Source organism: Rhizobium mayense, assembly GCF_030272705.1.
GTDB lineage: Bacteria > Pseudomonadota > Alphaproteobacteria > Rhizobiales > Rhizobiaceae > Rhizobium > Rhizobium mayense.
The window spans coordinates 1-55,936 of record NZ_JARFYM010000026.1 but is presented as its reverse complement, the minus strand read 5'-3'; the positions used below and the strand labels follow the sequence as shown (position 1 = coordinate 55,936).

Sequence of the window (55,936 nt, the reverse complement as noted above, 5' to 3'; positions counted from 1 at the left end):
CTATGGCAGGGCGAACGCGATGTCGCCGCCACGACGGCCGTGCTTTATCTGCCGACTGTGGCCGGTAGTTTCGTAACCGCAACTGTTGCAGCCGCGCTCGGCTTTCCCGATTGGGGCCAGCTCTTCTTCGGTGCCGGGTTCTTCGCCTGGCTGGCGATCGAATCCGCCTTGCTGCATCGTCTTTTGACGGCGCCGGCATTGTCGCCGCCGCTACGCCCAACGCTCGGCATCCAGCTTGCACCGCCGACCGTCGGCGCCGTTGCCTATATCAGCGTCACGCAGGGACCGCCCGACATGCTCGTGCATGCCATGATCGGATACGGCGTCCTGCAGGCCTTGATCATGTTGCGCCTGCTGCCGTGGATCGCCAAGGAGGGTTTCAGCCCCGCCTACTGGGCCTTCACCTTCGGCGCGACGGCGCTGGCGACCGCGCCTTTGCGTCTGATCGACCGCGGCGACACCGGCCCGGTTTCGCAACTTGCTCCGATCCTCTTCATTGCCGCCAATATCACGGTTGGGCTGATTGCGATCGCCACGATCTGGCTGATTGCCAATCGCAAACTGACCATCGGCTGGGCGGATTTGTCACGCGGGGATGCCGGCGCCGTGCGACAGCGTTGATCGTCGGCGGTGTGCCGGGGGAGTTGGGAGGAGATATGCTGGATCACGTCACAATCGGAGTGAGAGATGTTGAACGGTCGAAGGCGTTCTACGACGCGGCCTTGCTGCCGCTCGGTATCGAACGTTTATATGCCGAGGGCGTGATTTTTGCTGGATATGGGATCAGACCTAGAGCCTTCTTCTGGATAGGACATCGGGACACGCCGCAAACTCGTGTTCACGTGGCTTTCACTGCGCAAAACAGAGCCGTCGTCGATCGGTTCTATGAAGCGGCGCTGGCGGCAAGCGGACTGGACAATGGACCTCCAGGCATCCGATCGCACTATCATCCCGACTACTATGGCGCTTTCGTTCTTGATCCCGATGGACATAACATCGAGGCCGTCTGTCGCCTGGCGGCGGGTCAGATCTGCCCATAAAGCGTGCGCTCGTTCGGCGCAGGCGCGCTGACTACTCCACCGGCGGACCGACATAGCGCGCGCGTGGCCGGATAAGACGGCCGCTCGTGGATTGCTCCATGGCATGCGCCAGCCAGCCGACCGTGCGAGCGAGTGCGAACATGATCAAAGGCGCGTCCTGCGGCAGATGGTAGGCCGATGTCATCGCCGTCAGCGCAAAATCAACGTTGACGCGTTCTCCAACCAACTCTTCGGCCACGCGGCGGACCTTTGCGAACAAAGGCGGCAGCGTAAAGCAGCCAAGCAGCGCCTTCGCGCGTGCATCGCCGTCGGGATAGAGCGGATGACCGACCGCTGGTATCGGCCGCCCTTCGGCAAGGTAACTCCGTACGGCCTCCTCCGCGCCGATCGCGGCGGCGCGGGCGATCAGCGAGCGCACTCCTTGCCACGCGCCGCCATGCAGCGGCCCGGTCAGTGTCGATAGGCCGGAAAGCGCTGCGGCTGACAATGTTGCACCGGCAGACGCGGTGATTCGCGCGGTAAAGGTCGAGGCATTGAGCTCGTGGTCGGCGAAGAGCACGAGAGAGCGACGAATGAGTTCGTCGGCATCCGGCCGGTTCCAGGCTGATGCGAGGCGCTGATGCACCGGCAGATGAGGCAAGCCGGGCGCCAGCACATTGGCAACTGTGCCGAATACGCTTTCCGCTTCGATTTGCAGCGCCGGCAGCGATCGCCCAAGCGATGGCAGGTCGGCTGTGGCGCGCTCGGCCAAAGCGCAAAAGGCCGCCGTTAGGGCGGGTGGCCCGCTGTTGCCGCCCTGCCCTTCCAGCCGCAAGGGCCGTTTCATGTCCCATAGCAGCAGCGCGATTTCCTCCAACGTCGCATGGTCAGCAAGATCAGCCGCATCCTGCCCGCGATAAAACAGCCGTCCTGCCGCGACCGTCGACAACGCCGAAGGCAGCACAGGATCACCCCATTGGATGGCATCGGCCGCCACGGCCTCGGTTTTTCGGCGTCCCGCGTGACGTGCAGCTAGCCGCTTGACGTCATCGGTGAAATAAAGGCTTCGACGCGTATCACTCGGATCGGGCTTCGCACGGATGCGGCCGCGGCTGACATTGGCGTACAGCGTTTGCGATTTGGTGCCCAGCAGGTTCAGCGCCTGCTCCGCGGTCAGCCAGCTCATGGTCCCTCATATTGATCAATTGCATCAAGATTGACGTCAATAAAAATAGGACTCATCTAAGCGGATAGTCAAAGGAGAATGACGATGAAAAGTGGTCTCGAAGATATTGTTGCCGCCGAAACCAAGCTGTCGGATGTGGATGGCGCCGCTGGCCGGCTGATTATTCGCGGTGTGTCGCTGGACGATCTGGTCGCGACCAGCCGCTTTGAGGATGTTGCCGCGCTGCTGCTGGACGGCCTGTTCGAGGAACATGCCGATGCCGCAAGCATCAGGACGCAATTGGGCGCCGCGCGCGTCGAGTTGTTCGCCCATGTCAAAGCGGCAGATCCAGTTTTGCAGGCTCTGCCGCCGGTGGAAGCCATGAGGGCGCTTTTGGCTCGTATCGAAGACGGCGAGAATTTTGCGACCGCCATCCGCTTGATGGCCGCGCCTGCGGTCTTCCTGCCTGCCGTACTGCGTCTTCAAAACGGCAATAGGCCGATCAAGCCGGATGCTTCGCTGTCGCAGTCCGCCGACATCCTGCGCATGCTGACAGGCAAGGCTCCGACGCCGCAGCAGACAGCCGGCCTTGACGCCTATCTGGTGACGATCTCGGATCACGGGCTGAATGCGTCCACTTTCGCCTCTCGGGTCATCGCCTCGACCCATGCCGGCCTGACCTCGTCTGTATTGGCGGCGATCAGTGCCTTGAAGGGACCGCTCCATGGCGGTGCACCCGGCCCTGTACTCGACATGCTCGATGCGGTCGGCGAGCCGGCCAATGCCCGCGCGTGGCTATCGCAGGCACTCGACCACGGCGAACGGCTGATGGGTTTCGGCCACCGCGTCTATCGCGTCCGCGATCCGCGTGCCGATGCACTCAAGACGGCGCTGCGGCCGATCTTTGCGAGCGGTCAGGCAGACGCCGGCCGCATTGCGCTTGCCGAAGCGATCGAGGCAGCGGCACTGGCGCTGTTGAAGGAACGCAAGCCGGACCGTCCGCTGGAAACCAATGTCGAGTATTATACCGCCTTGCTGCTGGACGCCCTCGGTTTCCCGCGCAATGCCTTCACCGGTGTCTTCGCGATCGGCCGCACGGTGGGCTGGATTGCCCATGCGCGTGAGCAGATGCTCGACGGCCGCCTGATCCGTCCGCAGTCGCGTTACGTCGGGCCCCTGCCGAAAGCTGCGTAACAAAAGCGTTCGCCATTCGGATTGATCTTTAAGCAGCCGCGACTTGTCGCGGCCGCATCAGCGCTTCGCGGATATGGCGGGCAAGTTCGGTTGCCGGCGGCGTTGCTTCGCTTTTGGACAAATAGAGGTTGATGGAAAAGATGGGCAGGTCCGGCAGGCCGTCGCCAGCGCCGAGAATATCGAGGTCGGCGGGAACGGTGGAGGTAAGCCAGGCAGTCACGGCGAGGTCGGTGCGAACCGTCGCTGTCGTCGCCTCGATATTGCCGTTCTCGAACACGGTGCGCCAGCGCCGCCCGTCGTCCCGCAGCGCCGCGTAGACCGATGGCCGGAAGGCGCAGGTATCGGCCACCATCGAAATTGGCAGCGGATTCTTGCGGTAAGCGCTGCCCGCTTTTGCACCCACCCACACCAGCCGGTCGACAGTCAGGCATTCGCCCTTGGACGTGCCGAGCGGCTCCTCGATGATGCCGAGATCGATCGCGCCATTGTCGAGCGCCTGCATCAACTCGGGCGATGAGCCGCAGACCAGTGAAATTTCTACCTGCGGATGACGTTCGGCATAGGATCTGAGTACCGGCGCCAGAACCGTTCCGACAAGATCATGGGGCACACCGAGCCGCACGCTGCCTTCTATGGTGGTTTCCGTCATGTCGGCCCAGATATCGTCATTGAGGATCAGCAACCGGCGGGCATTGCCGAGCAGTCGTTCGCCCGCATCCGTCAGCCGCAATCCGCGCTTTTCCCGTTCGAACAGGGCACAGCTCAGCATCTCCTCCAATCGTTTGATCTGCTGGCTGACGGCGCCCTGCGTCATGTGCAGCATATTGGCGGCAACCGTCATGCTGCTGTGATCGGCCACGGCAGTGAAAGTCCTGATCAGGGCAATATCGAAGTTTCTAGCCATGACACCATTATAAACGCTAATGCATCGATCCTTCAACATTCGTTTTTCTGATGGCCGCCGCTCGCCTATGTCTTCGCAAGAACGGAGACCAGCCCGCATGACCATCGCAGCCTTTTTGCCACTGATCCTTTTTGCACTCGTCTCGACCATCACGCCGGGCGTTGCGACGACGCTCGCCACGGCCTCCGGCGCACACTTCGGTTTTCGCCGATCGATACCCGTCATGGCCGGCTGCGCTGTTGGTCTTGGTTCCATCGCTTGCGCGGCGGCGGCCGGGCTTGGCAGCCTGCTGATGGCCCTGCCCGCACTGCAGATTGCGATGAAAGCACTTGGCTCGCTCTACCTGACGTGGCTCGCCGTGCGCATTGGCCGAAGTGGCCCGCCGCGTCTGGATGGCGAAATGGCGAAGCCGACAAGCTTTGCAACCGGCGTCTGGATGCTCTGGTACAATCCTAAGGGATGGGCGATGACGATCGGCGCTGCTGCCTCCTTCGCCGCTTTGGCGAGCGGCCCGGCGACTCTCGCTATTTTGCTTGGCCTGACCTTTTGCTCTGTCGCTGCATTTTCGTTGGCTATTTGGTGCGCTCTTGGGCAATTGCTCGGTCGGCTCCTAAAAACGGCCTGGCAATGGCGCGCTCTCAATTTTTTTCTCGCCTGCCTACTGATTATTTCCATTGTTCCGATGTGGCGTGGATAAAGTCAAAAATGGTGAAAATGCCCATAATGTGTGGGAATTTGCGTAGTTTGGGCTAGTGAAAATAGTGAAATTATAGCCCTTACTACGAAGTGACTAGCCAGAAAGACCTCTCGCTTCCGAGCCCCAATCGGTGTTATTTGCCGCGCCCAAAATCGTTTTCCAACTGCCATGGTGCAATATGGAACGCTACGCACGACATTGTGACAATATCGGCGTAAACTGTAGCCTTAGACCACAGGATGTATTCGGGGGGCACTTGGAGCGCCGACTGACTGCCATTCTTGCTGTCGACATCGTGGGCTACAGCCGCTTGATGGGAACGGACGAGGCCGGCACGCTGGCAGCGATGAGGCAGCATCGTGCCGAAGTTCTGGACCCGAGGATCACCGAACATAAGGGGCGCATCGTCAAGCACACCGGCGACGGCATGCTAGTCGAATTTTCGAGCGTGGTGAACGCTGTCGCCTGCGCCACGGAAATCCAGCGCGATATGCTGACGCGAAATGAGGACGTGCAGCAGGAGCGCCGCATCGAATTGCGTATGGGCATCAACCTCGGTGACGTCATCGTCGAGGACGGCGATATCTTTGGCGAAGGCGTCAATCTGGCGGCCCGCCTCGAAGCCATTGCCGAGCCGGGCGGCATCGCCGTCTCCGCCTCGGTGCGCGATCATGTCGGTTCCCGTCTCGGTGTTTCCTTCGAGGATCGCGGTGAGCATTCCCTCAAGAACATCGCCCATAGTGTCCGCGTCTATACCGTGTCTCTCAATGCACCAACGACCTCATCGGTCGTCGCTTTGCCGGCGCGGGATGGTCGCAAGCGGCTGGTGGCCGTCCTGCCCTTCGTGAACATGAGCGACGACCAGGAGCAGGAATATTTCTCGGACGGGATTACCGAGGATCTCATCACCGATCTCTCGCAGATTTCGGACCTCAACGTCGTCGCCCGCAATACCGTCTTCACCTACAAGGGCAAGTCGGTGAAGGTGAAGCAGATAGCGCAGGAGCTCGGCGCGGATTTCGTTCTGCAAGGTAGCGTCCGTAAGGCGGCACAGCGCGTCCGCATCACCGGTCAGCTGATCGACACCCGCAACGGCGCGCATCTCTGGGCCGGCCGTTTCGATCGCGACCTGACCGATATTTTCACCATCCAGGACGAGATCACCCATGCGATCGTCGATCAACTGAAGATCAAGCTGCAGCCGGAGGAAAAGAAAGCGATCGAGAGCGAGCCGACCGCCAATATCGAAGCCTATACCTACTATCTTCGGGGCCGGCAGTTCTCGCACGCGTGGACGCGGTCCTACCTGCTGTTGGCGAGGCGGATGTTCCTGAAGGCTGTCGAGCTGGATCCGGATTACGCCCGTGCCTATGCGGGCATCGCCGATTGCGACTCGGCGTTGAGGGACTGGAGCCCGCGCGAATACCCGCTGAAAAGCATCATGGCGATGAGCGCCAAGGCGTTGGAACTAGATCCTGATTTGGCCGAGGCCTATGCGTCGCATGGTCTAGCATTGCATCAAAGCGGTCTGGATGAGGCGGCGACCGCCGCCTTCGCCAGGGCCATGGCGCTGCAGCCAAATCTCTACGAGGCGAATTTCCACTATGGCCGCTTCCTGTTCATGCATGGCCGGTTCGAGGAGGCAGTGCAGTATTTCGAGCGCGCGGCGACCATTCGCACCGACGACTATCTGTCACCCGTGCATCTGATCAGCGCCTTCCGCTCACTCGGAAAAACCAAGGAGCTGGAGCACTGGGCAAAGATCGGCATCGAGCGCGCCGAGCGGGCACTCGATCTCAACCCGGAAAATTCCGGCCCCGCCCACCGTGGCGCTATCGCCCTTGCGCATCTTGGCGAGGCCACGCGTGCCAGGGAATGGGCGGCGCGTGCCCTGACGATCGATCCGGACGACATCTGCGCCCAATACAATGTTGCCTGCGCCTATGCCGTGCTCGGCGATCACGACGCGGCGTTGGACCTGCTGGAGAGATTGCTGCCGCTGAGCTCTGCCTACCAGGTGCTCTGGTTCAGCAATGATTCCGATCTGGATTCGCTGCGCGACTCGCCGCGTTTCCAGAAAATGTTCGAGGTGTTCGAGCGGGAGCGCGCCTTGGGGGAGCAGAGAGAGGCCAACGAAGATAAAGCGCTGTGTTAATCCGCTCTACTTTTCGGGATCATGTTTGACTGCGCCACAGCCAGACGGCCAGCGAACCGGTGCGACCGCGCAAGTTTGCCTCGATAGGACCATCGAGCCTGCCCTCGAGATAGGGTTCGCTGTCGCGCCCGGCCGATTGCAGCAGGTCGTTGCTGATGGCGATCTCGGCGTTATTGCGCGCGGCCACTTCCATCAGGCGACTGGCGACATTGACGGTGTCGCCTGTCGCCGTGATCTGCTGACGGCCTCTGCCGCCGAGTCTCGAGGCGACGACGGTGCCGAAATGCGCGCCGATCTTGAAACCGATGCGAGAGGCGATCGCTTCGGGTAACGCTCCAAGCCAGCCTCTCATCCGGTCTGCAAGGCGAATGCAGCAGCGCGCCGCATTGGCAGGATCGTCCCGTTTCGGTTGCGGCAGGCCGAAGAGGATCATCGCGCCGTCGCCCATGAAACTGGTGATGGCGCCGCCACAGGCTGTCACTTCTTCGTCGACAACATCATAAAAGCCGTTCAGCAGCTCACGCACCGCCGTTGGGCCGATCGCTTCGCTGAGGCCCGTAAAGCCGTTGAGATCGATGAAGACAATAGCCGCCTCCTGCCGCACCGGCTGCGCCAGAAAGCCGGGATCGCGGGCGAGATATTCGGCAAGACCTGGCGCCTGGATACGCTGCAGGAGTTCGCTCTGCAGCTCAAAATGTTTGGCCTGTTTGCGGCCAAGCCAAAGCTGCGCTGCGCCGAACAGAAGCGCCGGCGGCATGACCGCAGCCATCGGCATGGCGGCACTCAGCCAGATGCCATGTTTGAAGGCGCTGAGGTTGATCGACAGCCAGGCAAGGATGACGCACAGCGCCATGATAAGGCCGATGGTGTTGCGCCGCCAGGCAATCAGGCCAACGAGAACGAGCGGCAGGCCTATGGCAAAGCCGAGGTCGACGAGGCGCACGCCCCGGTCGCGGATCAACCCGTCCCCCGCAATCAAATGCGTAATCGAGGTGGAGATGACTTCCACGCCCGGCAAGACTGGATCGAACGGCGTCGGAAAGACATCGCCACCGCCGGTGACGGTCGCGCCGATGATGACGATGTGGTCCTTGATCGCCTCCTCCGGCAATTGCCCGTTCAACGCCGCATTGGCGCCGATGGTGCGTATCGTGCCGCGCGGACCGTAGAACGATAGCGGCATAAGATAACCGGTATCGGTATGCACCGAACGGTCACCGAGCTTGATCAGGTCGGAGATGACGGTTGTATGCTCACCAGTCGCCGCAGAGACGAGGCGCAGAGAGAAGGACGGTTCGATCCGCTCGCCACTGCGAAACAGCATGGGCACGAAACGAGGCGTCCCAGTTTTGTCAGTCTGGACGTTGACGATGCCATAGGTCGCGGCTTCCGCGAAGCGCTGCTGTGGTTCCAGGAATTGCAGGGCGCTGGGTACGCGATCAAGAGGCTCGTTGCTGTCCTCCGCAACACGCTGGCGGCTTTCGGGAAAGACGCCGGCGGCGGCCAGCACGGCGTTGGTCCGCTTCAGGGATTGTGCAAGTGCCGTGTCGTCCGCCTCCGTACCGGGATCGACCAAAAGCATGTCGAGCCCGATCGCTTTCGGCTTCCGCGCGGCGATGGCATCGACGATCTTCGCGAGGGTGGCGCGGGGCAGAGGATAGTGGCCGGCCTGACGCGATGTTTCATCGTCGACAGCGACGATGGTAACGACATCGGGTGGTTGCCGGCTGCCGACGAGCACATTCCGGAGATTCGTCAGCGTCGCTTCGGCACCGTCGATAACCGGAATGTCGCCGCGCAGATGCGCAATGCCGAGGCCTGCACCCCAGGCGGCAGCCAAGACAAGCGCAATCAGCGTGTGCAGCGGTGGTCTGCGCATGGGTTGTCAGAATCTCACTGGCCGAGGCGGCCCATCAGTGCGTTTATACGTGGTTGTCCCCAGCGAGTGACACTCAGAGGACTACGGCCGCGATCAACATCGACACCCTGCCCTTGTCCAAGCGTAACGCCCTCGCCGGTCGAAATCTTGTTGACAGCGACGCGGCCGCGCAGCACCAGCACGGATGTCTTCCCGCGTTGCGCATCGACCGCCCATCGCGTGCCGCGCACGGCAGCGATCGCCTGTGGCGTCACCACTTCGAACCCGCCGCGAATGCGGCCGCTATCGACATCGACCAGAGCCGCCTTGCTATTGAGCACGATGGCATCCACCCGGCCATCGCGATTGCGGTCGGTGAGCTGGTAACTTGCCCCGCGTTCGATGGTGATACTGAGGCCCGGCTCGCAATTCAGGGTCTGGCGTTGGGCGCTGACCGCCGGCCGCAGCGAACAGCCCGTGGTTTGTGCAAGAGCCGAATCGGCCCCGACAGCGCACAGAACGACGACGGCGCCGAGAAAACCCGTTGTCTGGTTCATGATTATGCCCCTCATCGAATATAACTGTCGCCAGGCGCGATAAAATCCAGCCGCAGCTATGTAAATCTATGAAAACAATGATGCGTCAGGAGCGGTTGATCTGCAAGCTGTCGTAGCCCTTGGCCTTGTAGAGGATGGTCGAAACCACCCAGCTCAGCAGGAAGATACCGACGACCACAAAGCCGAAATTGACGAGATTGTCGTTGAGATCGCCGATGTAGCTCCAGACACCGCCTTCGAGGCCGAGCTTGTCCGAGATCAAGCCTAATGCCTCGATACCGCCGATGAAGATGGCGACGGCAACCGATGCCGCCGTGATTGTCAGATTGTACCAGAGCTTGCGCACCGGCTTGACGAAAGCCCAGCCGTAGGCGCCGGTCATCAATATGCTGTCGCTAGTGTCCATCAGCGACATGCCGGCGGTGAAGAGCGCAGGGAAGACGAGGATCGTCCAGAAGGACATGCCTTGCGCTGCCTGGGCCGCCGATATGCCGAGCAAGCCGATCTCCGTCGCCGTATCGAAACCAAGTCCGAACAAAAAGCCGATCGGATACATATGCCAGGACCGCGTCACCACCTTGAACATCGGCCGGAAGATGCGCGCCAGGAAACCGCCGCCAGCCAGCAAAGCGTCCAGGTCTTCGTCGGCAATCCTCTCGCCCCTCCGCGCGCGATTGAAGGCAGACCATACGCCCTTGAGGACGAACAGGTTGGCAATGCCGATGAGAAGCAGGAAAGCGGCCGAGACCGCCGTGCCGATGACGCCTCCAACATCGTGGAACGACTCGAGCCGGCTTTGCATTGCAGCCGTCGTCGCGGCTATCACGATCGATGCGATGACCACGATCGAGGAATGGCCGAGCGAAAAGAAGAAGCCGACTGCATAAGGCTGTTTCCTTTCCTGCATCAGCTTGCGCACGACGTTGTCGATCGCGGCGATATGATCGGCGTCGAAGGCGTGACGAAGCCCAAACATATAGGCAAGAAACGCAATACCCAGAAGCGATGGCCTTTCAGCAAAGGCGACCCACGCCCAGATCCATGCCGCAACATTGAATGCGATCAGCAGCGTGAAAGTGAAAGCTATCTTGGCCGTCGCTCTTTTCGCGCGATCGTCAAATGGATTGAAGATCATACATTTGTTCCCATTATGCTCACGCGCACAGTGCCACGGAACGGGAAGCGGCGCGACAGTCAAGTCACGTAGATGCCAAGGTTTTTCGCAGTGCTACAAAAATGAGCAAACCCGGCAGATGTCGGGTTTGCCTTGTCAATCGATCAGCCCATTTCGAACGGGTTGCCCTCGTCTGCCCAGCCGGTGATGCCACCAATCATGACCTTGACGCCCTTGCCAAGCCTGCCGAGGCGGAGTGCCGCCTTGTCCGTGCCGTTGCAATGCGGTCCGGCGCAATAGACGACGAACAGCGTGTCGTCAGGCCATTCCGCCATCTTCCGCGCGGTCATCTTGCCATGCGGGAGGTTGATCGCGCCGGGGATATGTCGCTCCTGAAACAGGACCGGCCCGCGAACGTCGATCAGCACAAAGTCAGCATTGCCCGACGTCATCGCCTGATACACATCGGAGCAATCAGTCTCGAAAGCTAGCCTCTGGGCATAATATTCAGCAACGAGGCTCGGCGCTGCGGCGGGGACTTCACTGACTAGGGACATGGAACGCTCCTTCTTTGGTTCAGCGCATTCATGTCTGAGCGAACCCACAGTTGAAATTGGCCGGAATGCCATATAGCGTCAACATCATGCCAAATTCCGATAGCCCTAATCCTCTCGGCCCGCATGTCGTCACTCTCGTCTATGACGGGCTATGCACGTTCGAATTCGGCGTCGCCTACGAAATCTTCGGTCTCGCGCGCCCTGAGATGGGCGCCGATTGGTACCGCTTTTCCGCCTGCACGATCGAGGACGGGCCGTTGCGCGCTGCTGGTGGGCTCACAGTGCAGGTCGACCACGGGCTGGAGGTCATTGCCGATGCCGATCTGATTGTGGTGCCCGGCTGGCGCGGCATCGGGACACCTGTCCCTGCTCCGTTGATTGCAGAGCTGCAAGCGGCCAGCCGCCGCGGCGTTCGCATCATGTCGTTATGTTCGGGCGTCGCGGTCCTCGCAGCCGCGGGGTTGCTTGCTGGCAGAAAGGCGACGACGCATTGGCGCTATGTCGATTCTATTGCTGCGCGCTATCCGGATATCACGGTCGATGCCGATGTTCTCTATGTCGACGAAGACAGTGTGCTGACCGCCGCCGGCAGCGCCGCCGCCATCGATCTTTGCCTGCATGTCGTGCGCCGGGATTTCGGCCCTGACATCGCCAACAGTGTTGCGCGGAGGCTCGTGGTGCCGCCCCATCGCGAAGGCGGTCAGGCGCAATATATCGAGACACCGGTTCTGCGACAGCGCGAGGGAGCACGCTTGGGTCCTTTGCTCGAATGGATGCGCGAGCGTTTGCAGGAAGAGCAGCCCATTGCTGCACTTGCAGCGCGTGCCGGCATGAGCGTACGGACGTTTCAGCGCCGTTTCGAGGCGACGACCGGCATGGCGCCGGGCGAATGGCTATTGAGCGAGCGGCTGCGACGCGCCCGGGATCTGCTCGAAAAGCAGACTGCCATTTCGCTGGATGATGTGGCTGTGGCGAGCGGATTTGGATCGCTCGCCACCATGCGCCATCATTTTCGGGAGAGGCTTGCGGTCAGCCCGAGTGACTACCGCAAGCGATTTGCCGCCCTTAAACCAGTCGGCTTTGCTCAGTCGCCGCTTCGATGAAGCTCGAGAACAACGGGTGCGGTTCGAGCGGGCGGGACTTCAATTCCGGATGATACTGAACACCGATGAACCACGGATGATCCGCATATTCGATCGTTTCCGGGAGTACGCCGTCCGGCGACATGCCGGAGAAGACGAGACCGCAATCTTCCAGCCGTTCTTTGTAGTCGATGTTGACTTCATAGCGGTGGCGATGGCGTTCGGAAATGTCGGTCGAGCCATAGATTTCGGAGATCTTCGTGCCCTTCTTCAGCGCCGCCTTGTAGGCGCCGAGACGCATTGTGCCGCCGAGGTCGCCGGATGCCGTGCGCTTCTGTAGTTCGTTGCCCTTCAGCCATTCCGTCATCAGGCCGACGACCGGCTCCTTGGTCGGACCGAATTCGGTGGAGGACGCGTGATCGACGCCGGCAAGATTGCGGGCTGCTTCGATGACAGCCATCTGCATGCCGAAGCAGATGCCGAAATACGGCACCTTACGCTCGCGGGCGAAGCGGGCCGCATGGATCTTGCCCTCGGAGCCTCGTTCGCCAAAACCGCCCGGCACGAGAATGCCGTGGACCTTTTCGAGATAGGGTGCTGGATCTTCCTTCTCGAAGACCTCCGACTCGATCCATTCGAGCTTGACCTTTACGCGATTGGCGATGCCGCCGTGGTGCAGCGCTTCGATCAGCGACTTATAGGCATCCTTGAGGCCGGTATATTTGCCGACGATGGCAATGGTCACCTCGCCTTCCGGCGTGCGGATGCGGTTGCAGACTTCTTCCCACTGCTCGAGCCGCGGCTTCGGTGCCGGCTCGATGCCGAAAGCGGCCAGCACCTCATTGTCGAGGCCTTCCTTGTGGTAGGCCATCGGCACGTCGTAGATATTGGCGACATCGAGCGCCTGGATGACGGCGGACGGACGGACGTTGCAGAACAGCGAAAGCTTGCGACGCTCAGCCTCGGGGATTTCCCGATCGGCGCGCACGAGCAGGATGTCGGGATGAATGCCGAGCGCCTGCAGTTCCTTGACGGAATGCTGGGTCGGTTTGGTCTTCAGCTCGCCGGCCGCCGGGATGTAAGGCATCAGCGTCAGGTGGACGTAGATGGCAGTGCCGCGTGGCAGATCGTTGCCGAGCTGACGGATCGCTTCCATGAAAGGCATGGCTTCGATGTCGCCGACCGTGCCGCCGATCTCGCAGATGACGAAATCATAGTCGTCATTGCCTTCGGTGACGAAATCCTTGATCTCGTTGGTGACGTGCGGAATGACCTGAACAGTAGCGCCGAGATAGTCGCCGCGGCGTTCCTTGTCGATGATGTTCTTATAGATGCGACCGGTGGTGATGTTGTCGGTCTTGGTGGCCGAACGGCCGGTGAAGCGTTCGTAGTGGCCAAGATCGAGGTCGGTTTCCGCACCGTCATCGGTGACGAAGACCTCGCCGTGCTGGGTCGGGCTCATCGTGCCCGGGTCCACGTTCAGATAGGGGTCGAGTTTGCGAAGGCGGACCCGATAACCACGGGCCTGCAACAACGCTCCGAGAGCCGCGGCCGCAATTCCTTTTCCGAGGGAAGAAACCACGCCGCCAGTGATGAATACATATCGCGCCATGGGAGTCACCGGATACCTTTTCACAAATGATTCCGCCAGTCCTAAAATTCGTTTCCGGAATTTTGGACGCAGAACGCGGAATGTTGACAAAACAAAACCGGCAGATCGGAAGACCTGCCGGAGGATTTTAGTAGCTGACCGGGCTTACTGGCCGGTCGGAACGCCGCTGCCGCTTTGAGCTGGCGCTGTGGTTGTCGGAGCCGGCGCTGGCTGCTGACCGGTGGCGGCAGGCGCCTGCTGGCTGTTGGTGGCCGGAGTAGTCTGCTCACCGCCAGTTGCCGGAGCCGGCTGCGTTGCGGGCGCGGCTGGTGCCTGTTGGGTGGCCGTCGGCGCGGGCTGTGGCGTCGTCTGAGGTTGCGGAGCAACCACGCCGCTGTTCGGGACACCGTTGTTATTGGCCGGCTGGGATTGGCCGCCTGCCGGAGCTGCACCCTTCTGGCCGCCGAGCGAATCGAGAATGCCGTTGCCCTGACCCGCCGTGCTCGGAATACGGTTCAGAATATCGGTCGGACGTCCCTCGAAGCGCGAATAAACATTCATGCCCAGCGCCAATGCAAAGAACAACGCCGCAAGGATGGCCGTGGTGCGGGTCAGCGCATTGGCCGTGCCGCGTGCCGACATGAAGCCCGATCCGCCGCCGATGCCCAGGCCGCCGCCTTCCGAGCGCTGAATCAGCACCACGCCGATAAGGGCGATGACAACCATGAGATAGATGACAAGCAGTACGGTTTGCATAGGTCCAGTCCTGCCCACAGGCGCGGGCATCAAAAAGAAAAGCTCGCGGCTCTTTACATGAGGCTTTCGCCTATTCCAAGTCCTTTTGAGACTGGAACCCAGGCAAGTGAAACCTTCAGGCGAACTGCCGTTCGAATGCGCCATAGATGGCGAGGAAGTCTACGGCTTTCAAGCTGTGGCCGCCAACGAGCACACCGTTCACATTGGGGATGGCGAGTAGCTCTGCCGCGTTGTCGCCGTTGACCGAGCCGCCATAGAGAAGACGGATCTGCCCGCCGTCGGCGCCAAAGCGTTCGATGAGCTCGTCGCGCATGAAGAAATGTGCCTCCTCGATATCGGCGCGCGTGGGAAGCTGGCCGCTGCCGATCGCCCATACCGGCTCATAAGCGACGACGGTCGTCTCCGAGGTCGAACCTTCTGGAACCGAAGCATTAAGTTCGCGCTTCAGGACATCCAGCGTCTGGCCGCTGTTACGCTCGTAGGCCGTTTCGCCAATGCAGATGATGGTGATCAGTCCCGCGGCATGAGCCGCTTCCGCCTTGGCGCGCACCAGCATGTCGCTTTCCGCATGGTTTCTGCGCCGCTCGGAATGACCGACGATGACATGGGTACCGAAGCAGTCGGCGATCATCTCGGCGGAAATATCGCCTGTATGCGGGCCGCTGACTTGCTGATGGCAGTCCTGTGCACCGATCGCCAGCGGACTATCGTCGCAAAGTGCTGTTGCGACATACAGCAAGCTTGCCGGTGGGCAGAGCAATGTGTCGATTTTTTCGGATAGCGGCGCTTTCACTCCATCGGCCATCGCCTTGATCTGGTCGAGGCTGGCCCGTGTGCCATTCATCTTCCAATTTCCAGCCAAAAGCGGCCGTATTTTATTTGTCATTCCGCGTTTCCCCCGTCACCTCTCTGCCGCACTAACAAAACTAGGGCGGAAAGAAAAGTTGTCGAAAGCGGCCGGAAGGAGTTCAAATCGTTTAAAAAATCGCTTTTCCGAAAATAATTCGAAATTTTTTCGAAGAGAGTTATGAGGGTTGTGGATCAATGACCCAATTCAACACTTTTCGCCAGTCGGTCATGCGCACCGGCGTGCCATGGTTGCCGGTGGCAAACAGCGTGAACCGCGTCGGGTAATGCGACTTATAAAGCTTTTCAAAGAGAGCTTCCTGGTTGGTCGCCGCGTAGACAGGATCTCTGCTGCCATGGGTGAACCAGATCGGCAGTTTTGCCTTGTAGAAAGCGCTGTTGGCGAAATCCGGATCGGTGACGCCGCTTAAAATCGCCATTCCCTTCAGGCGCTTGACGCTTTCGGCGTCGCGGGTAATGCCCCAGCAGATGAAGCTGCCCATTGATGCGCAGGTGAGAATGACAGGCCTGCCACCGGACTGCTCGTAGGAATAGCGGATCAGCGCCGCGATGTCGGTGACGCCGTCGCTATCGAAGCTTTTTACGCTTGGGGCATAGTAGGTGCCGCCATTGTTGTAGGCGAGGTTTTTCAGCCGGTTGAAGTTGCCGCCGAACGTATAGTCGTTCGACCCCAGCCTGCGGTCGCCGCCGCGGCCGTGGATGAAGATCACGGTGAAGGCCTGCTTGGATGCCGGGCCAATGCGGGTGACGTCGAGCTTGCGGTCACCGAGCGGCAAGGTCTCGTCCTGCTGCGCTTTCCAGCGCACGCCGGTTGCAACATAGGCCGGCTTGACGCGCCGTTCCGGGACCTCGTCGCGGCCATTGATGTCGCGCATTTCCTGATAGTCGATCGTTTGGAAAGCACCATTGTCATGGCTTTCGAGGACCGTTTGATTGGAAAAGAGATCATCTTTGAAGGGCTTCAGCACCTCGGCTGCGGCACCCGACGCGACCGTCAATGGCAAAAACGCCGCAATCGCGGCTAAAATAGACAAATGAGCTGTGGACATTCGCATGCGGACACTTCCCTCGATAGGCCCACGGGCTTGCCATCCGCAGCCCGGCAACGCAAATCTTTTTTCCGAATTTGCCCCGTCACTGGGGCGCCATCGCGCTCGCGCATCGTTTCTGGCAGAATCACGGTGATTCGCGAAACTGACGGCAAATGCGGTGATTTTGGGGTATGACCCCTTCAAGGACAAATCTGAACAGTTCCATGGATAACAGCAACGATCTCTTCTCCGGACTGCCCCTTTCCCCGAAACCGGAAGCGGCAGACAAGCCGGCCGTCAAGGCTGAAAAGCCTGTGGCCGCTCCGGCACCGCGCTCAGCGCCGACAACCTCGACTTCCGAAGAATACGGCGCCAATTCGATCCGCGTCCTCGAAGGACTGGAGCCAGTGCGCATGCGCCCCGGCATGTACATCGGCGGCACGGACGAGAAGGCGTTGCATCACCTTTTCGCCGAAGTCATCGACAATTCCATGGACGAGGCCGTCGCCGGCCATGCCGATTTCATCGAAGTCTATCTCGACCAGAAGGGCTATCTGACCGTCACCGACAACGGCCGCGGCATCCCTGTCGAAAACCATCCGCAGGTGCCGGGCAAGTCGACGCTCGAAGTCATCATGACCAAGTTGCATGCAGGCGGCAAATTCGACGGCAAGGCCTATGAGACCTCGGGCGGCTTGCACGGCGTCGGCGTTTCCGTCGTCAATGCGTTGTCTGATGATCTCGAGGTCGAGGTGGCGCGCAATCGCAAGCTCTATCGCCAGCGCTTTTCGCGCGGCATTCCGCAGGGCGGCCTGGAAGAGCTCGGCGATGTCCATAACCGCCGCGGCACCCGTACCCGTTTTCATCCCGATCCGCAGATTTTCGGCGAGCATGCCAGGTTCGATCCCGCCCGCGTTTTCCGCATGGCGCGCTCCAAGGCCTATCTTTTCGGCGGCGTCGAAATCCGCTGGAGCTGCGATCCCGAATTGGTGCCGGCGGGCGCCGAATTTCCCGAAAAGGCCGTCTTCCATTTCCCCGGCGGCCTGAAGGATTACCTCAAGGCGACGATGGGCAATGAGTTCACCGTCACGCGCGAGATTTTCGCCGGCAAGTCGGAAAAAGCCAGCGGCCACGGCTCATTGGAATGGGCGATCACCTGGTACGGCGGCGATCCGCAGATCCATTCCTATTGCAACACCATCCCCACCCCGGAAGGCGGCACGCACGAGGCAGGCCTGCGCATCGCGCTGACCAAGGGGCTGAAGAACTATGCCGAGATGACGCAGAACAAGCGTGCGGCCGGCATCACCACAGACGACGTGATGATTTCCGGCGTCGGCATGCTTTCCATATTCATCCGCGAACCGGAATTCGTCGGCCAGACCAAGGACAGGCTCGCGACGGTCGAGGCGCAGCGCATCGTCGAAAACGCGCTGCGTGATCCCTTCGATCATTATCTCACCGACAATCCGGCCGAGGCCGAAAAGCTGCTGGATTGGGTGATCGAGCGCTCCGAGGAACGCCTGCGCCGCCGCAAGGAAAAAGAAGTCAATCGCAAGACGGCCGTGCGCAAGCTGCGCCTGCCGGGCAAACTCGCCGATTGCTCGCAAAATACCGCGGAAGGCGCCGAACTCTTTCTGGTGGAAGGTGATTCGGCCGGTGGCTCCGCCAAGCAGGCGCGCAACCGCACCAATCAGGCGATCCTGCCGTTGCGCGGCAAGATCCTCAACGTCGCCAGCGCCGGCCGCGAAAAGCTGTCCGCCAACCAGCAGATCGCCGATCTCGTCCAGGCGCTAGGTTGCGGCACGCGCTCGAAATATCGCGAAGAGGATCTTCGCTATCAACGTGTTGTCGTCATGACCGATGCCGACGTCGACGGTGCCCATATCGCCTCGCTGCTGATCACATTCTTCTATCAGGAAATGCCTGAGCTGATCCGTGGCGGCCATCTCTTCCTAGCCGTGCCGCCGCTCTACAAGATCACGCAGGGGCAGAAATCCATCTACGCCCGCGACGACGCCCATCGGCTGGAGCTGATGGAGACCGAGTTCAAGGGCAAGGGCAAGATCGAGATCAGTCGCTTCAAGGGCCTCGGCGAAATGCTTCCGGCCCAGCTCAAGGAAACGACGATGGATCCGGCGAGACGCACGCTGCTCCGCGTCGAGATCGACGAGGTGGATTTCGAGGGCACGCGTGAAGCCGTCGATAATCTCATGGGCACCAAGGCCGATGCCCGTTTCCGGTTCATCCAGGAGCGCGCGGCATTTGCCGAGAATCTAGATATCTGACAGTCACGGTTCGCCGTCGCGGCAGAACGACCACGCGATATTTTTATCGAATTAATCGACATCCGTAACGAAAGCGTCACGGGCGGATGCATAGATGCGGCATCTCTGCGAACCTGCCAACTCGTGAACCCGCCAACTCGCTAACCCGGATGTGACGATATCGCCATGTTGAAGCCCTTTTTGATGACTGCCGCCGCCGCTCTTCTCGTCGGCTCCGCTGCCCGCGCCACGGATATCGGCACGGTGATCGACGTTCCCTGCCCCTTCGGTGACTGCAAGGCGGGCATCAGCCTCTCCTATCTCGGCGAATACGACATTGCGACAGGTTTCATGGAAAACGGCGCTGAAGTCGGTGGTCTCTCGGGCATCGATTTCGATCCTTCGACCGGCCACTACATCTCCATCAGCGACGACCGCTCCGAAAAAGCGCCGGCGCGCTTCTACGATCTCGACATCGATGTCAGCGCCGCCGGCCTCAAGGGCGTGACCGTTCTCGATCACGTCACTCTGAAGGACAAGAACGGCCAGCCTTTCGCCATTCGTACGGTCGATTCTGAATCGATCCGCATCGGCAAGGACGGCATCTATTGGAGCAGCGAAGGCGACGGAAAGGCACTTCTGCCGCCTTTCGTGCGGGTCGCCAATCGCGACGGCAGTTTCGTGCGCGAACTGCCGCTGCCCTCGGGCTTTGCGCCGACCGCCGACAAGAGCACGGGCATCCGCGATAATCTCGCTTTTGAAAACCTGACCTTCCTCTCCGGTGGCGACCTTCTCGTCGGCATGGAATCCGCGCTCTATCAGGACGGGCCGATGACGACCCTGACCAACGGCGCGCTCGCCCGCCTCATTCGCTACGAAGCGGCCACGGGCGAGCAAAAGGCGCAATATGTCTATCCGGTATCGCCGATTCCGCAGGCGGCTGCCAAACCCGGCGGCTGGAGTGACTTCGGCATGTCGGAGATCCTTGCGCTGGACGACCGGCACGCGCTGTCGATCGAACGCGGTTATGCGCAAGATGTCGGCAACTCAGTCGTCATCAACATGTTCGATCTCGACGGCGCGACCGATGTGTCGAACATTCCTTCTCTGGCCAAGACCGATCAGCGCATCGTGCCAGTGCGCAAAACGCAGGTGATGGATCTGCGCGCGCTCGGTCTTGCGCCCGATAACATCGAGGGTGTCACCTTCGGCAAGGCGAAGGACGGCACGGATGTGCTGATCTTCGTTGCCGACAACAATTTCAATCCGACGCAGAAGACGCAGTTCTTTGCCTTCAAGGTGATCCGTCGGCCGCAATGATCGGCGGTCCACTCTCGCATCGGTAGTCGTCCGGCTGTCACGACAACGGATTATATAGGCTTTCGGGTGGTGGCCCTTGAAACAGCCTAGATCATACCCCATAACCGGTTGATCTAATAAAAAGAGTGAAGCAAGTCCGGTGGGTGTATTCGAACGTCATAAGCCGAGGGAACCGCGGTGGCTCGGGCCGACCGCACCCGCCCGCATGGCCCTTATTCCGTCGATTTCAGCAGCGCGTTGGCTGCTGATCCTGATTGCGGCTGCCGGCATCTATTTCTTCTACGGTTTTCTCGTCCCGGTGCTGGCTGCCGCGGTGATCGGCTTCGCTACCTGGCCGCTCTACAGTGACCTCGTACGCCGCACCAACGGCAATACGACGCTTGCGGCGACCATCGCCATCGCCTTTATCGTGACCTTCCTGGTGCTGCCGATCGTGCTCTCGGCCATCTATATGGTCGGCGAAGTCCGCGAATGGTTTGCCTGGGCGGTGCACGTCAACCGCGACGGTGCCCCGCCGCCACAGTGGATACTGGCGCTGCCGATCGTCGGCTCCTGGCTTGGCGATCAATGGACGCAATATGTCGGCAGTCCAGGTTCCATCGGCGAACTGGCACAGCTCGTCAGCGGCGCTCACATCGGCAATATCTACCGGGCAGTGCTTGCCGCCGGCGGCGGCGCCTTCCATGTCGTGCTGACGTTGCTGTTCATGCTGATCGCCCTGTTCTTCATCTACCGCGATGGGGCGAATTTCGTCCGACAGGTCGATCTCTTGGGTGAACGCATCCTGCCGAACCGCTGGGAGCGGATCTCTCGCGTGATCCCCGCAACGATCAGCTCCACGGTCATGGGTATGACACTGATCGCTATCGGCGAAGGCGTCGTGCTTGGTGTCGCCTATTGGATCGCGGGCGCGCCTTCGGCGGTCACCCTCGGCGTTCTGACCGGGGTCATGGCGCTGGTGCCCGGTGGCGCGCCGCTGTCCATGTCGCTGGTCTCCATCTATCTGATTGCCAGCGGCTCGCATTGGGCCGGTATCGGGCTGTTCATCTGGGGAACCGTCGAGCTTTTCGTTGTCGACAAGACACTGCGGCCGAAGCTCGTTGGCGGTCCGATCAAGCTGCCCTTCCTGCCGACCTTTTTCGGCCTCGTCGGCGGCGTCAAGACCATGGGTTTCCTTGGTCTTTTCATTGGCCCAGTGCTTATGGCCATCATCGTCGCCATCTGGCGTGAATGGATCCGTGAGGCGGAATTGACCGAGGAACAGCACGCCCAGGAGCCGGAACTGCAGCTGCGTATCCGGGATGGCTCTGACGGCTGATAATAGCGCCACGCTCTCATTTGAACGCGGAAAAGTCGCTCTAAACATTTGAAGCCAGGCTCATCAGCTTTTCGGAAGCGTCTTTTCCATGAACAGGCTAAGCGGATCAGCCTCGTAGCTGCCGAAAGGTTCAGTCTCGGTGTAGCCTGCCTTGCGATAGAGCCCGATTGCCTCCGGCTGAAGTACGCCGGTTTCGAGCCGTAGTGCCGTCAGATTTTTTTCTGTCGCCGTCTCTTCCAGCGCTTCCATCAGCATCTGCGCCACCTTGCGTCCCCTGGCCAGCGGGTCGACAAACATCCGTTTGATTTCTGCGGTTCCATCATCCGCCTCGACCAGCGCGCAACAGCCGACAATATCGCCATCGAGCCTTGCGACCCAGAAGGTCACCTCGGGCCTCTCCAGTGACTCGAGGTCCAACAAGTGATTGCTTTCCGGCGGATAGAGCGATTGTGCATAAGCACTCGACATATCGAGGAGACGGATAACACCGTCCTGGCGCGGTGATTCAATGGTAATGGTCAGCGGCAAGGTAAATCCCAAAAGACACATGCACGAAAGATATCACGCTGCGGCAAGAGCCGCCAGCGCGGCAAATGTCCGCGCCGTCTGTCGCCGCTCGGCATTGGCGAGCTTCTCCACCATATCGAGCAGTTGAATTGCAGCGGCGGGAGATTGTGCGGCAAGACGGAATTTACGCATCAACCGGGCCGAAACATGTTCCAGCATGGTGCTGCCATCCTTGCGCGACGCCTCACGCCAGATCAATGTCGCCTCGACGAAGACGGTACTGATGTCGCGCGGCAAGCCTGCGGACTCATAAAGCGCGCGGACGGCAAAGACGCGGCCGGTGGAAAGGATGGAGCGGACGCGTCGTTCGTCACAGGTGGAAAGGTTGGTAATCGCGCTGGCAAAGAAGTCCACTTTGCCAGAACAGAGCGCATGCATGAGGAAGGCCGGCGTCAACCAGCCGGCCTGCCGCAGGTGCTCGACCAAATCGGGAACATCCTCGTGCTGTACCGTCCCGGCCATGGAAACCGTGGCAGCCTCGCTGGCCTCGCGACTCACATGTTGCAATCTGGCCGCGCCAATCATGGCCTGGACCAGATTTGAGCCTGCCAATGCCTCGCCGACATGCCGCATCAGCAGGTGGCGAACATCCGAAGGCAAAGCGTCGCGATCAAGAAGCAGACCGCGGATCTCGGCGCTGTCGCCAACGCGCTCGGTAATCCGTCTCAACGACGCGCGCGACAAAGAGGCGCCATCGTTTTCCAGCAGGCAAAGGATTTCGATCTCGCCGCCGATTTCTGCAAGTGCGGCGGAAACCGATCGCGACACTCGCCCGCGCGAGGCGATCAAGACACGCGTCACGCTGCTGCCGCGTAGCACAAGGTCGACAAGATCGGCTTCGGTGAACACCGGCGACAAAAGAATGACCTGCCCGGCGATCTCAGGTTGGTCCTCTGCCAGAGACAGGATGACGTTGCGCGGGGCATTCGGAGAACGCGCCACGGCTTCGGCAAGGGCCGCGCGTACGCGCGGCGACGGATCGTCGAGCAAATACGTCATCGCCATCTCGGCGGCGGCACGCTCTTCTTGCGGCATTTCCGATTGCAGATAAGCGCGACCGAGAGCATTGGCCGCCCTCGCCCTGCTCTCTGCCTTGGCGGTCTCGGCCCAACGGAGAAATGCTTCTATGATCACGTAACGCCCCGATATCGGCGGGACGATTCCCGACCCGCAAACTCACATCAGATACGTTAGTGATGAAAGGTTTACGGGTCGTTTACCTTGTTTATTAACCACTAATGCGCCAACGAGACGGCGCCCATATCATGGCGCTATCGGCCGCAGCAGTTCGAAGACGTCGCTGCCCTCGCTGTAGTCCATATAGCCCATGCGCGCGACAGGCCGTGCGAGCGCCATGTCGAGCCGGCCATTCCGAATGATCGTTTCATCGATATGGATGCCGACGACCTGTCCGAAGACCATGATATTTTCCGATGGCTCGCCATTTGGGCCCTTGGGCCGCATGACCTCCGTCACCCGGCATTCCAATACGGCGAAGGCTTCGGCGACATAGGGAGCGTCGACCAGCCTGCCGGGTTTCGCGGTCAGTCCGGCCAGCGAGAACTCGTCGGTGCCATAGGGCACGGCGATAGATGAATGATTCATCTTTTCGAGGAGGTTGCGGCTGACGAGATTGACGGTAAAGACATTGGTTTCCTCGACATTGCGGACGCTGTCTTTACGGCCCATCGACGAGAACATCACTAGCTTCGGCCGGTCGCTGACCGCGTTGAAGAAAGAGTAAGGCGACAGGTTTAGCGAACTGTCCCTGCCCTTGCTGCCGATCCAGCCGATTGGCCTTGGCGCAACGATGGCCTTGAAGGGATCATAGGCCAAGCCATGCTGATTTGTGTCTGTCGTGTAGAACATCACGTGTCCTCGCCGCCGATCCAGGTCACGGTCTCCGTCAATTCCGGTCGCGGGCGTTCCGTCGACGGGAAGGTCGAAGAGCCGATATGGATGAAGCCGGCGACCTTTTCTCCCGGTTGGACCCCAAGCAGCGGATAGGCGCGCTCGTCATAAGCGAACCATTCGGTCAGCCAGTTTGATACCCAGCCATGCGCATTGGCCGAGATTAGCAGGTTGAGGCAGAGCGCACCGGCTGACATCAACTGTTCCCATTCCGGAATCTTGAAATGCGGCCCCGCCTTGCTGACGACGGCGATGACGACTGGAGCGCGGGTAAAGCGCGTGCGCTCGACCTGGATCATCTCTTCGGACAGGTCAGGCTTGGCTTCCTGCGCCAGCTTCAAAAGCTCTTCGCCGATCCGCGCCCGCTCTTGGCCGCGATAGACGATGAATCGCCAGGGGGCCAGCTTGCCGTGATCCGGGACGCGTGAAGCGAGCCGCAGGATATCTTCGATTTCGGCCTTGTCTGGGCCGGGTTCGGTCATTTGAAAAGCAGGAATGGATCGGCGCACCGCCAGATAGTCGACCAGCTTGATATCGGTTTTCATGGAATGATTGCTTTCATTTTCATGCGCGGGAGGACGTGGGTCTTGAATTTGCCACGGCATTGGTCTTGAAGTGGCCTGTGTTTTACCGGAAGTCAATCGGGTGGGAACTCATGTCAGGCATTTCATCCGCGCGCCTTTTGGTCACGGGTTTCGCGATATTCGCGACCCTGAGCACCATTGCCTCGGCGGAAGATGCCTTCAAGGAATTCAAGCAGCTCGACGGCAGCGTGAAGATGCCGAAGCTCAACGCGTTCATCGCGCCCGGCGGCGAACATTCCTCCGGTCAAACGCTGCGCGACGTCTCGCTCGAGGCCAAGCTGGCGCCTGACGCCGGCGCGCAATTGCAGGGCCTTTCCTGGTACGTCTTCAGTCCTTTCGCCGGCGCTGACGGCAAGCTGCCGCTGGTCGCGAGCTCGAAAGGCGGTTCGGCGGCCTTCCATCTCGCCCCGGGCGATTATTTCGTCAACGTCTCATTCGGCCGCGCCGGCGTCACCAAGAAGTTGACCGTGCCTGAAAGCGGCGTACTGCAAAAACAGACCATGGTACTCGACGCCGGCGGCATGGTGCTGAATGCCGTCTCCGGCTCCGACGTACGTATTCCGCCGGATGAATTGAGCTTTTCGATCTATTCCAGCGATGCGAAGGAAGACGGCGAGCGCGGCCTTGTCATGTCCGATGTCAAGCCGAACACCCTGGTGGGCCTCAGCGCCGGCACCTATCACGTCGTCTCCGAATATGGTGCCGTCAATGCCGTCATTCGTGCCGATATCCAGGTGGAAGCCGGCAAGGTGACCGAAGCGACGATTCAGCACAGAGCGGCGAAGATCACTTTCAAGCTGGTGTCGGACAAGGGCGGAGAGGCGATAGCCGATACCGCCTGGTCGATCCTGACCTCCGCCGGAGATATCGTCGGGGAAAGCCTCAGCGCCTTCCCGACCATGGTGCTTGCGGAAGGCCAATACACCGCGGTTGCCCGCAACAAGGACAAGATTTACCAACGCGACTTCACTGTCGCCGCCGGCACGAATACTGATATCGAAGTGCTGATGAAGGAACAGCAGCCGCAGGACGCCAACGACCAGCAGCCGGCGCAACAGCTCCCTGTTCCACCGCCGCAAATACAGCGGAACCAGGTGCCACAGACGCAGACACCCGCCGCGAGCCAACAGCATCCGTTGCCGACTTACGAGCAGTTGGCACCGACCGCCGGGGAAGATGGCGACAGCATGGATTGACGCTGCCGCAGCGCCGGTACATGGCACTGAGCGCGGGGCTAGCTGGCTCTTTTTCGCAGCGCACGCTTCGGTGGCGCCATCGAAAACACCGCACCGTAGAGCTTCGACAACAGATCCTTGCGATCATTGCCTTCGTTAAGCGCCTCCCAGCTCATCAGCCCGCCGACATGCGCGGTGATGGTGCTACCGGAAAGACGGCGGAATTCTCGGATCAAAAGGGATAAACGCAAGGTTAGCGACACGCGACTGGCGAGATGGAACAGCCGGCCGTTCTGTCCCTCGAAATAGACCGGAAGGACGCTGGCTCGCGCTGCCTGGATGAGCTTGGCGGGAAAGATCTTCCACGGCAGATCCTCGGCGCGTCCGAAGCCTTTCTTGGCTGTGGCGACGCCGCCGGCCGGAAAGACAATGATCGTCGTACCCTCTTTCAGCAAGCGAACTGCCTCGTGGCGCGTCTTCATGTTCATCGCCATCGCCTCCTTGGTTTCCTCGAAGGAGACCGGCAGCGAATAATCGGCCATCTCGGGCACTTTCAGCAATTCGTTGTGGATCAGCACCTTGAAGGGTCTACCAAGCTGCTCGGCGAGCGCCAGGATTGCGATGCCATCACCGATGCCGAAAGGATGATTGGCGACGATGACGATCGGCGCTTCGGGAATCGTCTCCAGCGGCCAATCGCCTTTCACCGCGAGGCGCACGTCGATGAGATCGAGCATCTTGCCGAAGACGCGCTCGCTCTTGCCGACAATATCGCTACGCCAGATGTCGTAGAGCCGGGCATAGCGATCGCGGCCCGACAGGCCCTCGATCGAGCGGATGAGCCAGCGCCTGATGCGCGTATCCCGTTCATTGGCGTAGGATAATTCTTTGAAATCCAAATCCGCGACGGGCTTCCCCGCTCCTCGATCTCATAGGGTCGCATGTCAGGCAGGGCGTGCGGCGACGAAGCAACACTCTGATTTAACAGATATATTAAAGTTCGGTGTCAGTTATCTGACGGCGCCCTGAGGACGCCGTCAGACAATTTCTGATATCAAGCGACTTTGGCCCGCTTGGCTTCGCGCTTGCGCAGGATATCCGGCGGCGTGGCTTCGATCGAAAGCGATGCGATAGCTTCGTCGAGCGACATTGCCGTCTGCTGCTGGCTACCGAGGCGCCGGATGTTGACCGAGCGCTCCTCGGCTTCCTTCTTGCCGCAGACGATGATGACGGGAACCTTCGTCACTGAATGCTCGCGGATCTTGTAGTTGATCTTTTCGTTGCGGAAATCGGTCTCGACATTGAGCCCGGCGTCGCGCAGCGCTTCTGCTACTTCGTTGCCGTAGTCGTCGGCTTCCGAAGTGATGGTCGCGACCACCACCTGCTGCGGCGAGACCCAGAGCGGCATATGGCCGGCGAAGTTTTCGATCAGGATGCCGAGGAAGCGTTCCATCGAGCCGCAGATGGCGCGGTGGATCATCACCGGCTGCGTCTTTTCGGAATGTTGGTCGATATAGAAGGCGCCAAAGCGTTCCGGCAGGTTGAAGTCGACCTGCGTCGTGCCGCATTGCCATTCACGGCCGATGGCATCCTTCAGCGTATACTCGAACTTCGGCCCGTAGAACGCGCCCTCGCCCGGCAGAATGCCGGTCTTGATGTTGTTCGACTGCAGCCTGATGGTATCCAGCACATTCATCATCACGCTTTCGGCGCGATCCCAGAGCTCGTCGGAGCCGACGCGCTTGTCCGGACGAGTGGACAGCTTGATCGTGATCTCGTCGAACCCAAAATCCTTGTAGACCGACAGGATCAGATCGTTGATCTTCAGGCATTCGGCGGCCATCTGCTCGTCGGTGCAGAAGATATGCGCATCATCCTGCGTGAAGCCGCGGACGCGCATCAGTCCATGCAGCGCGCCTGAGGGCTCGTAGCGATGCACGGCTCCAAATTCCGCAAGGCGGATCGGCAGTTCGCGATAAGACTTCAAGCCATGCTTGAAGATCTGGATATGGCCGGGGCAATTCATCGGCTTCAACGCAAAGACGCGATCGTCGTCGGTCTCGTCGCCGGCGACGGTGACCTTGAACATATTATCACGATACCAGCCCCAGTGACCGGAGGTTTCCCAAAGGGACTTGTCGAGCACCTGCGGCGCGTTGACTTCCTGATAGTCGTCGGCAAGTCGCCGGCGCATATAGGACACCAGCGTCTGGAACATCCGCCAGCCCTTGCCATGCCAGAATACGACGCCCGGACCCTCTTCCTGGAAATGGAACAGGTCCATCTCGCGGCCGAGGCGGCGGTGATCGCGCTTCTCGGCTTCGGCCAGAATATGCAGATAATTGTCGAGATCGGCCTGCTCGGCAAAGGCCGTGCCGTAGATGCGGGTCAGCATCGGATTGTTGCTGTCACCGCGCCAATAGGCGCCGGCCACTTTCATCAGCTTAAAAGCAGAGCCGATCTGGCCGGTGGAAGCCATATGCGGCCCGCGGCAAAGGTCGAACCAATCGCCCTGATAGTAGATCTTCAGGTCCTGCCCTTCCGGAATGGCATCGACGAGTTCAACCTTGTAACGCTCGCCCTTGGATGCGAAGACTTCCTTGGCCTTCTCGCGCGACCAGATCTGCTTGGTGAACGGCGCATTGCGCTGGATGATCTCGCGCATCTTCTTCTCGATGACCGGCAGGTCGTCGGGCGTGAAAGGCTCGTTCTTGGCGAAGTCGTAGTAGAAGCCGTTTTCGATGACCGGGCCGATGGTCACCTGCGTGCCGGGCCACAGTTCCTGCACTGCTTCCGCCATGACGTGCGCCGCATCATGCCGGATCAGCTCCAGCGCGCGGTCGTCGTTGCGGGTGATGATTTCGATCTTGCCCTCGGTTACAGGGTCGGAGAGGTCGCGCACGGTGCCGTCGATCGCAACGGCGACGGCCTTCTTGGCAAGCGACTTGGAAATGGATTCGGCGACATCCCGGCCGGTTGCGCCAGCATCGTAGCTGCGCACGGATCCATCGGGAAATGTCAGGGAAACGGATTGGGACATCGAAATTCTCCTTGTCCAGTCCCGCCAACGAATGCGGGTGGTTTAATGGAAGCGGTCAATCAGTGTTTTTGAACGCGGTCGCCTGATAGCGACATTTAGCGATTTAGTAAAGGAGAAGCCGCTCTAACGCCCAATCATCTCGGCCAATCCGCGCACCGTGTTCCAGTTCCGCAACGTCCCGACGCCGAGGCGTTTGGTGGTGAGCGCGGAGAGCAGGCGGGTTTCGCTCGCCTTTCCGCCGAAATCGATCCATAGATCGCCATCGACGATAGCCATGCGCTCGGTGCTGCGTTTCCTGTCGAGCATGGCGATGACGGAGGGGGCGAGCCGCTCGCGCATAACGCGGACGATGACCTCGCTGTCCTTCTCATCCTTGAACGGATTGCCGGCGGCAAGTTTCAGCCATGCCTCCGCATCACGGCCGATAATGTCGACTGATTTGCCGAAAGCCGCCGCAAATCTCGCCTCAAGCAGCGCCTCGATCTCAGCGACTGGCTGTTCTTCCGCTTCGAAAACAAGATTGCCGGTGGCAACGAGGGTTCTGGTGTTGGAAAAGCCGAGTTCCTCGGCCATTGCCCTGAGGTCGCTCATGACCACCCTGCGTCCGGCACCGAGTACGATGCTATGGAGCAATGCGACGTATGTCTTCATACCGCTCCGGCCGGCTTCCGGCCGATGGTGAAATAGCGCCAAGGCGTCCACCAATGGTAGCGATTTTCCAGCGTCTCCGGCACAGGGTCGAGCCCGCTGGTGCCGCCTGGCCCGCATCGTGCCACCCGGAACAAGGTCATCCAGCCGCCGACCCACAGGCCATGACGGGCGATCGATTCGTAGCCATATTCCGAGCAGGTCGGGATATGACGGCAGGAATTGCCGATGAAACCGGAAAGGGTCAGCTGGTAGAAGCGGATGAGGCCCATGCCGAGAAGCCGATCGGGCGTCTTGCGGAAGGGACCGGAATAATTGCGGGAACGAGGTGATATGCTGCTGTCGTTGGGCGGTATTTTGTCGCGCCTCAGCCTTTTGGAGCCGGTAGCCGCTCCTCCCTCGTCTTCCTCATCTTGCATGGAGCAGAGATGGCACATCGCCCGCGGCCTTTGATCAAACCGCTTCCGCCGTCACGGCCCCGTTAGGCGCGCGCGCCGTCTCGATCTGTCCGACAGCATCCACGACGGCGTCGAAGGTCAGCATCGTAGAGGCATGGCGTGCCTTGTAATCCCTGACCGGCTTCAAATAACGCATGTCCTCGAAGCGTCCGTCCGGCCCCTCGCCGTCCGCCTTCAGCATCGCAAGCATATCTTCGCGCGCCTTGCGCAATTCGGCAGCAGTGGCGCCAATCACATGGCGGGCCATGATCGAGGAAGAGGCTTGTCCGAGGGCGCAGGCCTTGACGTCGTGGGTAAAATCGGTAACGACATCGCCGTCCATTTTCAGCCAGACCTTGACGCGCGATCCGCACAGTCTGGAATGGGCCTGAGCGCTTGCATCGGCGTCGGAAAGGCTGCCGATGCGTTCGATATTGCCGGCAAATTCCAGAATCTTGCTGTTGTAGATGTCGTCCATCATCGATCTTGCTCCGATGTACCCGTTGTGCGTTTCAAAACAAAAAAACACAGCGTGTCGCGTTAGGACACTTTCACAGGGACAATGCCATACTATATGTATGTCGTTTGAAGGCCACGAAATTGCAATGGTCTTCTGTAAGTTTGATGGGAAACCGTGCAGGACGGCAGGCTTGTCCGCCAGCCAGAACGCCCCGGAGCCCGCCAAAGGTACATACTTCTCCATGTTTCAGGGGAATGCCAGTGGCGAGTCCGACAAAATAAGATCTGCAGCGCAGATCAGGAGACCACAGGTAATGGACGCCATTGTAAAGAATTTTCCGCAGGCACTTGAATCCAATCCGGAATTGGACCGACCGTCCCAAAAGGAAGCCGAGGACGCCGTTCGCGTTTTGCTTCGTTGGGCAGGCGACGATCCGCAGCGCGAAGGCCTGCTCGATACGCCCACGCGCGTCGTCAAGGCCTATCGCGAGCTCTTCGCCGGCTACGATATGAACCCCGAGGACGTCCTCGGCCGCACCTTCGAAGAGGTTTCCGGCTATGATGACATGGTCCTCGTGCGCGACATTCCGTTTTTCTCGCATTGCGAACACCATATGGTGCCGATCATCGGCAAGGCGCATGTCGCCTATCTCCCGAGTGGCCGCGTTCTTGGCCTTTCGAAGATCGCCCGTGTCGTTGAAATTTTCGGACGCCGCCTGCAGACGCAGGAGGCCATGACGGCCCAGATCGCCAACGCCATCGACGAGACGCTGCGCCCGCGCGGAGTGGCGGTGATGCTCGAAGCCGAGCATATGTGCATGGCGATGCGCGGTGTTCAGAAGCAAGGCTCGTCGACGTTGACGACCACCTTCACCGGCGCCTTCAAGGCCGATCCGGCCGAGCAGGTCCGCTTCATGACGATGGTCCGGAGCCGCTGATAGGGCTTAAGGGAAAGAGTCGGAGATGAACCTGGTATTCAACGAGCCCTCCGCAGACAAATCCGAACTTGAGGATGCCGGAGATTTCACCCCCCGTTTCGACGATCGCGGCCTGATCACAGCGATCGTTACCGATGCTCATGACGGTGAACTGCTGATGGTCGCGCATATGAATGCCGAGGCCCTGGCACTGACCATAAAGACAAAAACAGCGCATTACTTCAGCCGTTCGCGCGGAAAAATATGGAAAAAGGGTGAAACCTCCGGAAATCTGCAGACGGTGAAGGAGATGCGTACCGATTGTGATCAGGATGCTATCTGGCTGAAAGTTGAGGTCGCCGGTCACGACGCGACGTGCCATACTGGACGACGTTCCTGTTTCTATCGCACTGTCGAGCTGGAGGATGGAAAGCCGGTGCTCAACGTCGTTGACGATCACCTGCATTTCGATCCCGGCGAGGTCTATGGGCACTAAGCACCGCATGCCGACTGAGCAAGCAATAAAAAGTATACGAATTGGAAACAAAAAAGGGACAGTATTTTAGCAAGAGGCAAGTATAGGCCTCGGAGGGTACCATGTTGAATTGGGGGTTGATTCGTCAGAGCGCCGGACAGGTTCCTGTGGGTTCGGGTCCAGCCATCTCGCCCAACATTCCTGGCCCGCCCACCGCCTCTGTTCCCCCCAAAAAAGTAAAGATCGCTTTGGCGCTCGGCGGAGGTGCTGCCCGCGGTTGGGCGCATATCGGCGTGCTGCGCGCCCTGAACGAGGCTGACATCGAGGTCGGCATGATCGCGGGCACCTCCATCGGGGCGCTGGTGGGCGGCTGTTATCTCGCCGGCAAACTCGACGAACTGGAGGCCTTTGCCCGCTCGCTGACCATGCGTCGCATCGCGAGCCTCCTCGATCTTACGATCGGCGGCAGTGGCCTTTTTGGCGGCATGCGGCTGACGAAGCGCATGCAGGAACATCTTGAAGGCTTTTCGATCGAGGAACTTGACCGACCCTTCGTTGCCGTCGCCTCCGAACTGAATACCGGCCATGAGGTCTGGATCGCCAATGGTTCGCTGATCACGGCGCTGCGGGCTTCCTATGCCCTGCCCGGTATATTCGAGCCGGTTCGCACCAACGGGCGCACGTTGGTCGACGGCGCCCTGGTCAATCCCGTGCCTGTTTCCGTCTGCCGCGCCTACGAGCAGCCGCTCGTGGTCGCCATCAATCTGCATTATGACCTTTTCGGCCGTTCCGCCGTCGTCAAACACACTGCGGGTCCGCTGCATGGTGAGCAGCAACGCCGCGACGAAGCGCCCTATACCAAGCTCGGCATGACCGGCGTTATGGTGCAGGCTTTCAACATCATCCAGGATCGGATTTCCCGCGCTCGCCTTGCCGGCGACCCGCCGGATCTGGCGCTGCACCCGCGCCTTAGCGACATCGGTCTGTCGGAATTTCATCGTGCCGGCGAAGCGATCGACCGCGGCTACGAAGAGGCATCGACCCGGCTTACAGAGATCAGGCGCATGCAGGAAGCCTTTGCGCGCTAGGCGCAAATCTATGCCGATCGATGCGATCTGATTTCGCCCCGGCGAACACATAGATCCGCGAATGCCGCACCACCCGGCCCTTCGCTTTGGGCTTACAGCGCTCGTCGCTGCAATCGACCCAACTGGGTCGATTGCTTCGGCCATGCCGAACCGCTTCTCACCCTCACCCTGCGATATAGGCCTTGATCTGTTCAGTCTCGAGCTCGATTTCGCGGATCCGCCATTTGACGACGTCGCCGATCGAGATGATGCCGGTAAGCTTGCCTTTTTCTTCGACTGGGACATGACGGAAGCGGCGATGCGTCATCAGCTCCATCAGCTCATCGGTGGTAGTGTCTTCCTTGCAGCGGTGCACCCTCGCCGTCATCAGCGAAGCGATCGGCTGGTTGAGGCTGTCCGGGCCGTGCTTGGCGATTGCATTGACGACATCGCGCTCTGTGAAGATGCCAGAAATCTTGCCTGCCACTCCCATGACGACGATGGCGCCGATGCGATTCTCGTTCAGAATCTTGGCGGCTTCTGCGAGGGTCGTATTAGCCCCGGCGGTAACGACATTGCGACCCTTGGCATCAAGTATGGCTTTTACGGAGACTGACATTCGATCCTCCCATCTCGAAAGCACAGTGAACACATGAGCCCCGGATTTGTTCCGAAACCGCCTCAAGGTTTCAGACCGTTGCTCCCGTCATCGACCGCGCCGGTCTCTTCCCCATCACGGCCGACAAGGGGCGATGGTGCGCTAGTGAGGACGAGAAAGCAACAGCTTCATGCCGCCGGTGGAGCCGGGTTTTCGACTTCAATGCGAGGTTGCTTGTCGAACAGGGCAAACAGCAGGAAGCCGAAAAGGAAGCCGCCGATATGCGCATCCCAGGCGACCGGCTGGGCGCTATCGCCAACAATCGTGATGCCGAAAGCGACGAGCGCATTGCCGGCGATCCACATCACGATATAGGCAACGACCGTACGGCTGCGCAGCGAAGCCCGGATCGAGAGCCGCGGATTGAGATGCGCCTGCCGTATGCCGACGCGACGACTGTCCATCGCCGGAAAGGCAAAACGGCAGGCCGCTCCCATCAACCCTGAAACGACGCCCGAGGCGCCGATCAGCAAGCTTTGATCGCCCCAATAGATGGCGGCGTGCAGGAATGCCGATGCAGCCGCTGAAAGAATCCAGAAGATCACGTAGCGCGCAACGCCGATGCGACGCGCTACGGGCGCGGCAAAGACCATCAGCCACAGGCCGTTGAAGACGATGTGTTCGATGCTGCCATGCAGGAGCGAATAGGTAACGGGCGTCCACAGCCATTCCAGCCCCTGCTGCGACAGCGGGAAGGCATAGCGGGCGGGAATGAAGCTGAAGGTGAAATACAGCCAGTTCAGCGTATCGTCGGACCACCAGGGCAGGTTCTGAATAGCAAAGACGACGATCAACAGGCCAAGGCTTGCGAGGATGACAGGCGGCACGTTGAAGGCAGGAACGCGCTGCGGCGGCCGATTTTCCTCGGGCTCATGGCGCGGTGGCTCTGCATCATCCATGTCTTGCTCGGATCTCTTGAGAAGGGACTCGAGACATACAGCAGCAAATATCAAAAAAAAAGCCGTCCAACCCCGATGGACGGCTTGCTCGGGCGCCCCTCATTGGGATTTGCCGCAATGGTTTATGTCCCAACGCCCGATAGTCTGTGCTGAAGGTCACTTCGTGAAGTGATGGAATATTTCTCTCACTCACAGCCGCGTGAGGCAAATGAAACCCTCTATTAACCTTAACGTCTCGGCGTTGGCACGAAATAAGCAAGGCATTGCGCAAGGGCAATGAATGCCCCGGCATTTGACCTGAAACGGGACACGGACGCGTCATGCGGCAGAAAACCAGCATCGAGATATTTACCTATTGGGAGCAGCTTCGCGGCAACGCGGATGCGCCCCTGCGCAATTTGATACAGCCTTCGGCGGTCCGTCATATTCTGCCCGAGCTCTTTATTCTGGAGGCTGTGCCGCATGAGGCGCCGCGCTTTCGGCTGGCCGGGACGGCGATTTGCAGTCTCATGGGGCGCGAGCTTCGCGGCGAGAGTTTTACCGCGCTGTGGGCCGGCAGCCAGCCTGATGATCCCGTGCGTATCGCCGCCGGCGTGATGGCGCATGTGGTTCCTGCACTCATCAAGGCCACCGGTTACAGCATCAGCGGTTGCCACATGACGTTCGAAATGGTGCTGATGCCGTTGCGTTCGGCTGGCGATGTCTGTGATCGGCTGCTCGGCTGTCTGACGCCGATGGCACACTCACCATGGCTCGGTAGCGAACGCCTGGAGTTCCTGGCGCTCGACCGTAGCAGCCTGCTGTATGAGCGCCCTGCCCGCCCCGTTGAACTGCCATCTCATCCCGAACACGGAGATTTGATCTCCCGCCATGACAGTGTCGGTGTCGGTGCGCTGATGCGCCGCATGCTGAATCCAAAGACCGGCGCACACGATCAAGGACCGTCTGACCCATCGCGACACAGTTTCGGCCGTCGTCTCTAAGCTTTCCCTTAGGGAAGACAACCTTACCTTAATAAGTTTGGGCTAGTGATTGCACGAAACATAATTGGTTCAAGAAGCCCTTTCATGCATTCATTCCAGGCAGCCCAAACGACGCGGCCAAACCAAATGGCAGGGAATGCGCCTCGCAGGGATCAGGGGACCTTTCAGCGGGTTCCGATCAATATGCAGGGCCGCTTGATGTTGGCCAGTTACGAAGAGTTTGAATGCCTGGTTACCGACATGTCGCCAGGCGACATGTATGTGACCTGCCAGGGCCGTCCGCGCACCAATGAGCGTGTCGTGGCCTATATCGACCATCTCGGCCGTGTCGAGGGCCATGTCGTCGCCGTCGACGGCCGTGGCTTCAGCATGTCGATCAACGCGACTGACCGCAAGCGCGAAAAGCTCGCCGCTCAGCTCACTTGGCTCGCCAACAAGCATGAGCTCGGTCTACCGGAAGATCGTCGCCACGATCGCCTGACACCGCGCACCAACCTCAGCGAATTGACGCTGGAAGACGGAACGCACTATGTGTGCCGCATCATGGATCTGTCGCTCTCGGGTGCTGCCGTCGACGTCGAGGCACGTCCGCCGATCGGAACGCCGGTTCGTCTCGGCAACATGCGCGGCCGCGTCGTTCGCCACTTCATGGAAGGTGTCGCAATCGAATTTCTCTCGGTGCAATCCCGCGAGACGCTACGCGAGTTCCTCTAATCCCGTCATTGTGCTGTCATACCGACTCCGGAAATAGCGGCGTTTCCCCCTCTGTCTGCGGGATGGCCGATGAAGACGCTTTTTCCTGAAATCGAGCCCTACGATCAGGGAATGCTCGATGTTGGTGACGCCCACAGCATCCGCTGGACGCAATCGGGCAATCCGAACGGCGTTCCCGTCGTCGTCCTGCATGGTGGTCCGGGGTCGGGCAGTTCCGCGGGCACACGCCGCTTTTTCGATCCGGAACACTTTCGCATCATTCAATTCGATCAACGCGGCTGCGGCGGAAGCCTGCCGCATGCGTCCGAGCCGGAAGCCGATCTTTCCGCCAACACGACATGGCATTTGGTTGGCGACATCGAGCAGCTCCGGCTTTTTCTCGGTATCGAATGCTGGTTGGTCTATGGCAATTCCTGGGGCTGCACTCTGGCCCTGGTCTACGCTCAAGCGCATCCGGAACGCGTCGCAGCCCTCATTGTCGTTGGCATCACCATGACACGGCAATCCGAGATCGATTGGCTCTATAGCGGTCTGGCTCGCTTCTTTCCCGAGGAATGGGACCGGTTCCGTGCGGCCGTTCCGGAAAACGACCGCAGCGGCGATCTCGTTGCCGCATACCGTCGCCTCCTCTCCAATCCCGATCCAGCCATTCATCTCAAAGCGGCGAAGGATTGGCACGACTGGGAATCGGCATCGATCCTTGTCGACCCACGCGCGGCTTTACCCAGCCGCTGGTCTGATCCCCGATATGTTGCCGCAAGAGCGCGCATCATCACCCATTACTTCCACCATCGCGGCTGGCTGGACGAGAACCAGGTATTGCGGGACATCCAACGGCTTGCAGGCATTCCCTGCACGATGATCCAAGGTCGGCTCGATCTCGATGCGCCCGTTGTCACAGCATGGGAGCTGTCACGGGCATGGCCAGCGGCTAGATTGGTCATCGTTCCCAATTCCGCCCATTCGCCGGGAACGCTGGAGATGTCGGCAGTCATTGTCGAAGCGACAAACGAGTTCCGCACGATTGCCGCCGGCAAAAAAAATCAAAAATTTTTTTGAACGCCTCTTTCCCAAAATGGCACAACGCACGGGGAAACTCGGGTATCGCCGAGTCTCCGAGGATGTGGCGAGCAGAAGCGACTGTCTCGTTTCGGCTCAGCTATCGGCAAATGCTGTGCCCCTCTGATTTCTGCTGTCGAAACAAAAATCATTTGAAAACAATAGCATATGAGGAAACTCGGTACGCCGGCCCGAGCGGGAAAACATTCAAATTTTAGTCGAATTCTCAGAAAGTTTGATTCAAGGTTTGCTCTCATTTTATGACAATTCGATCCGCATTTGAATCAACTAAGTCCTTAATTTAACTGCGTAATTTTGCGCGGGATAAAAGCCTGCATGTCATTCTGATCCCAATAAAACAGGGACACGGACATGAGCTTTCAATTCCTTCTTCGCGGCTATGCCGCAATGGCTCTCTTTACCTTCGGCTGTCTCGGCTTCGCCCACGCGACGCCGGCCAATATGACGCTCACCGGCGACGCTGCGCCGCCGATCGGTCATTATGAGTTCTGCAAGGAAAATCCGAAGGAGTGTGCCTATGCTGGTGGCGATGCCGGTCCCGTCATCCTCACGGAAGATCGGTGGAAGACCATGCTGAAGATCAACTATGCGGTCAACACGACGATCAAGCCGATGACCGACATGGAACTCTATGGCGTCGAGGAAAAGTGGGCGATCCCGACCACGGCCGGTGACTGCGAGGATTTCGCGCTGCTGAAGCGCAAGGAACTGATTGAAGCCGGCTTTTCTGTCTCCGATCTTCTGATGACCGTCGTGCTGCAGCCGAATGGCGAAGGCCATGCCGTGTTGACGGTACGCACCGATCGCGGCGACTTCGTACTCGACAACATGCGCAACAAGGTGAAGCTCTGGTCGGATACCGAATACACCTTCCTGAAGCGCCAATCCGCCGACGATCCGGCCCGCTGGGTCAAGATACAGGATGGCCGCGCCGTCGCAGTCGGCAGCTTGAAGTAAGTCATCACCCCTCCACGCGATCGCCGGTGACCTAGCATCGGCGGTCTGGGCCAAAGGCTCCGGTCTGTCCCCGCATTTTTGTCCTGACCGGCGCCTCCGAGCCGTTCCCACTGTCCCGGGAACGGCTCTTTTTGTTTCCGGAGCCTGGATAGTCCGACTTCAGGAAAAGCGTCCGGCGGCTGGCCGTCTGAAATTGCGAAAAGCAAGAAGGTCGGGATGTTCTGCGATTCCGGCAAGGGCTTTGCTCCGCTGGCCCGAAATCTGCCCCGATTTTCAGAAAGGTATATGCGCCAATAAATATGCACACCAATTCATTCTTAACGACTCGTTAACCATCGTGGCGGCAATCATTCCATGACGAGACTCATCAGGGGTCTTGAGCCGCGGCGGGGACGTCATCGACGATGGTTTCCAAGGCGGAATGGAACCGAAGGCAAGAGCATGACCCCTCCTCTGTCGTCCGCCTCCGCGATAGACGAACAGCCGCTGATATCGAGCGGCCTGGTTTACCGTCTCACAGCCGGCGTTGCCGTGCTTGCTGCTCTCACTGTCGCCATCACCATTGGTGGCCGCTGGCTCGGTGAGAAGATCTCGCTGGCCGGCCATACGGACAGTATCACACCGGTCACGGTGACGATTGGCGAGGACACGTTGCGTCTTGGCGCCAATGCCATCCGCTTCCCGAGCGAGCGGGTAAACGGTGTCGCCGAGCGCGTCGATCTCTATCTCACTTGGCCGCAAATGCAGGGCTATAGAGATGCCGACCGTCTGCGCTTTGACGATATTTCGCAGTCCGCCTCGCTGATTTTCCTGCAGCTCAGCCAGAGCACCATGTCGCGCGACATGTCCGGCCGGCTGGAGCCGATCTATTCGCATCTGATGGACGGTGAAGCCTTCGCCGGTCCGCATGGATTGACGGCACATCGCCTGCGCGCAGATGCCGGCTATAGCGGCGAGGCGCTTCTGACAGCGCCGCGCGTCGGTGAGCCGGATTACGTCGTGCGCTGCATCCTGCCCTCCTCGCCGGATCAGGCGACCAGCGGCGACTGCCAGAGAGATATCAAGGTCGGCAAGGACCTCAGCGTGCTCTATCGCTTTTCCAGCAATCAACTTGGCGACTGGCAGAGGATGGATGATGCAGTCCGGAGCTTCGTCAACGCCCGCCTCGTCGATGCGCCCGGCGCGGGCGGCATCTCGGTAAGTGATGACTAAAATGACGCGGAAACTTGAAACCAACTGTTCATCATAAACCGATTGGTAACGCTAAGCCCCTACTCTTAAACCCCAACGGGCGTTCATGGAGGCGGCGGCCGGATAATTGAGAACGTAAATGCAAGCAGAGAGTGAAGTAGTGTCCAGATCAATTTTCTCCGTATCCTCATCGCACTCCGGCAACTTGCTGGCGAGGGTGCTGTTCGGTTTAGTAATCACGACGGCGACGGTGACGGTTACGGTCGATGCATCGAATGCAGCCGGCGGCCCGAAATACGCGGGCATAGTTATTGATGCGAACACCGGCAATGTTCTCTACAGCGAAAATGCGGATACGCTTCACTATCCAGCGTCGCTGACCAAGATGATGACGCTGTATCTGACGTTCGAGGCGCTCGAGGCCGGCCGGATCACACTCGATACCCCAGTCGTTTTTTCACAGCACGCAGCCTGGCAAGCCCCGACGAAGCTTGGCATCGGTACCGGCCGGTCGGTGACTGTTCGGGAGGCGATCCTTGGGATCGTCACCAAGTCTGCCAATGATGCGGCTATGGCACTTGGCGAAATGCTCGGCGGGTCGGAAGACAATTTTGCCCGCATGATGAACAACAAGGCGCACGCGCTTGGCATGACGCGCACGACCTATCGCAACCCGAACGGCCTGCCGAATACCGCGCAGATGACCACGGCGCGCGACCAGGCTCGTCTGGGCGTTGCCCTGCGTGAGCACTTCCCGCAATATTACGGCTTCTTCTCCCAGACGAGCTTCCGTCTCGGTAACCGGGTGATCCCGGGTCACAATCATCTGCTCGGCGCGATCCGCGGCGTCGACGGCATCAAGACGGGTTATACCCGCGCAGCTGGATACAACCTCGCCACGTCGGTGAAAGTCGACGGCCGGTCGATCGTCGGCGTAGTGCTCGGCGGCGCCTCGACACCTGCGCGCGACAACCAGATGCGCAAGCTGATCGCCGCTTACCTGCCACAAGCATCCACGAAGCATATTGCCTCCAACGTCGTTGCGCAGACGGCGACGGAAGCGCCTAATGTCCAGGCCGCAGGTGCTCGCATGGCTGCCGCCGGCAGCGCGAAGATGAGCAATGATGAAACCGCCGAGGCCGACGACGATCGTCAGCCGTCGAGCGCCGCGGCTTTTGCGGCGATAACACCGAAGTCGAACAATCCGCTGCTAGTGACCAAGCAGAAGCAACCAGCCGCAACCCAAGAAGTCGCCTCCATCGAGCCGGCATCTGCGGCGAATGACAGTGATGCGGACGAAGTCGACACCGTTACGACGGCTTCGACCCCTAGGTCCGATATCAAAGTCATCAAAACGCCGAAAATCGAGAGGGCCGAGAAGGTCGAAAAGCAAGAGAAGGCCACCAAGGCTGACGCCGGCCCCACCGGCTGGGTCGTCCAGATCGGCGTCTCTTCCAGCAAGGATGGCGCCAGCGATCTGCTCGACACCGCCAAGAACAAGGGCGGCAAGGCGCTGCGCTCGGCCAAGGCCTACACGCTTGCTTATGACGGCGGCTATCGCGCCCGCTTCGGCGGCTTCGAAGACCAGAATGCGGCTGTTAACGCCTGCAAAGCTCTCAAGAAGGCCGGCGTGAAGTGCTGGGCGAGCTTGGAATAGGGTGTGACACGGCGTTCCGTGCCGCATCGTTCAGAATTCTGCCGGATATCGCGCGGCGATATCCGGTCCTTCCGGCCTCAGATGTCTGTGAGGTCGGCCCTGAGTTTGTAATGTGTTACGGGGATGTGAAAATGGCGATGAACGAGAACTTCCCAGGTTTCTCGCTCGATGGCGCGGGAAAGACGAAATCGAAGAGCTTTGCTCTTCATCCGCTGCATGAGGCAGCGCTGCGGTTGGCCGATCTAGGCCTCAACCGCTCGCGTTCACGCAACAAGACGAAAGACCTGATCACTATCCTGCTCTGCCACGGTGCCCGCGCCTGGCGTTATTCGCAGCCGGAAGCCCACATCCACCTGCACATCACGTCGCCGAACGGCCAAGCCCCGGTGTTGATGCGGCTGCGCTGAGCGGCCGCTCTAAAGCAATCCCAGTTCGGAAAGTTCGCGGCGCAGATCGGCGGGCAATTCGTTGACGCCGCTGCCTAAGCTGTCGAGATCGCGCGGCGCATCCTCCTGCGGCAGATAGCGCCAGCCCTGAAAGGCCCGACGCGGCTGGCTGGCGGTTTCGATCACGCTCGGATCGAGAATAAGCCGGCAGCGGTGGATTCCATCGACATCCGTGAAGGTCTCGATACCCAGCAGCTTCTGCCGCGCCTGCACCTGCCCCTTGATTACCCAATAAAGCGAGCCGCCATCCAGCAGCTCATCCACGCGCTTCGGCACCATCCGGGTCGTATGGGTCGTATGAGGCTCCAGGCCGGCGGCGATGGCGCTCATCGCTCGCTCGGAAACCCATTCGCGCAGATCCTCTAGCGAGTCAGCGCCCACGCATAATTTAATGATATGCAAAGCCATGACGCCGTTGAAATCCTTTTGGCCCGCAGCGTCAAGCTTTTAGCGCCGGACGTCCACAAACTCGATATCATCCCAGTAAGGCCTTGAGCGATTCGCGGAGATATCGATGAGGTGTGCCGACAACTACCCCAGCAGTGAATGGACGATGGCGAATGAGCCAGATGACCTTGGATGGTCTCGTGCCGCTTTGATGAATGCTTATGAGTTTGCAGCCTCCATCGGGTCCTCAGCCATCATGATCGTGCAGGATGGATTCGTTGTAAGCGCCTGGGGGAACGCCGCCGATGTCACGGGCATTGCCTCGATGCGCAAAAGTCTGCTGAGTGCGCTGATCGGTACGCATGAAGCCGAAGGAATGATCGATCTGAACGCGACTCTCGCTGATCTCGGCATCGATGATTGCGAGCCGGCGCTGACACTTGTGGAGAAACAAGCGACCGTTGCAGACCTTCTGACGTCGAGATCGGGAATCTATCATGCCGCGGCCGACCAGAACCCAGCAACATTGCCTCCTCGTGGAATTCACCGCCCCGGAGCGCAGTGGTTCTACAACAATTGGAGCTTCAATATTCTCGGCGTCATCCTTGAGCGCCTGACCGGCGTTCCGATCGCGGAGGATTTTTCGCGCCGTATTGCGCAGCCATTGCAGATGCAGGATTTTCAGCCGGAGCATTTCTATTTCAAGACAATTCCCCAATCCGAGCATCCTGCCTACAAGATCAGAATGTCGGCTCGCGATCTCGCTCGCGTCGGCCTCCTCTTTATGAATTCGGGGCGATGGGATGGCGTGCAGCTCATTCCGGAGGAATGGGTTAGCCAAAGCGTTAAACCCTATACGGATCTCGGGCGCGGCGCCGGATTCGGTTACAGCTGGTGGACAGGGCGATACATACTACGTTCGACGGCGACGTCAGTGCACCACCCTCAGGAAGAGAAGCATTTTTACTGGGCCTCCGGTTTGGGCCACCAGTACATCATGGTCTTTCCGGCCATAGGAACGGTCATGGTTCACAGGGTGGCAAATTCCGATAACGGCCCACGTGGCGAGCAGATCGAGCAATTGCAGGCCATGCTTCTCGCCAGCCGCACAATCGGGGTGCCTTTGACCACACCGATCACTGAATGACCGTCGATCCCGGGCGATCTGACGGACCCGGCTGCTCAACACTCTACCACATTCACCGCGAGGCCGCCCGTTGAGGTTTCCTTGTACTTCTCGCTCATGTCGTAGCCGGTCTGGCGCATGGTTTCGATGCAGGCGTCGAGGGGCACGAAATGCTGGCCGTCACCTTTGATAGCGAGCGATGCAGCCGTCACGGCCTTGACGGCGCCGAGCGCGTTACGCTCGATGCAGGGCACCTGCACGAGGCCGGCGACAGGGTCGCAGGTCATGCCTAGATGGTGTTCCAGCGCGATTTCGGCGGCGTTTTCGATCTGCTCCGGCGTCGCGCCCATGACGGCGGCAAGCCCCGCAGCCGCCATAGCTGCCGCCGAGCCCACCTCGCCCTGACAGCCGACTTCGGCGCCGGAGATCGAGGCATTGTGCTTGATGATGCCGCCAACGGCAGCTGCGGTCAGCAGATAGTTGCGGATGCCATCCTGGTCCCAATCCTCGTGGAAATGCTGGTAGTAGCGGATTGTCGCCGGAATGACGCCGGCCGCGCCATTGGTCGGCGCGGTGACCACGCGCCCACCCGCGGCATTTTCTTCGTTGACCGCCATCGCGTAGACGCTCAGCCAATCGTTGGCGAGCAGCGGATTGATGCGGTTGCTGCGCCATTCTTCCTGCAGCTTGTCGTGGATGGCGCGCGCCCGGCGGCGCACCTTCAGGCCGCCTGGCATGATGCCCTCGACCTTCAGGCCACGATCGATGCAGTTGTTCATTGCCGCCCAGATGCGGTCGAGGCCGGCGTCGAGCTCTTCGCTGCTCATGCGGGTCTCTTCATTGGCCCGCTTCATCTGCGCGATCGAGAGACCGGAGCGCTCGGCCATATCGAGCATCTGCTTGGCGGTCGCAAAGGGGAACGGAATTCGCTCCCCGGAGGCGGCCTTCTTCTTGTCGGCGCGCATCTGTTCGAGCTCGGTGTCGGTGACGACGAAACCGCCGCCGACCGAATAATAGATGCGCTTGACGAGCAGGCGCTCGTCTTTGTCGAAGGCGGAAAAGCTCATGCCGTTGGCATGGCCCGGTAGCGGCACCTTCTTGTCGAAGATCAGGTCGGTCTTCGGCTGGAATTGATAGGTCGGATGGCCGGGCGGCGTGATGTGCCCACTGCGCTCCACCTCGTCGATGATGACATCCATCCGGTCGGGGTCGACCGCATCAGGCCGCTCACCCATCAAGCCGAGGATCACCGCCCTGCCCGTGCCGTGCCCGATGCCGGTATGGGCGAGCGAGCCGTGCAGGCTGACCTTGATCGAAGCGACATGCACATTCGAGGACGGCCGTGGCCACTCGTTCGAAAGCACGAGATCCAGAAAACGATTCGCGGCTGACATCGGGCCCATCGTGTGTGAACTGGAAGGCCCCACGCCGATCTTGAAAACATCGAAAACTGAAAGAAACATGGACCTTTGGTGCCTCCCCGGCAAATCGCGCAGCAGCAAGGCTACGCCATCAACGCGACCCTCTACGGCGATCGACCGACATCGGATTTCATGCCTGCGACATTACATGTAGGCATCTTATGGCGCAAACATAAGACCATTGCGCCCGAATGGACGTGCGCTACAGTCGACGGGCAAATGGACCTGGAGAATCTGCCTTCATGACGACCGCCGACTATGTCGCCCTCGCCCTCTTTGTTCTCCTCTGGGTCGCCCTGAACTGGATCACCAGTAGTACCCGTTTCTTCAACCGCCCCAGCCTGACGCTGGCAATGAACGAGCGGCGGCGCGAATGGATCTACAATTCGCTGCGCCGCGACCTGAAGATGATCGACACACAGATTCTGTCTGGCCTGCAGAACGGCACCGGGTTCTTCGCCTCCACATCGATCTTCGCCATCGGCAGTTGCTTCGCCTTGCTCGGCGCCACCGACAAAGTCAACGCCTTCTTCTCCGACATGCCTTTCGTCTTCAACGGCGGTCGCGGCGCCTTCGAGATCAAGGTGGCGGGTCTTGCCTGCCTATTCGGCTACGCCTTCTTCAAATTCGGCTGGGCCTATCGTCTGTTCAACTATTGCACCATTCTCTTTGGCGCCTTGCCGATGCGGGAGGACGCCGAACTCGACCCCTTGGGAGCGGAACGCGCCGCCGAGCGGGTGATCCGCATGAACATTATCGCCGCGCGCAATTTCAACGCGGGGCTAAGAGCCATCTTCCTCTCGATCGGCTATCTCGGTTGGTTTCTGAGCCCTTACGTATTCATGGTCACGACGATGTTCATCATCATCGTTCTGGTGCGCCGGCAGTTTTTTTCGGATGCCCGTCTGGCCATCATGGATATCGATGTGCCATGACATCGCGACGCCGGCGGTAATCAAGTCGGCGCCAACGACTTGAATTTATGCCTGGAAGGACCTGCCGATGGCCGTTATCGCCGAAAGCAACGATGCGCCGCAGAAACTGCCCCGCATCGGCATTCTGGACACGGCCCGCGGCATCGCGCTTCTGGCGATGGCGAGCTATCACTGTACTTGGGATTTCGAGTTCTTCGGCTATCTCGAACCGGGCACGGCGGAGACCGGCTGGCTGAAAATCTATGCCCGCGCCATTGCCAGCACCTTCCTGTTTCTCGCCGGCTTCAGCCTTGTGCTTGCCAACACACCCGAAATCCGCTGGCGGCCCTATTTCAAGCGCCTCGGCATGATTGTTGCTGCCGCTGCGGCGATCTCGATCGTCACCTTCATCGGCATGCGCGACGAGTGGATATTCTTCGGCATCCTGCATAGCATCGCCGCCGCCAGCATCATCGGTCTGCTCTTCCTACGCCTGCCCGCTTTCGCAACGCTGCTGATCGCTGCTTTGCTCCTCGTCGGCATCCTCGTCGATAATGTAATCGCACCGTTTTCGCTACATTCCGCTGTCTTCGATGCGCCCTGGTTCTATTGGATCGGCTTGTCGGAGAGCCTGCCGCGTTCGAACGATTATGTGCCGCTCTTCCCCTGGCTGACGCCCTTCCTTTTTGGCCTCGGCATGGCGCAACTGGCGTCATCGCTTGGATGGCTTCGGTCATTGGCAAAGCTCGGTCCCGGGCGGAACCTGATCGCCCGTGCCGGCCGCCACAGCCTGATCTTCTATCTCGTGCACCAGCCGGTGCTCTTCGGCCTCGTCTATCTCCTTTCGCTGGTCGCACCCGCGCCGCCGCCCGACCCCACCGTCACCTATGTGAGGCAATGCCAGGCTTCCTGCGTCCGGTCGGGTACCGAAGCCATGTGCCACAGCTTCTGCCAGTGCACGCTCGATAAATTGCAGGCGCAAAACCTCTTTACGCCCCTGGAATCCGGGGCAATCAGAGCAGATAGCGATGAGCGAATAAACCGAATCGCGTTACTGTGTTCGGAGCAAGCGCAATGACAGGGTTATTCTATGAATGCCTATCGTTCCAAGTCGCTGAGTTTTCCATGGCCGCCTTTAGTTTATAGTCTTGCAGTTATAGCGGCGCTTTATCTGAAACAGGACTATCCTGTGTACTTGCCCCATCTTTGGGCACTCATCGCCTGGGGCATCGGCGCTCTTTTGACCATTGTCGCCGTCACCCTGAACGTTTGGGCGGTGAAGACATTGATAGATAGCCGCACGACCGTGCTGACGCAGCGCTGCACGGCGCATCTGGTAACCAAGGGACCGTTCCGCTTTACCCGCAATCCGACCTACCTTGGTTACACATTGCTGATGGCAGGTCTCGGTTTGATGATCGGCAATGTCTGGTTCGTCGCCATGGCCGCCGTGGCGGCGGCCTTGACCACGCTACTGGTCATTCGCTGCGAGGAGATGCATCTGCTCTCCCGCTTCGGCTGCGAATTCGAGTTCTACTGTAGGCGTACGCGGCGGTGGCTTTGATATCGTGCCGCACGATCGCTCGCAGAATCGTTCAGTCGCTGCTTATCGGTTTTCAATAAGGAATAAAATACGACCGATCTTCGTTCTCGTGCGTTGCACCAGGTCCATCGCGACTGAATCATTTTCACCGGCATAAAGATCGAACTCACCGACTTTTTTCCCATGAGAAACTCCTTCCAGCCGGGTCGATGTTTTCCAGGTTAGAAAAGAGCAGTTGAGGCCGCCGCACTGGACGCTAACTTGGCCCGCCAAATATAGATTCGAATCAATGGTAACGCTCAGCTGAACCTGAGTGTCCTGGTTGTCGATAAGCTGACAGCGAATATGAATTTGGCAAATGAGTTGGCCATAGATCGCATCCTTGCCATCCAGCAAAAGGGCGTAGGCAACCGGGATGTCGGCATTGTCGTTATCCGCCGCTTGGGTGTTTCTGACATTGAACGGAAAGAGCGCGATCCCTATCGCGAAGACGAACCAAAATCTTGTCGCCATACGCCATAACCCTCTGTGAACGCTCCGTTTCTACAAAGTGTTCTCGTTGAAATTGTGGCGATGAGGAAGAATCTTATACTTTAACGGCAGTAATCAGGTACCTACACCAATTTCGGCCAGGCGCCCAAGGCAAGCCTCTTCGACATTGTCGAGTTCCGTCAGCGTGTCTTCGATATCCTTGCGCTTCTGGCGTAGCTCCTCGCGCTTTTCGTCGACGCGCTTCATCAGGAGTTTCAACTGGCCGATCTCGCCCGGCGGCTCCTTGTAGACCTGGATAATCTCGCGAATTTCGGCAATGGTGAAGCCGATGCGGCGGCCGCGCAAGATTTCCTGAATCAGGCGGCGGTCGGCTGGCCGAAACAAGCGTGTACGCCCCCTGCGTTCCGGATGGATAAGACCTTCGTCCTCGTAGAAACGCAGCGTCCGGGTGGAGACCCCGAATTCCCGCGTCAGCTCCGTTATGCTATAGTATCTGTCCAACAATGGTCCGCCTTTATCTCGCAAGGCGCATCATATTGACTTTTACGTAATAGTCAATTTCCGCAGGACGGCGGCAAGCCTTCGCATCTCGGACAAGGGCTTTAGATTCAAAATATTAAAGCATACTTTGTACGTTCCGATGAACTCATCTACGCCTTAATGAATGGCGAACCACCAGGTCGCCAGCCCCAGGAACGAGAAATATCCCGTACAATCCGTGACCGTGGTGACGAATGCCGACGAAGCGATGGCCGGGTCGGCGCCGAATCGATGCAGCACCAACGGTAGGAGAATTCCGCCAAGCGCGGCTGCGACGAGATTGATGATCATCGCAGCGGCGATGACGATGCCGAGCTGGAAATCGTGGAACCAGAAAGTGGCGATCGCGCCCATGATGATGGCGAAGAGAATGCCATTGAGGAAGCCGACGCTCGCTTCCTTTCGGATGACTCGGAAGGCGTTGTAGATATCGAGGTCGCCGGTTGCGAGCGCGCGCACGGTGACCGTCATCGTCTGCGTGCCGGCATTGCCACCCATGGAGGCGACGATCGGCATCAGCACTGCAAGCGCAACCATTTTCTCAATCGCGCCATCGAACACATTGATAATACTAGAGGCCAGGATCGCCGTAATCAGATTGATCGCCAGCCAGACAAAGCGTGAGCGCACTGTCGAGGGGATGCTGTCGGACAGCTCTTCGTCGCCGACGCCGCCGAGGCGCTTGATGTCCTCGTCCGCCTCCTCGTGAATGACGTCGACCACGTCGTCGATGGTCAGGACACCGACAAGGCGTTCGTTTTCGTCAACGACGGCGGCAGACAGCAGGTCGTACTGTTCGAAGACCTGCGCCGCCTCTTCCTGGTCCATCTCGGCCGGAATCGGGTGCGAGGTCTCGCGCATGATGCTCTCGACCTTGGTCTGCCGCTTGGCGCGCAGTATACGGTCGAGGTCGACGCTGCCGAGCAGCTTGAAAGTCGGATCGATGACGAATATCTGGGTAAAAGCTTCCGGCAGTTCCTCCTCTTCGCGCATGTAGTCGATGGTCTGGCCCACCGTCCAGAATGGCGGCACGGCAATGAATTCCGTCTGCATGCGGCGGCCGGCCGACTGCTCAGGATATTCGAGGGCACGCCGCAGTCGTACCCGCTCGGTGAACGGCAGCTGCGACAGGATCTCGTCGCGGTCTTCCTGGTCGAGGTCTTCAAGAATGTAGACGGCATCGTCCGAATCGAGCTCGCCGATAGCGGCGGCGATCTGATCGTTCGGCAGCTGGTCGACGATCTCCATGCGGATCGCCTCGTCCACCTGCGTCAGCGCGGTCATGTCGAAGTCGTCGCCGAGCAATTGCACCAGCGTCAGACGTTGGTCGGGGTGCAGCGATTCCAGCAGGTCGCCGAGCTCGGATTCGTGCAGCCGGACGACATTCTGTTGCAGGAATGGAATATCGCGCCGCTCGATCGCGTCGCTGACTTCGGTCAGGAAGTCGGAGCGGACGACGCCGTCCTCGTCGTAGATATCAGGATGGGTTTCTGTGGAGGCCTTGCGAACGCGCTCGTCTTCGTCGGTCGTCGTCATTTGCCGCCTCGCTTCCTGCTTCTGCTCATGGAAATTCGAGATTTCCTCTTGGAGAATGACGGCAAAAAGCTGATTGTCAACAATTGGATAGACGGAAATGCTGACATTTTATGTTGTGTCTGTAAGACAGTGGCGCAAGCCTCGTCTTGCCCCTATCCTTAGGTGGCGAACATGTCGTCCCATCAACAGAGAGATCCGTGCCAGTCCGTCCCATCATCCGTTTCCCCGACCCGTTGTTGAAGGCCATTTGCGCGCCCGTAACAGCCTTCGACGATGGTTTGCGCGGGCTCGCCATCGATCTCCTGGACACCATGCGCGCCGCTCCCGGCGTCGGAATCACCGCTGCCCATATCGGCGTGCTTCAGCGTGTCACCGTTGTCGAGCTCAGCCGTGAAGACGGCGTGCGCACCTACGTCAATCCGGAGATCCTCTGGTTTTCCGAGGAGACGATGCGGCACATGGAGGGCAGCGTCTCCATGCCCGGTTTCACGGATGAGATCGTCAGGCCGAAGGCGATCCGCTTCCGCTACCAGGATATTGAAGGTCGAGCGCATGAAGCGGAAGCCCACGGGTTTCTTGCCATTTGCATTCAGCATGAAGTCGACCAGCTCGACGGTCTGTTCTGGCTGCAGCGTCTTTCGAAATTGAAGCGCGACCGGCTGGTGAAGAAATGGGAAAAGGCGAAAGTCTGATTCGACATTCGCACAAAAAAATGCGGGCGCCTTTGAAGCGCCCGCCTGACTGTCTGCATGACGCGGCAGGTCAGCCCTTCAGCTTGGTGTTGCAGAGGCTGTAAAAGCCGCCGCCCTTCTGGATCCACTTCAGGCCGGCAAGGGTGTTCTTGGCCTTGTTGTCGTTATAGGCATCGACACAGGTATGGAAGCGGCCCTTGCCGGGCGTTTCGCTCGCATATTTGGGATCGACGGCCTTGGGGAAGACCACGCCGGCCGGCGCGGCGGTCGTTGCCTTCGGCGGCTCTTTGGCCGGCGGGTTGGCGGCATCAGGCTCTTCGGTGGTGGCCTTGGCGGCAGCTGTCGTCTTGGCTGTGGTGGTCGTCTTGGCCGGTGCAGTGGTCGTCGGCGCGGTGGTGGTAGTAGCGCTTGCGTCAGCGGCGCACTGGGAGGCGCGGAAATCATTCCACGACTGGCCGTTCAGGGTGCCCGCCGTCTTGGCGGCCTGATACTTGGCACTGCATTCCTTCATCGTCAGCGCAGAAGCCGGCGATGAGAGGGCCATCGAGCCCACAACTGCAAGAGACGCAAAAGACATCAACAGGATGGCACGACTGGTCATTGGCAAATCCTCCGCTCTATGACGAGTGTCGAAACTATTAAGCATCCCCGCCCCTTCGCTTGTCAATTGACGCACGAGTCGTGAGCGATCAGCGACACCATATGGGGAAGAACATGAACGGCAACTGTACGGAAATAACGATCAGAAAGAGCATTTTACTCTGAGATGCAATCCTGAAAGGAAATGGTGGTTCCGGTCGCCAAAAAAGCAAAAAACCCGCCGAAGCGGGTTTTTGGTGCGGTCGAGAAGACTCGAACTTCCACGGGTTGCCCCACAGCGACCTCAACGCTGCGCGTCTACCAATTCCGCCACGACCGCATCGTGGTAGGGCCGGATTTCTCCGGCGCGGCTGCATGTAGCAAAAGCATTCGGGGGGCACAAGAGCGATGTGTCAGATTTTTTAACATTCGCACACAGGTCCTCTGGCGGCGCTCCGGGATTTCCGACATCGGTCCCGTAGATGTTTGAAATCTTGTCCAAATGGCTCCATATGTTGATAACCCGTCGGCGCGCCAAATTTCTACGAGAACCGTCTGTCGAATGGGCGTAAAGGACTTGCGGATGATGCTACGCACCGATCTTCAACATCAAATGTTTCCGCTTGCCGGCTCGCCGCCCGTGCGTTGGCGCATCACCGATGGTCTGGTGCCCTATGACGAGGCGGTGGCGACCATGGAGACGGAGGTGGCCGCGATCGCCGAAGGTCTGGCGCCGGAGCTCGTCTGGCTGGTCGAGCATCCTCCATTATATACTGCAGGCACCAGCGCCAATGCAGCTGACCTCATCGAACCCGATCGCTTCCCGGTCTTCGCCACCGGGCGCGGCGGCGAATATACCTATCACGGCCCCGGCCAGCGCGTCGCCTATGTCATGCTGGATCTGAAGCGCCGGCGCCAGGATATCCGCGCCTTCGTGGCCGCTCTGGAAGAAGTCATCATCCGGACCCTCGATTCGATGAACGTCCGCGGCGAGCGCCGCGAGGATCGTGTCGGCGTCTGGGTGCGCCGCCCGGAGAAACCGCTGCTGCCGGATGGAACCATGGCCGAAGACAAGATCGCCGCCTTCGGCATCCGCGTGCGCAAATGGGTGACGTTTCATGGCCTATCCCTGAACGTCGATCCTGATCTCAGCCACTTCTCGGGCATAGTGCCCTGCGGCATCTCCGCTTACGGCGTCACCAGCCTCGTCGACCTCGGCCTGCCGGTGATGATGGCGGATGTGGATATCCGCCTGCGGGAGGCTTTCGAGCAGGTATTCGGCGATACTGCGAATGAGCCTCGATGAGGCTCAGTGCGCGACGTCCTTGCTGACATTGCGCAGCCGGATTTGATGATCCAGTCTCTCGAGCTGGCGCGTCGTCGTCTCGATCAGACGGCCGATTTCCTGGTGGGCAGAGCGCAGCCGCGAAAGCTCGATCTTGACGGCTTCCAGCGCCCGTACGTCGCTGTCCTCACCCGGTCCATCGCCCGCGCCCGTCATCAGCCAGGCCGGTGAAACGCCGAACATCGCGGCCATTTTGACCAGAACGGATGGTTGTGGTTCCGCACGATCCGATTCCCAGGCGAGCATCGTTTCCTGCCTCACCCCCAACTGGCTTGCCAGCGATTCGAGGCTGATGCCGGCGGCATCACGAGCCATGGAAAGGCGCCCACCCAGAGTATCGTCGCCTTCATCGGAAAAAACGGTCGTTTCTTGTTCCGTCTTCAACATCGGTGCGATCCTTATCTTGGTCACGCCGATGAATTTCTGAGCGGCGCGCTTATTTTTTTAGCGGTTTCTCCAGTCAGACATAGGTCTAAGGGCGTCATGTCGCCACCGCGATCTGGCCATATTGGCAAAGTCCGCCGTTTTGCGCTGAATGGTGTGATGAAATGGCCACGGTATGTTGATACCATGCCTTGAACGGACGACGTTCCTGTGTTTGATGGCCCGTCATGTCCGATATGTCAGCCTCTTCCACCCATCAGAATCCGCTGCAAGGCATGGTGATCATGGCCAGTGCCATGGTCGTGCTGCCGGTGATGGACGCGATCGCCAAATATATGGCGACCTTCGAGGCAATGTCGCCGGGACAGGTGACTTTCTACCGCTTCTTTTTCCAGCTCGTCTGCACCCTGCCGCTGCTCTTCGCCGCCTTCGGATGGGCAGCACTTTCGGCCAAGCGCCCCTGGGTGAACCTCTTGCGCGGCGCGCTGCACGGTGCGGCGAGCCTGCTGTTCTTCGTGGCGGTCAAATATATGCCACTTGCCGATGTCTTCGCGATCTATTTCGTCGAACCCTTCATGCTGGCAGCACTCTCGGCGCTGTTTCTTGGCGACAAGGTCGGTTGGCGGCGGTGGCTGGCAATCGTCGTCGGCTTCGGCGGCGCGATGATCGTCATTCAACCGAGTTTCGAGATTTTCGGCTGGAAGGCCCTGCTGCCGGTGGCCTGCGCCTTTCTTTACGCGGTTTATCTCTTCATGAACCGGGCGGTCGGCATGGCGGATTCGCCCTTGACCATGCAGACCATGGCCGGCGTTGGCGGTACGATCTTCATGGCCGTGGCGCTCTGGATAGGGGCATCGGCTGGCGTTGCCGATTTTGCACCGTCCGTGCCCGCTTCCTGGCTCGGCCTCGTGCTGCTGCTGATTCTCGGCTCGATCTCCGGCTATGCGCATATGCTGGTCGTCCGCGCCTTCCGGCTGGCGCCGCTGTCGCTGCTGGCGCCGTTCCAGTATTTCGAGATCATCTCGGCAACCATTCTGGGTTATGCGCTGTTCGGGGACTTTCCAAATCTTTCCAAATGGATCGGCATCCTGATCATCGTCGGATCGGGCCTCTTCATCATCTGGCGCGAGCGTGTTCAGTCGCGATCGATGAAATCAGCCTGAATAGGCCGATCTTCCGCATGGACCGCCGGTGCGATTTATGGCTAAAACGCTGATAGGGCTATGCATTGGGCGGAGTTTCCATGTTCAAGAAAATCCTGATCGCCAACCGGGGCGAAATCGCCGGCCGCGTGATCAAGACTGCGCGCCGGATGGGGATTTCGACCGTTGCGGTCTATTCCGACGCCGATCGTGATGCCCTGCATGTCGAAATGGCCGATGAGGCCATCCATATCGGTGCAGCCCCCGCGGCCGAAAGCTATCTCGTCGCTGAAAAGATCATCGCCGCCTGCAAGGAAACCGGCGCCGAAGCGGTGCACCCAGGCTATGGCTTCCTCTCCGAGCGCGCTTCATTTTGCGAGGCACTGGAGCAGGAAGGCATCATCTTCATCGGTCCGAAGCCGAAGGCGATCAAGGCGATGGGCGACAAGATCGAATCGAAGAAATTCGCCAATGCCGCCAAGGTTTCGACGGTGCCCGGCTATCTCGGCGTCATCGACGATGCTGACCACGCCGAAAAGATCGCCTCCGAGATCGGCTATCCCGTTATGATCAAGGCATCGGCCGGCGGCGGCGGCAAAGGCATGCGCATCGCCTGGAGCAAGGGCGAAGTGCGCGACGGTTTCGAGCGCGCCCGCTCCGAGGCCAAGAGCTCTTTCGGCGACGACCGCGTTTTCATTGAGAAATTCGTGGTCGATCCGCGCCACATCGAAATCCAGGTGCTCGCGGATGCCCACGGCAATGTCGTCTATCTCGGCGAGCGTGAATGTTCCATCCAGCGACGGAATCAGAAAGTTGCGGAAGAGGCGCCCTCGCCTTTTCTCGATGAGGCCACACGAAAGGCCATGGGCGAACAGTCCGTCGCGCTCGCCAGAGCGGTCGATTATCAGAGCGCCGGAACGGTGGAATTCATCGTCGACCGCGATCGCAAATTCTATTTCCTCGAGATGAACACCCGCCTGCAAGTCGAACATCCGGTAACGGAACTCGTTACCGGCATCGATCTCGTCGAGCAGATGATCCGCGTCGCTGCCGGCGAAGAGCTGCCTTTTGCGCAGGACGATATCAAGCTGAACGGCTGGGCGATCGAAAGCCGCCTTTACGCCGAGGACCCCTATCGCAATTTCCTGCCTTCGATCGGCCGGCTGACGCGCTATCGTCCGCCGCGCGAGGGCAAGAGCGGCAACAGCATTGTCCGCAATGATACCGGCGTCTTCGAGGGCGCTGAAATCTCGATGTATTATGACCCGATGATCGCCAAGCTCTGCACCTGGGCACCGACGCGGCTTGAAGCGGTCGACGCAATGGGCGAAGCGCTGGATGGCTTTTTGGTCGACGGCATCGCACACAACATGCCGTTCCTGTCGGCACTGATGAAACATCCGCGCTGGCGCGAAGGCCGCCTTTCCACGGGTTTCATCGCTGAGGAATATCCGGACGGCTTTGCGGCGATGACACCGGACGGCGCCGAATCCGCCATGCTCGCTGCCGTCGCTCTTTCCTGCGCCCTTGTCGACGCCAACCGGCGGGAGCGCTACGCCGACAGGTTGCGACAGGCGACGGGCCCGTTGCGTGAGGAGTGGATCGTCAAGCTTGGCGCGGGCTATATTCCCGTAACGCTGCAGGACGGGCTCGTGATCATCCCATTCGAGATGGACATGCGGATCAACGGCGCGACCCTGCCGGTCGCGACCGATTGGCGCCCGGGTGACGCCATCTGGGCTGGAACGGTCGGCGGGCGGAAGATGACGGTCCAGATCCGTCCCTTCCTCAACGGCTTGCGCCTCGACTGGCAGGGCCTCTCGGTCCAGGCCAAGATCTTTACGCCGCGCCAGGCGGAGCTCGACAAGCTGATGCCCGTCAAACTGCCGCCAGATACCTCGAAGCTGCTGCTCTGCCCCATGCCCGGCCTCGTCGTCGCCATTGCGGTGGCTCAAGGCCAGGAGGTCAAGGCCGGCGAGACGCTGGCGATCGTCGAGGCGATGAAGATGGAGAACGTCCTTCGGGCCGAGCGAGACCTTATTGTCGGCAAGATCAACGCCAAGCCCGGCGAAAGCCTCGCCGTCGATGCGGTAATCATGGAATTCGCCTAATCCGTATTCGCTACTAAACCTCCGCTTTTTCGCTTGAGCCGTCTGGCGCGACCATGCCAATGTCGCACTAGCCAAATCATTAATTTAGAAGGGATGAGACGATGGACGTACGCGCCGCCGTAGCCGTTGCCGCTGGAAAACCGCTCGAAGTCATGACTGTGCAGCTCGACGGCCCGAAGGCCGGCGAGGTGCTGATCGAGGTCAAGGCGACGGGCATCTGCCACACCGACGATTTCACCCTCTCAGGCGCCGATCCGGAAGGCCTGTTTCCGGCGATCCTCGGCCATGAGGGCGCCGGCATCGTCGTTGATGTCGGCCCGGGTGTGACCTCGGTGAAGAAAGGCGACCACGTCATTCCGCTTTATACGCCCGAATGCCGCGAATGCCCCTCCTGCCTCAGCCGCAAG

57 protein-coding genes and 1 tRNA gene (1 of these 58 cut by a window edge) are annotated in these 55,936 nt (G+C 59.7%); 29 read left to right on the top strand and 29 right to left on the bottom strand.

What is annotated here, in order from left to right; genetic code table 11:
• Nucleotides 1–621, top strand: the 3' portion of a protein-coding gene (gene tehA, locus PY649_RS24985; protein WP_285871512.1) for a dicarboxylate transporter/tellurite-resistance protein TehA. It extends 381 nt beyond the left edge of the window; the window shows 621 of its 1,002 coding nt (coding positions 382–1,002); its start codon lies off the left edge, out of view; its stop codon occupies nucleotides 619–621.
• 35 nt (nucleotides 622–656) lie between these two features.
• Nucleotides 657–1,040 (top strand): VOC family protein, encoded by a 384-nt coding sequence (locus PY649_RS24980; protein WP_285871511.1) that lies wholly within the window; start codon nucleotides 657–659, stop codon nucleotides 1,038–1,040.
• 31 nt (nucleotides 1,041–1,071) lie between these two features.
• On the opposite strand, the gene PY649_RS24975 is transcribed toward PY649_RS24980, so the two are convergent.
• Nucleotides 1,072–2,205: a citrate synthase gene (locus tag PY649_RS24975; protein WP_285871510.1), complete on the bottom strand. Its 1,134-nt coding sequence runs from the start codon at nucleotides 2,203–2,205 to the stop codon at nucleotides 1,072–1,074.
• 84 nt (nucleotides 2,206–2,289) lie between these two features.
• Between PY649_RS24975 and PY649_RS24970 the strand changes: the two genes are divergently transcribed.
• On the top strand, nucleotides 2,290–3,378 hold the full coding sequence (locus tag PY649_RS24970) for a citrate synthase/methylcitrate synthase (RefSeq protein ID WP_285871509.1): 1,089 nt from the start codon (nucleotides 2,290–2,292) through the stop codon (nucleotides 3,376–3,378).
• 28 nt (nucleotides 3,379–3,406) lie between these two features.
• Here the strand turns inward: PY649_RS24970 and PY649_RS24965 are convergent, their stop codons facing one another.
• The gene (locus tag PY649_RS24965) at nucleotides 3,407–4,282 is read right to left on the bottom strand and encodes a LysR family transcriptional regulator (protein WP_285871508.1); all 876 of its coding nucleotides are present in this window, start codon (nucleotides 4,280–4,282) and stop codon (nucleotides 3,407–3,409) included.
• Nucleotides 4,283–4,379: 97 nt separating this feature from the next.
• Here PY649_RS24965 and PY649_RS24960 point away from each other — a divergent pair, with 97 nt between their 5' ends.
• Nucleotides 4,380–4,979: a LysE family translocator gene (locus tag PY649_RS24960; RefSeq protein ID WP_285871506.1), complete on the top strand. Its 600-nt coding sequence runs from the start codon at nucleotides 4,380–4,382 to the stop codon at nucleotides 4,977–4,979.
• A gap of 256 nt (nucleotides 4,980–5,235) precedes the next feature.
• Nucleotides 5,236–7,134 (top strand): TPR end-of-group domain-containing protein, encoded by a 1,899-nt coding sequence (locus PY649_RS24955; RefSeq protein ID WP_285871504.1) that lies wholly within the window; start codon nucleotides 5,236–5,238, stop codon nucleotides 7,132–7,134.
• Nucleotides 7,135–7,153: 19 nt separating this feature from the next.
• Here the strand turns inward: PY649_RS24955 and PY649_RS24950 are convergent, their stop codons facing one another.
• The 4 genes from PY649_RS24950 to PY649_RS24935 form a co-directional block, all read right to left on the bottom strand.
• Nucleotides 7,154–9,013, bottom strand: a complete 1,860-nt coding sequence (locus tag PY649_RS24950) for a CHASE2 domain-containing protein (RefSeq protein WP_285871503.1) — start codon at nucleotides 9,011–9,013, stop codon at nucleotides 7,154–7,156.
• A 14-nt stretch (nucleotides 9,014–9,027) separates the two neighbouring features.
• On the bottom strand, nucleotides 9,028–9,549 hold the full coding sequence (locus PY649_RS24945) for a FecR domain-containing protein (protein ID WP_285871501.1): 522 nt from the start codon (nucleotides 9,547–9,549) through the stop codon (nucleotides 9,028–9,030).
• An 85-nt stretch (nucleotides 9,550–9,634) separates the two neighbouring features.
• On the bottom strand, nucleotides 9,635–10,684 hold the full coding sequence (locus tag PY649_RS24940; protein WP_285871500.1) for a HoxN/HupN/NixA family nickel/cobalt transporter: 1,050 nt from the start codon (nucleotides 10,682–10,684) through the stop codon (nucleotides 9,635–9,637).
• Nucleotides 10,685–10,827: 143 nt separating this feature from the next.
• Nucleotides 10,828–11,220: a rhodanese-like domain-containing protein gene (locus tag PY649_RS24935; RefSeq protein WP_285871498.1), complete on the bottom strand. Its 393-nt coding sequence runs from the start codon at nucleotides 11,218–11,220 to the stop codon at nucleotides 10,828–10,830.
• 65 nt (nucleotides 11,221–11,285) lie between these two features.
• On the opposite strand from PY649_RS24935, the gene ftrA reads away from it, so the two are divergent.
• Complete coding sequence (ftrA, locus tag PY649_RS24930; protein WP_285871497.1) at nucleotides 11,286–12,323, top strand: transcriptional regulator FtrA; 1,038 nt, start codon at nucleotides 11,286–11,288, stop codon at nucleotides 12,321–12,323.
• Here the strand turns inward: ftrA and pyrG are convergent.
• The 4 genes from pyrG to PY649_RS24910 all read right to left on the bottom strand — a co-directional run bounded on the left by pyrG (nucleotide 12,286) and on the right by PY649_RS24910 (nucleotide 16,571).
• Entirely contained in the window at nucleotides 12,286–13,914 is a 1,629-nt protein-coding gene (gene pyrG / locus PY649_RS24925; protein ID WP_285871496.1) for a CTP synthase, read from the bottom strand. The two genes, ftrA and pyrG, sit on opposite strands and share 38 nt — an antisense overlap.
• Nucleotides 13,915–14,058: 144 nt before the next feature.
• Entirely contained in the window at nucleotides 14,059–14,649 is a 591-nt protein-coding gene (secG, locus tag PY649_RS24920; RefSeq protein ID WP_285871495.1) for a preprotein translocase subunit SecG, read from the bottom strand.
• Between the two features lie 115 nt (nucleotides 14,650–14,764).
• Nucleotides 14,765–15,535: a triose-phosphate isomerase gene (tpiA, locus tag PY649_RS24915; RefSeq protein ID WP_285871494.1), complete on the bottom strand. Its 771-nt coding sequence runs from the start codon at nucleotides 15,533–15,535 to the stop codon at nucleotides 14,765–14,767.
• 139 nt (nucleotides 15,536–15,674) lie between these two features.
• Nucleotides 15,675–16,571, bottom strand: a complete 897-nt coding sequence (locus tag PY649_RS24910; RefSeq protein ID WP_285871493.1) for an alpha/beta fold hydrolase domain-containing protein — start codon at nucleotides 16,569–16,571, stop codon at nucleotides 15,675–15,677.
• 200 nt (nucleotides 16,572–16,771) lie between these two features.
• Here PY649_RS24910 and parE point away from each other — a divergent pair, with 200 nt between their 5' ends.
• The 3 genes from parE (at nucleotide 16,772) to PY649_RS24895 (ending at nucleotide 21,452) form a co-directional block, all read left to right on the top strand.
• Nucleotides 16,772–18,835: a DNA topoisomerase IV subunit B gene (gene parE, locus PY649_RS24905; RefSeq protein WP_285871491.1), complete on the top strand. Its 2,064-nt coding sequence runs from the start codon at nucleotides 16,772–16,774 to the stop codon at nucleotides 18,833–18,835.
• A 165-nt stretch (nucleotides 18,836–19,000) separates the two neighbouring features.
• Nucleotides 19,001–20,134: an esterase-like activity of phytase family protein gene (locus tag PY649_RS24900; RefSeq protein ID WP_285871490.1), complete on the top strand. Its 1,134-nt coding sequence runs from the start codon at nucleotides 19,001–19,003 to the stop codon at nucleotides 20,132–20,134.
• A gap of 139 nt (nucleotides 20,135–20,273) precedes the next feature.
• A complete protein-coding gene (locus PY649_RS24895; RefSeq protein WP_285871489.1) occupies nucleotides 20,274–21,452 on the top strand; it encodes an AI-2E family transporter in 1,179 nt (392 codons plus the stop codon).
• 63 nt (nucleotides 21,453–21,515) lie between these two features.
• Here PY649_RS24895 and PY649_RS24890 read toward each other — a convergent pair whose 3' ends face one another.
• From PY649_RS24890 to PY649_RS24875, 4 genes are all read right to left on the bottom strand, one after another.
• Entirely contained in the window at nucleotides 21,516–21,920 is a 405-nt protein-coding gene (locus tag PY649_RS24890; RefSeq protein WP_432761403.1) for a GNAT family N-acetyltransferase, read from the bottom strand.
• A gap of 93 nt (nucleotides 21,921–22,013) precedes the next feature.
• A complete protein-coding gene (locus PY649_RS24885) occupies nucleotides 22,014–23,168 on the bottom strand; it encodes a DUF2336 domain-containing protein (protein ID WP_285871569.1) in 1,155 nt (384 codons plus the stop codon).
• A 114-nt stretch (nucleotides 23,169–23,282) separates the two neighbouring features.
• Nucleotides 23,283–23,888 (bottom strand): flavin reductase family protein, encoded by a 606-nt coding sequence (locus PY649_RS24880; RefSeq protein WP_285871487.1) that lies wholly within the window; start codon nucleotides 23,886–23,888, stop codon nucleotides 23,283–23,285.
• A complete protein-coding gene (locus PY649_RS24875; RefSeq protein ID WP_285871486.1) occupies nucleotides 23,888–24,475 on the bottom strand; it encodes a nitroreductase family protein in 588 nt (195 codons plus the stop codon). Before PY649_RS24875 ends, PY649_RS24880 begins: the two co-directional genes overlap by 1 nt.
• A gap of 110 nt (nucleotides 24,476–24,585) precedes the next feature.
• On the opposite strand from PY649_RS24875, the gene PY649_RS24870 reads away from it, so the two are divergent.
• On the top strand, nucleotides 24,586–25,710 hold the full coding sequence (locus PY649_RS24870) for an RgsD C-terminal domain-containing protein (RefSeq protein ID WP_285871485.1): 1,125 nt from the start codon (nucleotides 24,586–24,588) through the stop codon (nucleotides 25,708–25,710).
• Between the two features lie 38 nt (nucleotides 25,711–25,748).
• On the opposite strand, the gene PY649_RS24865 is transcribed toward PY649_RS24870, so the two are convergent.
• From PY649_RS24865 to PY649_RS24845, 5 genes are all read right to left on the bottom strand, one after another.
• Nucleotides 25,749–26,588, bottom strand: coding sequence for a lysophospholipid acyltransferase family protein (locus tag PY649_RS24865; RefSeq protein ID WP_285871484.1), 840 nt, complete (start codon nucleotides 26,586–26,588; stop codon nucleotides 25,749–25,751).
• Between the two features lie 155 nt (nucleotides 26,589–26,743).
• Nucleotides 26,744–28,729, bottom strand: coding sequence for a threonine--tRNA ligase (gene thrS, locus PY649_RS24860; protein ID WP_285871483.1), 1,986 nt, complete (start codon nucleotides 28,727–28,729; stop codon nucleotides 26,744–26,746).
• A 123-nt stretch (nucleotides 28,730–28,852) separates the two neighbouring features.
• Nucleotides 28,853–29,380: a DUF1697 domain-containing protein gene (locus PY649_RS24855; RefSeq protein ID WP_285871482.1), complete on the bottom strand. Its 528-nt coding sequence runs from the start codon at nucleotides 29,378–29,380 to the stop codon at nucleotides 28,853–28,855.
• Nucleotides 29,377–29,814, bottom strand: a complete 438-nt coding sequence (gene yidD, locus PY649_RS24850) for a membrane protein insertion efficiency factor YidD (RefSeq protein ID WP_285871481.1) — start codon at nucleotides 29,812–29,814, stop codon at nucleotides 29,377–29,379. Before yidD ends, PY649_RS24855 begins: the two co-directional genes overlap by 4 nt.
• Nucleotides 29,815–29,830: 16 nt before the next feature.
• A complete protein-coding gene (locus PY649_RS24845) occupies nucleotides 29,831–30,292 on the bottom strand; it encodes an iron-sulfur cluster assembly scaffold protein (protein ID WP_285871568.1) in 462 nt (153 codons plus the stop codon).
• 295 nt (nucleotides 30,293–30,587) lie between these two features.
• On the opposite strand from PY649_RS24845, the gene folE reads away from it, so the two are divergent.
• The 3 genes from folE (at nucleotide 30,588) to PY649_RS24830 (ending at nucleotide 32,753) form a co-directional block, all read left to right on the top strand.
• Nucleotides 30,588–31,211 (top strand): GTP cyclohydrolase I FolE, encoded by a 624-nt coding sequence (gene folE / locus PY649_RS24840; protein ID WP_120704233.1) that lies wholly within the window; start codon nucleotides 30,588–30,590, stop codon nucleotides 31,209–31,211.
• A 25-nt stretch (nucleotides 31,212–31,236) separates the two neighbouring features.
• A complete protein-coding gene (hisI, locus tag PY649_RS24835) occupies nucleotides 31,237–31,686 on the top strand; it encodes a phosphoribosyl-AMP cyclohydrolase (protein ID WP_120704234.1) in 450 nt (149 codons plus the stop codon).
• Between the two features lie 101 nt (nucleotides 31,687–31,787).
• Nucleotides 31,788–32,753, top strand: coding sequence for a patatin-like phospholipase family protein (locus PY649_RS24830; RefSeq protein WP_285871480.1), 966 nt, complete (start codon nucleotides 31,788–31,790; stop codon nucleotides 32,751–32,753).
• A 163-nt stretch (nucleotides 32,754–32,916) separates the two neighbouring features.
• Here the strand turns inward: PY649_RS24830 and PY649_RS24825 are convergent, their stop codons facing one another.
• Both PY649_RS24825 and PY649_RS24820 read right to left on the bottom strand, forming a co-directional pair.
• Nucleotides 32,917–33,351, bottom strand: coding sequence for a CBS domain-containing protein (locus tag PY649_RS24825; RefSeq protein WP_285871479.1), 435 nt, complete (start codon nucleotides 33,349–33,351; stop codon nucleotides 32,917–32,919).
• Nucleotides 33,352–33,518: 167 nt separating this feature from the next.
• Nucleotides 33,519–34,289, bottom strand: coding sequence for a rhomboid family intramembrane serine protease (locus PY649_RS24820; protein WP_285871478.1), 771 nt, complete (start codon nucleotides 34,287–34,289; stop codon nucleotides 33,519–33,521).
• Nucleotides 34,290–34,609: 320 nt separating this feature from the next.
• Here PY649_RS24820 and PY649_RS24815 point away from each other — a divergent pair, with 320 nt between their 5' ends.
• From PY649_RS24815 to PY649_RS24785, 7 genes are all read left to right on the top strand, one after another.
• A complete protein-coding gene (locus PY649_RS24815; protein ID WP_285871477.1) occupies nucleotides 34,610–35,272 on the top strand; it encodes a PAS domain-containing protein in 663 nt (220 codons plus the stop codon).
• An 84-nt stretch (nucleotides 35,273–35,356) separates the two neighbouring features.
• Complete coding sequence (locus PY649_RS24810; protein WP_285871476.1) at nucleotides 35,357–35,986, top strand: PilZ domain-containing protein; 630 nt, start codon at nucleotides 35,357–35,359, stop codon at nucleotides 35,984–35,986.
• 69 nt (nucleotides 35,987–36,055) lie between these two features.
• Nucleotides 36,056–37,045, top strand: a complete 990-nt coding sequence (gene pip, locus PY649_RS24805; RefSeq protein ID WP_285871475.1) for a prolyl aminopeptidase — start codon at nucleotides 36,056–36,058, stop codon at nucleotides 37,043–37,045.
• 372 nt (nucleotides 37,046–37,417) lie between these two features.
• A complete protein-coding gene (locus tag PY649_RS24800) occupies nucleotides 37,418–38,023 on the top strand; it encodes a transglutaminase-like cysteine peptidase (protein WP_432761400.1) in 606 nt (201 codons plus the stop codon).
• Nucleotides 38,024–38,464: 441 nt separating this feature from the next.
• Complete coding sequence (locus PY649_RS24795) at nucleotides 38,465–39,235, top strand: hypothetical protein (protein WP_285871474.1); 771 nt, start codon at nucleotides 38,465–38,467, stop codon at nucleotides 39,233–39,235.
• Between the two features lie 118 nt (nucleotides 39,236–39,353).
• A complete protein-coding gene (locus PY649_RS24790) occupies nucleotides 39,354–40,871 on the top strand; it encodes a serine hydrolase (RefSeq protein ID WP_285871473.1) in 1,518 nt (505 codons plus the stop codon).
• Between the two features lie 131 nt (nucleotides 40,872–41,002).
• A complete protein-coding gene (locus tag PY649_RS24785; RefSeq protein ID WP_285871471.1) occupies nucleotides 41,003–41,278 on the top strand; it encodes a hypothetical protein in 276 nt (91 codons plus the stop codon).
• Nucleotides 41,279–41,287: 9 nt separating this feature from the next.
• Here the strand turns inward: PY649_RS24785 and PY649_RS24780 are convergent, their stop codons facing one another.
• Complete coding sequence (locus tag PY649_RS24780; protein ID WP_285871470.1) at nucleotides 41,288–41,725, bottom strand: DUF1489 family protein; 438 nt, start codon at nucleotides 41,723–41,725, stop codon at nucleotides 41,288–41,290.
• 106 nt (nucleotides 41,726–41,831) lie between these two features.
• Between PY649_RS24780 and PY649_RS24775 the strand changes: the two genes are divergently transcribed.
• Nucleotides 41,832–42,851: a serine hydrolase domain-containing protein gene (locus PY649_RS24775; protein ID WP_285871469.1), complete on the top strand. Its 1,020-nt coding sequence runs from the start codon at nucleotides 41,832–41,834 to the stop codon at nucleotides 42,849–42,851.
• A gap of 35 nt (nucleotides 42,852–42,886) precedes the next feature.
• On the opposite strand, the gene PY649_RS24770 is transcribed toward PY649_RS24775, so the two are convergent.
• Nucleotides 42,887–44,293 carry an L-serine ammonia-lyase gene (locus PY649_RS24770; RefSeq protein WP_285871468.1) on the bottom strand — a complete coding sequence of 469 codons (1,407 nt, stop codon included), beginning with the start codon at nucleotides 44,291–44,293 and terminating at the stop codon, nucleotides 42,887–42,889.
• Between the two features lie 200 nt (nucleotides 44,294–44,493).
• Here PY649_RS24770 and PY649_RS24765 point away from each other — a divergent pair, with 200 nt between their 5' ends.
• The 3 genes from PY649_RS24765 (at nucleotide 44,494) to PY649_RS24755 (ending at nucleotide 46,729) form a co-directional block, all read left to right on the top strand.
• On the top strand, nucleotides 44,494–45,186 hold the full coding sequence (locus PY649_RS24765; protein WP_285871467.1) for a DUF599 domain-containing protein: 693 nt from the start codon (nucleotides 44,494–44,496) through the stop codon (nucleotides 45,184–45,186).
• 67 nt (nucleotides 45,187–45,253) lie between these two features.
• On the top strand, nucleotides 45,254–46,243 hold the full coding sequence (locus PY649_RS24760) for an acetyltransferase domain-containing protein (RefSeq protein WP_285871466.1): 990 nt from the start codon (nucleotides 45,254–45,256) through the stop codon (nucleotides 46,241–46,243).
• A 12-nt stretch (nucleotides 46,244–46,255) separates the two neighbouring features.
• Nucleotides 46,256–46,729, top strand: coding sequence for a methyltransferase family protein (locus PY649_RS24755; protein WP_285871465.1), 474 nt, complete (start codon nucleotides 46,256–46,258; stop codon nucleotides 46,727–46,729).
• Nucleotides 46,730–46,771: 42 nt separating this feature from the next.
• On the opposite strand, the gene PY649_RS24750 is transcribed toward PY649_RS24755, so the two are convergent.
• The 3 genes from PY649_RS24750 to mgtE all read right to left on the bottom strand — a co-directional run bounded on the left by PY649_RS24750 (nucleotide 46,772) and on the right by mgtE (nucleotide 49,276).
• Nucleotides 46,772–47,221, bottom strand: a complete 450-nt coding sequence (locus PY649_RS24750) for a hypothetical protein (RefSeq protein WP_285871463.1) — start codon at nucleotides 47,219–47,221, stop codon at nucleotides 46,772–46,774.
• Between the two features lie 93 nt (nucleotides 47,222–47,314).
• A complete protein-coding gene (locus tag PY649_RS24745; RefSeq protein WP_028753287.1) occupies nucleotides 47,315–47,701 on the bottom strand; it encodes a MerR family transcriptional regulator in 387 nt (128 codons plus the stop codon).
• A gap of 156 nt (nucleotides 47,702–47,857) precedes the next feature.
• Nucleotides 47,858–49,276: a magnesium transporter gene (gene mgtE / locus PY649_RS24740; RefSeq protein WP_285871462.1), complete on the bottom strand. Its 1,419-nt coding sequence runs from the start codon at nucleotides 49,274–49,276 to the stop codon at nucleotides 47,858–47,860.
• A 197-nt stretch (nucleotides 49,277–49,473) separates the two neighbouring features.
• On the opposite strand from mgtE, the gene PY649_RS24735 reads away from it, so the two are divergent.
• Entirely contained in the window at nucleotides 49,474–49,968 is a 495-nt protein-coding gene (locus tag PY649_RS24735; protein ID WP_285871461.1) for a peptide deformylase, read from the top strand.
• Nucleotides 49,969–50,038: 70 nt separating this feature from the next.
• Here PY649_RS24735 and PY649_RS24730 read toward each other — a convergent pair whose 3' ends face one another.
• Both PY649_RS24730 and PY649_RS24725 read right to left on the bottom strand, forming a co-directional pair.
• Nucleotides 50,039–50,569, bottom strand: a complete 531-nt coding sequence (locus PY649_RS24730) for a hypothetical protein (protein ID WP_285871460.1) — start codon at nucleotides 50,567–50,569, stop codon at nucleotides 50,039–50,041.
• A gap of 233 nt (nucleotides 50,570–50,802) precedes the next feature.
• Nucleotides 50,803–50,887: transfer RNA gene (locus PY649_RS24725), tRNA-Leu, on the bottom strand.
• Nucleotides 50,888–51,133: 246 nt separating this feature from the next.
• On the opposite strand from PY649_RS24725, the gene lipB reads away from it, so the two are divergent.
• On the top strand, nucleotides 51,134–51,853 hold the full coding sequence (gene lipB, locus PY649_RS24720; protein ID WP_285871566.1) for a lipoyl(octanoyl) transferase LipB: 720 nt from the start codon (nucleotides 51,134–51,136) through the stop codon (nucleotides 51,851–51,853).
• 3 nt (nucleotides 51,854–51,856) lie between these two features.
• Here lipB and PY649_RS24715 read toward each other — a convergent pair whose 3' ends face one another.
• Entirely contained in the window at nucleotides 51,857–52,279 is a 423-nt protein-coding gene (locus PY649_RS24715) for a helix-turn-helix domain-containing protein (RefSeq protein ID WP_285871458.1), read from the bottom strand.
• A 233-nt stretch (nucleotides 52,280–52,512) separates the two neighbouring features.
• Here PY649_RS24715 and PY649_RS24710 point away from each other — a divergent pair, with 233 nt between their 5' ends.
• The 3 genes from PY649_RS24710 to PY649_RS24700 all read left to right on the top strand — a co-directional run.
• On the top strand, nucleotides 52,513–53,439 hold the full coding sequence (locus PY649_RS24710; RefSeq protein WP_285871564.1) for a DMT family transporter: 927 nt from the start codon (nucleotides 52,513–52,515) through the stop codon (nucleotides 53,437–53,439).
• A gap of 80 nt (nucleotides 53,440–53,519) precedes the next feature.
• On the top strand, nucleotides 53,520–55,529 hold the full coding sequence (locus PY649_RS24705) for an acetyl-CoA carboxylase biotin carboxylase subunit (RefSeq protein ID WP_285871457.1): 2,010 nt from the start codon (nucleotides 53,520–53,522) through the stop codon (nucleotides 55,527–55,529).
• A gap of 101 nt (nucleotides 55,530–55,630) precedes the next feature.
• Nucleotides 55,631–55,936, top strand: a 306-nt coding sequence (locus tag PY649_RS24700; protein ID WP_285871456.1) for an alcohol dehydrogenase catalytic domain-containing protein, incomplete at its 3' end; no start/stop codon positions are given.

Coding starts and splice junctions, on each gene's coding strand:
- PY649_RS24980 (WP_285871511.1), top strand. CDS start 657: ATGCTGGATCACGTCACAATCGGAGTGAGAGATGTTGAACGGTCGAAG.
- PY649_RS24975 (WP_285871510.1), bottom strand. CDS start 2,205: ATGAGCTGGCTGACCGCGGAGCAGGCGCTGAACCTGCTGGGCACCAAA.
- PY649_RS24970 (WP_285871509.1), top strand. CDS start 2,290: ATGAAAAGTGGTCTCGAAGATATTGTTGCCGCCGAAACCAAGCTGTCG.
- PY649_RS24965 (WP_285871508.1), bottom strand. CDS start 4,282: ATGGCTAGAAACTTCGATATTGCCCTGATCAGGACTTTCACTGCCGTG.
- PY649_RS24960 (WP_285871506.1), top strand. CDS start 4,380: ATGACCATCGCAGCCTTTTTGCCACTGATCCTTTTTGCACTCGTCTCG.
- PY649_RS24950 (WP_285871503.1), bottom strand. CDS start 9,013: ATGCGCAGACCACCGCTGCACACGCTGATTGCGCTTGTCTTGGCTGCC.
- PY649_RS24945 (WP_285871501.1), bottom strand. CDS start 9,549: ATGAACCAGACAACGGGTTTTCTCGGCGCCGTCGTCGTTCTGTGCGCT.
- PY649_RS24940 (WP_285871500.1), bottom strand. CDS start 10,684: ATGATCTTCAATCCATTTGACGATCGCGCGAAAAGAGCGACGGCCAAG.
- PY649_RS24935 (WP_285871498.1), bottom strand. CDS start 11,220: ATGTCCCTAGTCAGTGAAGTCCCCGCCGCAGCGCCGAGCCTCGTTGCT.
- ftrA (WP_285871497.1), top strand. CDS start 11,286: ATGCCATATAGCGTCAACATCATGCCAAATTCCGATAGCCCTAATCCT.
- pyrG (WP_285871496.1), bottom strand. CDS start 13,914: ATGGCGCGATATGTATTCATCACTGGCGGCGTGGTTTCTTCCCTCGGA.
- secG (WP_285871495.1), bottom strand. CDS start 14,649: ATGCAAACCGTACTGCTTGTCATCTATCTCATGGTTGTCATCGCCCTT.
- tpiA (WP_285871494.1), bottom strand. CDS start 15,535: ATGACAAATAAAATACGGCCGCTTTTGGCTGGAAATTGGAAGATGAAT.
- PY649_RS24910 (WP_285871493.1), bottom strand. CDS start 16,571: ATGCGAATGTCCACAGCTCATTTGTCTATTTTAGCCGCGATTGCGGCG.
- parE (WP_285871491.1), top strand. CDS start 16,772: ATGGATAACAGCAACGATCTCTTCTCCGGACTGCCCCTTTCCCCGAAA.
- PY649_RS24900 (WP_285871490.1), top strand. CDS start 19,001: ATGTTGAAGCCCTTTTTGATGACTGCCGCCGCCGCTCTTCTCGTCGGC.
- PY649_RS24890 (WP_432761403.1), bottom strand. CDS start 21,920: ATGTCGAGTGCTTATGCACAATCGCTCTATCCGCCGGAAAGCAATCAC.
- PY649_RS24880 (WP_285871487.1), bottom strand. CDS start 23,888: ATGTTCTACACGACAGACACAAATCAGCATGGCTTGGCCTATGATCCC.
- PY649_RS24875 (WP_285871486.1), bottom strand. CDS start 24,475: ATGAAAACCGATATCAAGCTGGTCGACTATCTGGCGGTGCGCCGATCC.
- PY649_RS24870 (WP_285871485.1), top strand. CDS start 24,586: ATGTCAGGCATTTCATCCGCGCGCCTTTTGGTCACGGGTTTCGCGATA.
- thrS (WP_285871483.1), bottom strand. CDS start 28,729: ATGTCCCAATCCGTTTCCCTGACATTTCCCGATGGATCCGTGCGCAGC.
- PY649_RS24855 (WP_285871482.1), bottom strand. CDS start 29,380: ATGAAGACATACGTCGCATTGCTCCATAGCATCGTACTCGGTGCCGGA.
- yidD (WP_285871481.1), bottom strand. CDS start 29,814: ATGTGCCATCTCTGCTCCATGCAAGATGAGGAAGACGAGGGAGGAGCG.
- PY649_RS24845 (WP_285871568.1), bottom strand. CDS start 30,292: ATGGACGACATCTACAACAGCAAGATTCTGGAATTTGCCGGCAATATC.
- folE (WP_120704233.1), top strand. CDS start 30,588: ATGGACGCCATTGTAAAGAATTTTCCGCAGGCACTTGAATCCAATCCG.
- hisI (WP_120704234.1), top strand. CDS start 31,237: ATGAACCTGGTATTCAACGAGCCCTCCGCAGACAAATCCGAACTTGAG.
- PY649_RS24830 (WP_285871480.1), top strand. CDS start 31,788: ATGTTGAATTGGGGGTTGATTCGTCAGAGCGCCGGACAGGTTCCTGTG.
- PY649_RS24825 (WP_285871479.1), bottom strand. CDS start 33,351: ATGTCAGTCTCCGTAAAAGCCATACTTGATGCCAAGGGTCGCAATGTC.
- PY649_RS24820 (WP_285871478.1), bottom strand. CDS start 34,289: ATGGATGATGCAGAGCCACCGCGCCATGAGCCCGAGGAAAATCGGCCG.
- PY649_RS24815 (WP_285871477.1), top strand. CDS start 34,610: ATGCGGCAGAAAACCAGCATCGAGATATTTACCTATTGGGAGCAGCTT.
- PY649_RS24810 (WP_285871476.1), top strand. CDS start 35,357: ATGCATTCATTCCAGGCAGCCCAAACGACGCGGCCAAACCAAATGGCA.
- pip (WP_285871475.1), top strand. CDS start 36,056: ATGAAGACGCTTTTTCCTGAAATCGAGCCCTACGATCAGGGAATGCTC.
- PY649_RS24800 (WP_432761400.1), top strand. CDS start 37,418: ATGAGCTTTCAATTCCTTCTTCGCGGCTATGCCGCAATGGCTCTCTTT.
- PY649_RS24795 (WP_285871474.1), top strand. CDS start 38,465: ATGACCCCTCCTCTGTCGTCCGCCTCCGCGATAGACGAACAGCCGCTG.
- PY649_RS24790 (WP_285871473.1), top strand. CDS start 39,354: ATGCAAGCAGAGAGTGAAGTAGTGTCCAGATCAATTTTCTCCGTATCC.
- PY649_RS24785 (WP_285871471.1), top strand. CDS start 41,003: ATGGCGATGAACGAGAACTTCCCAGGTTTCTCGCTCGATGGCGCGGGA.
- PY649_RS24780 (WP_285871470.1), bottom strand. CDS start 41,725: ATGGCTTTGCATATCATTAAATTATGCGTGGGCGCTGACTCGCTAGAG.
- PY649_RS24775 (WP_285871469.1), top strand. CDS start 41,832: ATGAGGTGTGCCGACAACTACCCCAGCAGTGAATGGACGATGGCGAAT.
- PY649_RS24770 (WP_285871468.1), bottom strand. CDS start 44,293: ATGTTTCTTTCAGTTTTCGATGTTTTCAAGATCGGCGTGGGGCCTTCC.
- PY649_RS24765 (WP_285871467.1), top strand. CDS start 44,494: ATGACGACCGCCGACTATGTCGCCCTCGCCCTCTTTGTTCTCCTCTGG.
- PY649_RS24760 (WP_285871466.1), top strand. CDS start 45,254: ATGGCCGTTATCGCCGAAAGCAACGATGCGCCGCAGAAACTGCCCCGC.
- PY649_RS24755 (WP_285871465.1), top strand. CDS start 46,256: ATGAATGCCTATCGTTCCAAGTCGCTGAGTTTTCCATGGCCGCCTTTA.
- PY649_RS24750 (WP_285871463.1), bottom strand. CDS start 47,221: ATGGCGACAAGATTTTGGTTCGTCTTCGCGATAGGGATCGCGCTCTTT.
- mgtE (WP_285871462.1), bottom strand. CDS start 49,276: ATGACGACGACCGACGAAGACGAGCGCGTTCGCAAGGCCTCCACAGAA.
- PY649_RS24730 (WP_285871460.1), bottom strand. CDS start 50,569: ATGACCAGTCGTGCCATCCTGTTGATGTCTTTTGCGTCTCTTGCAGTT.
- lipB (WP_285871566.1), top strand. CDS start 51,134: ATGCTACGCACCGATCTTCAACATCAAATGTTTCCGCTTGCCGGCTCG.
- PY649_RS24715 (WP_285871458.1), bottom strand. CDS start 52,279: ATGTTGAAGACGGAACAAGAAACGACCGTTTTTTCCGATGAAGGCGAC.
- PY649_RS24710 (WP_285871564.1), top strand. CDS start 52,513: ATGTCAGCCTCTTCCACCCATCAGAATCCGCTGCAAGGCATGGTGATC.
- PY649_RS24705 (WP_285871457.1), top strand. CDS start 53,520: ATGTTCAAGAAAATCCTGATCGCCAACCGGGGCGAAATCGCCGGCCGC.